The 54938-nt window shown below is 53.2% G+C and carries 64 protein-coding genes, 1 other RNA gene and 1 other annotated feature (1 of these 66 running past the window's edge); of the genes, 44 read left to right on the forward strand and 21 right to left on the reverse strand.

Going from position 1 to position 54938, the window contains the following annotated elements:
• Nucleotides 1–225: 225 nt before the first annotated feature.
• From clpB to rluD, 3 genes are all read right to left on the reverse strand, one after another.
• Nucleotides 226–2799: an ATP-dependent chaperone ClpB gene (gene clpB / locus JKP81_RS22575; RefSeq protein ID WP_200553541.1), complete on the reverse strand. Its 2574-nt coding sequence runs from the start codon at nt 2797–2799 to the stop codon at nt 226–228.
• A 129-nt stretch (nt 2800–2928) separates the two neighbouring features.
• Complete coding sequence (yfiH, locus tag JKP81_RS22580; protein ID WP_200553542.1) at nt 2929–3660, reverse strand: purine nucleoside phosphorylase YfiH; 732 nt, start codon at nt 3658–3660, stop codon at nt 2929–2931.
• Nucleotides 3657–4637, reverse strand: coding sequence for a 23S rRNA pseudouridine(1911/1915/1917) synthase RluD (rluD, locus tag JKP81_RS22585; RefSeq protein ID WP_200553543.1), 981 nt, complete (start codon nt 4635–4637; stop codon nt 3657–3659). Before rluD ends, yfiH begins: the two co-directional genes overlap by 4 nt.
• A gap of 131 nt (nt 4638–4768) precedes the next feature.
• On the opposite strand from rluD, the gene bamD reads away from it, so the two are divergent.
• The 4 genes from bamD to pheA all read left to right on the forward strand — a co-directional run bounded on the left by bamD (nt 4769) and on the right by pheA (nt 7538).
• Nucleotides 4769–5506, forward strand: coding sequence for an outer membrane protein assembly factor BamD (gene bamD / locus JKP81_RS22590; RefSeq protein WP_200553544.1), 738 nt, complete (start codon nt 4769–4771; stop codon nt 5504–5506).
• Nucleotides 5507–5781: 275 nt separating this feature from the next.
• On the forward strand, nt 5782–6120 hold the full coding sequence (gene raiA, locus JKP81_RS22595) for a ribosome-associated translation inhibitor RaiA (RefSeq protein WP_200553545.1): 339 nt from the start codon (nt 5782–5784) through the stop codon (nt 6118–6120).
• Between the two features lie 101 nt (nt 6121–6221).
• Nucleotides 6222–6347: a sequence feature (Phe leader region), on the forward strand.
• Nucleotides 6223–6273 carry a pheA operon leader peptide PheL gene (gene pheL, locus JKP81_RS22600; RefSeq protein ID WP_189660115.1) on the forward strand — a complete coding sequence of 17 codons (51 nt, stop codon included), beginning with the start codon at nt 6223–6225 and terminating at the stop codon, nt 6271–6273. It overlaps the preceding feature by 51 nt.
• Before the next feature lie 30 nt (nt 6348–6377).
• Nucleotides 6378–7538 (forward strand): bifunctional chorismate mutase/prephenate dehydratase, encoded by a 1161-nt coding sequence (gene pheA / locus JKP81_RS22605; protein WP_200553546.1) that lies wholly within the window; start codon nt 6378–6380, stop codon nt 7536–7538.
• On the opposite strand, the gene JKP81_RS22610 is transcribed toward pheA, so the two are convergent.
• The 6 genes from JKP81_RS22610 to JKP81_RS22635 form a co-directional block, all read right to left on the reverse strand.
• Nucleotides 7535–8407 carry an SMP-30/gluconolactonase/LRE family protein gene (locus tag JKP81_RS22610; RefSeq protein ID WP_200553547.1) on the reverse strand — a complete coding sequence of 291 codons (873 nt, stop codon included), beginning with the start codon at nt 8405–8407 and terminating at the stop codon, nt 7535–7537. The genes pheA and JKP81_RS22610 overlap by 4 nt on opposite strands.
• Nucleotides 8408–8475: 68 nt before the next feature.
• Nucleotides 8476–9597, reverse strand: a complete 1122-nt coding sequence (gene tyrA, locus JKP81_RS22615; protein WP_200553548.1) for a bifunctional chorismate mutase/prephenate dehydrogenase — start codon at nt 9595–9597, stop codon at nt 8476–8478.
• A 9-nt stretch (nt 9598–9606) separates the two neighbouring features.
• Nucleotides 9607–10677: a 3-deoxy-7-phosphoheptulonate synthase AroF gene (gene aroF / locus JKP81_RS22620; RefSeq protein ID WP_200553549.1), complete on the reverse strand. Its 1071-nt coding sequence runs from the start codon at nt 10675–10677 to the stop codon at nt 9607–9609.
• Between the two features lie 183 nt (nt 10678–10860).
• On the reverse strand, nt 10861–12222 hold the full coding sequence (locus JKP81_RS22625; protein WP_200553550.1) for a PepSY domain-containing protein: 1362 nt from the start codon (nt 12220–12222) through the stop codon (nt 10861–10863).
• A 62-nt stretch (nt 12223–12284) separates the two neighbouring features.
• Nucleotides 12285–12761: a DUF2946 domain-containing protein gene (locus JKP81_RS22630; protein WP_200553587.1), complete on the reverse strand. Its 477-nt coding sequence runs from the start codon at nt 12759–12761 to the stop codon at nt 12285–12287.
• A gap of 93 nt (nt 12762–12854) precedes the next feature.
• Nucleotides 12855–13706 (reverse strand): phage repressor protein CI, encoded by an 852-nt coding sequence (locus JKP81_RS22635; RefSeq protein ID WP_200553551.1) that lies wholly within the window; start codon nt 13704–13706, stop codon nt 12855–12857.
• A 531-nt stretch (nt 13707–14237) separates the two neighbouring features.
• On the opposite strand from JKP81_RS22635, the gene JKP81_RS22640 reads away from it, so the two are divergent.
• The 27 genes from JKP81_RS22640 (at nt 14238) to JKP81_RS22770 (ending at nt 32292) form a co-directional block, all read left to right on the forward strand.
• Nucleotides 14238–14576 (forward strand): DUF5347 family protein, encoded by a 339-nt coding sequence (locus JKP81_RS22640; RefSeq protein WP_200553552.1) that lies wholly within the window; start codon nt 14238–14240, stop codon nt 14574–14576.
• Nucleotides 14577–14643: 67 nt separating this feature from the next.
• The gene (locus JKP81_RS22645) at nt 14644–14871 is read left to right on the forward strand and encodes a DUF2732 family protein (protein ID WP_200553553.1); all 228 of its coding nucleotides are present in this window, start codon (nt 14644–14646) and stop codon (nt 14869–14871) included.
• Nucleotides 14871–15092 carry a TraR/DksA family transcriptional regulator gene (locus JKP81_RS22650; protein ID WP_017459949.1) on the forward strand — a complete coding sequence of 74 codons (222 nt, stop codon included), beginning with the start codon at nt 14871–14873 and terminating at the stop codon, nt 15090–15092. The genes JKP81_RS22645 and JKP81_RS22650 overlap by 1 nt, the downstream gene beginning before the upstream one ends.
• Nucleotides 15093–17147, forward strand: coding sequence for a replication endonuclease (locus tag JKP81_RS22655; protein ID WP_200553554.1), 2055 nt, complete (start codon nt 15093–15095; stop codon nt 17145–17147).
• Between the two features lie 74 nt (nt 17148–17221).
• Nucleotides 17222–17407: a hypothetical protein gene (locus JKP81_RS22660; protein ID WP_200553555.1), complete on the forward strand. Its 186-nt coding sequence runs from the start codon at nt 17222–17224 to the stop codon at nt 17405–17407.
• Between the two features lie 210 nt (nt 17408–17617).
• Nucleotides 17618–17821: a tail protein X gene (locus JKP81_RS22665; protein ID WP_020454780.1), complete on the forward strand. Its 204-nt coding sequence runs from the start codon at nt 17618–17620 to the stop codon at nt 17819–17821.
• Nucleotides 17812–18042 (forward strand): HP1 family phage holin, encoded by a 231-nt coding sequence (locus JKP81_RS22670; protein ID WP_017459945.1) that lies wholly within the window; start codon nt 17812–17814, stop codon nt 18040–18042. The genes JKP81_RS22665 and JKP81_RS22670 overlap by 10 nt, the downstream gene beginning before the upstream one ends.
• Entirely contained in the window at nt 18017–18526 is a 510-nt protein-coding gene (locus JKP81_RS22675; RefSeq protein ID WP_200553556.1) for a lysozyme, read from the forward strand. Before JKP81_RS22670 ends, JKP81_RS22675 begins: the two co-directional genes overlap by 26 nt.
• Nucleotides 18523–18936, forward strand: coding sequence for an Rz-like lysis system protein LysB (gene lysB / locus JKP81_RS22680; RefSeq protein WP_200553557.1), 414 nt, complete (start codon nt 18523–18525; stop codon nt 18934–18936). Before JKP81_RS22675 ends, lysB begins: the two co-directional genes overlap by 4 nt.
• Nucleotides 18836–19081 (forward strand): Rz1-like lysis system protein LysC, encoded by a 246-nt coding sequence (lysC, locus tag JKP81_RS22685; protein ID WP_200553558.1) that lies wholly within the window; start codon nt 18836–18838, stop codon nt 19079–19081. Before lysB ends, lysC begins: the two co-directional genes overlap by 101 nt.
• Complete coding sequence (locus JKP81_RS22690; RefSeq protein WP_200553559.1) at nt 19044–19511, forward strand: phage tail protein; 468 nt, start codon at nt 19044–19046, stop codon at nt 19509–19511. The genes lysC and JKP81_RS22690 overlap by 38 nt, the downstream gene beginning before the upstream one ends.
• Nucleotides 19512–19588: 77 nt before the next feature.
• Entirely contained in the window at nt 19589–20224 is a 636-nt protein-coding gene (locus tag JKP81_RS22695; RefSeq protein WP_200553560.1) for a phage baseplate assembly protein V, read from the forward strand.
• Nucleotides 20221–20568, forward strand: a complete 348-nt coding sequence (locus JKP81_RS22700; RefSeq protein ID WP_200553561.1) for a GPW/gp25 family protein — start codon at nt 20221–20223, stop codon at nt 20566–20568. The genes JKP81_RS22695 and JKP81_RS22700 overlap by 4 nt, the downstream gene beginning before the upstream one ends.
• Before the next feature lie 4 nt (nt 20569–20572).
• On the forward strand, nt 20573–21481 hold the full coding sequence (locus JKP81_RS22705) for a baseplate assembly protein (protein ID WP_200553562.1): 909 nt from the start codon (nt 20573–20575) through the stop codon (nt 21479–21481).
• On the forward strand, nt 21474–22082 hold the full coding sequence (locus JKP81_RS22710) for a phage tail protein I (RefSeq protein ID WP_200553563.1): 609 nt from the start codon (nt 21474–21476) through the stop codon (nt 22080–22082). Before JKP81_RS22705 ends, JKP81_RS22710 begins: the two co-directional genes overlap by 8 nt.
• A 156-nt stretch (nt 22083–22238) precedes the next feature.
• Nucleotides 22239–23330, forward strand: coding sequence for a phage tail protein (locus tag JKP81_RS22715; RefSeq protein ID WP_200553564.1), 1092 nt, complete (start codon nt 22239–22241; stop codon nt 23328–23330).
• A complete protein-coding gene (locus JKP81_RS22720) occupies nt 23330–23926 on the forward strand; it encodes a tail fiber assembly protein (protein ID WP_200553565.1) in 597 nt (198 codons plus the stop codon). Before JKP81_RS22715 ends, JKP81_RS22720 begins: the two co-directional genes overlap by 1 nt.
• A 130-nt stretch (nt 23927–24056) precedes the next feature.
• Nucleotides 24057–25790: a phage tail protein gene (locus JKP81_RS23810; RefSeq protein WP_370568910.1), complete on the forward strand. Its 1734-nt coding sequence runs from the start codon at nt 24057–24059 to the stop codon at nt 25788–25790.
• 2 nt (nt 25791–25792) lie between these two features.
• On the forward strand, nt 25793–26230 hold the full coding sequence (locus JKP81_RS22730; protein WP_200553566.1) for a tail fiber assembly protein: 438 nt from the start codon (nt 25793–25795) through the stop codon (nt 26228–26230).
• Between the two features lie 138 nt (nt 26231–26368).
• Nucleotides 26369–27556 (forward strand): phage tail sheath protein, encoded by a 1188-nt coding sequence (locus JKP81_RS22735; protein WP_200553567.1) that lies wholly within the window; start codon nt 26369–26371, stop codon nt 27554–27556.
• 12 nt (nt 27557–27568) lie between these two features.
• On the forward strand, nt 27569–28087 hold the full coding sequence (locus tag JKP81_RS22740) for a phage major tail tube protein (RefSeq protein ID WP_020454793.1): 519 nt from the start codon (nt 27569–27571) through the stop codon (nt 28085–28087).
• A gap of 61 nt (nt 28088–28148) precedes the next feature.
• Entirely contained in the window at nt 28149–28430 is a 282-nt protein-coding gene (locus tag JKP81_RS22745) for a phage tail assembly protein (protein ID WP_200553568.1), read from the forward strand.
• A 32-nt stretch (nt 28431–28462) separates the two neighbouring features.
• Nucleotides 28463–28582, forward strand: coding sequence for a GpE family phage tail protein (locus tag JKP81_RS22750; protein ID WP_200553569.1), 120 nt, complete (start codon nt 28463–28465; stop codon nt 28580–28582).
• Nucleotides 28575–30410 carry a phage tail tape measure protein gene (locus JKP81_RS22755; RefSeq protein WP_200553570.1) on the forward strand — a complete coding sequence of 612 codons (1836 nt, stop codon included), beginning with the start codon at nt 28575–28577 and terminating at the stop codon, nt 30408–30410. The genes JKP81_RS22750 and JKP81_RS22755 overlap by 8 nt, the downstream gene beginning before the upstream one ends.
• A 14-nt stretch (nt 30411–30424) precedes the next feature.
• A complete protein-coding gene (locus JKP81_RS22760) occupies nt 30425–30883 on the forward strand; it encodes a phage tail protein (protein WP_200553571.1) in 459 nt (152 codons plus the stop codon).
• Nucleotides 30883–32019, forward strand: a complete 1137-nt coding sequence (locus JKP81_RS22765) for a contractile injection system protein, VgrG/Pvc8 family (RefSeq protein ID WP_200553572.1) — start codon at nt 30883–30885, stop codon at nt 32017–32019. The genes JKP81_RS22760 and JKP81_RS22765 overlap by 1 nt, the downstream gene beginning before the upstream one ends.
• 78 nt (nt 32020–32097) lie before the next feature.
• A complete protein-coding gene (locus JKP81_RS22770; protein ID WP_017459926.1) occupies nt 32098–32292 on the forward strand; it encodes an ogr/Delta-like zinc finger family protein in 195 nt (64 codons plus the stop codon).
• A 431-nt stretch (nt 32293–32723) separates the two neighbouring features.
• Here JKP81_RS22770 and rplS read toward each other — a convergent pair whose 3' ends face one another.
• The 5 genes from rplS to ffh form a co-directional block, all read right to left on the reverse strand.
• A complete protein-coding gene (rplS, locus tag JKP81_RS22775; RefSeq protein WP_004104634.1) occupies nt 32724–33071 on the reverse strand; it encodes a 50S ribosomal protein L19 in 348 nt (115 codons plus the stop codon).
• 44 nt (nt 33072–33115) lie between these two features.
• Nucleotides 33116–33883 carry a tRNA (guanosine(37)-N1)-methyltransferase TrmD gene (trmD, locus tag JKP81_RS22780; RefSeq protein WP_017459925.1) on the reverse strand — a complete coding sequence of 256 codons (768 nt, stop codon included), beginning with the start codon at nt 33881–33883 and terminating at the stop codon, nt 33116–33118.
• A gap of 30 nt (nt 33884–33913) precedes the next feature.
• A complete protein-coding gene (gene rimM, locus JKP81_RS22785) occupies nt 33914–34462 on the reverse strand; it encodes a ribosome maturation factor RimM (RefSeq protein WP_017459924.1) in 549 nt (182 codons plus the stop codon).
• A gap of 18 nt (nt 34463–34480) precedes the next feature.
• Entirely contained in the window at nt 34481–34729 is a 249-nt protein-coding gene (gene rpsP / locus JKP81_RS22790; RefSeq protein WP_007370708.1) for a 30S ribosomal protein S16, read from the reverse strand.
• Between the two features lie 257 nt (nt 34730–34986).
• On the reverse strand, nt 34987–36348 hold the full coding sequence (ffh, locus tag JKP81_RS22795; protein WP_200553573.1) for a signal recognition particle protein: 1362 nt from the start codon (nt 36346–36348) through the stop codon (nt 34987–34989).
• 166 nt (nt 36349–36514) lie between these two features.
• Between ffh and JKP81_RS22800 the strand changes: the two genes are divergently transcribed.
• Nucleotides 36515–37303: an inner membrane protein YpjD gene (locus JKP81_RS22800; RefSeq protein WP_200553574.1), complete on the forward strand. Its 789-nt coding sequence runs from the start codon at nt 36515–36517 to the stop codon at nt 37301–37303.
• Between the two features lie 17 nt (nt 37304–37320).
• Nucleotides 37321–38607, forward strand: coding sequence for an HlyC/CorC family transporter (locus JKP81_RS22805; protein WP_025263874.1), 1287 nt, complete (start codon nt 37321–37323; stop codon nt 38605–38607).
• A 46-nt stretch (nt 38608–38653) separates the two neighbouring features.
• On the opposite strand, the gene grpE is transcribed toward JKP81_RS22805, so the two are convergent.
• Entirely contained in the window at nt 38654–39250 is a 597-nt protein-coding gene (gene grpE / locus JKP81_RS22810; RefSeq protein WP_200553575.1) for a nucleotide exchange factor GrpE, read from the reverse strand.
• A gap of 123 nt (nt 39251–39373) precedes the next feature.
• Between grpE and nadK the strand changes: the two genes are divergently transcribed.
• The 3 genes from nadK to bamE all read left to right on the forward strand — a co-directional run bounded on the left by nadK (nt 39374) and on the right by bamE (nt 42490).
• Complete coding sequence (nadK, locus tag JKP81_RS22815) at nt 39374–40252, forward strand: NAD(+) kinase (protein ID WP_017459917.1); 879 nt, start codon at nt 39374–39376, stop codon at nt 40250–40252.
• An 87-nt stretch (nt 40253–40339) separates the two neighbouring features.
• Nucleotides 40340–42001 (forward strand): DNA repair protein RecN, encoded by a 1662-nt coding sequence (gene recN / locus JKP81_RS22820; RefSeq protein WP_200553576.1) that lies wholly within the window; start codon nt 40340–40342, stop codon nt 41999–42001.
• 147 nt (nt 42002–42148) lie between these two features.
• On the forward strand, nt 42149–42490 hold the full coding sequence (gene bamE / locus JKP81_RS22825) for an outer membrane protein assembly factor BamE (RefSeq protein WP_017459915.1): 342 nt from the start codon (nt 42149–42151) through the stop codon (nt 42488–42490).
• A 134-nt stretch (nt 42491–42624) separates the two neighbouring features.
• On the opposite strand, the gene JKP81_RS22830 is transcribed toward bamE, so the two are convergent.
• Nucleotides 42625–42918 (reverse strand): RnfH family protein, encoded by a 294-nt coding sequence (locus JKP81_RS22830; protein WP_200553577.1) that lies wholly within the window; start codon nt 42916–42918, stop codon nt 42625–42627.
• On the reverse strand, nt 42908–43345 hold the full coding sequence (locus tag JKP81_RS22835) for a type II toxin-antitoxin system RatA family toxin (protein ID WP_025263873.1): 438 nt from the start codon (nt 43343–43345) through the stop codon (nt 42908–42910). Before JKP81_RS22835 ends, JKP81_RS22830 begins: the two co-directional genes overlap by 11 nt.
• Before the next feature lie 158 nt (nt 43346–43503).
• Between JKP81_RS22835 and smpB the strand changes: the two genes are divergently transcribed.
• From smpB to JKP81_RS22850, 3 genes are all read left to right on the forward strand, one after another.
• Nucleotides 43504–43986, forward strand: coding sequence for an SsrA-binding protein SmpB (smpB, locus tag JKP81_RS22840; RefSeq protein WP_017459912.1), 483 nt, complete (start codon nt 43504–43506; stop codon nt 43984–43986).
• Nucleotides 43987–44397: 411 nt separating this feature from the next.
• Nucleotides 44398–44761, forward strand: a transfer-messenger RNA (tmRNA) gene (ssrA, locus tag JKP81_RS22845).
• 183 nt (nt 44762–44944) lie between these two features.
• Entirely contained in the window at nt 44945–46153 is a 1209-nt protein-coding gene (locus JKP81_RS22850; protein WP_200553578.1) for an integrase domain-containing protein, read from the forward strand.
• Here the strand turns inward: JKP81_RS22850 and JKP81_RS22855 are convergent.
• The 4 genes from JKP81_RS22855 to JKP81_RS22870 form a co-directional block, all read right to left on the reverse strand.
• A complete protein-coding gene (locus JKP81_RS22855) occupies nt 46150–48807 on the reverse strand; it encodes a DEAD/DEAH box helicase (RefSeq protein ID WP_017459910.1) in 2658 nt (885 codons plus the stop codon). The two genes, JKP81_RS22850 and JKP81_RS22855, sit on opposite strands and share 4 nt — an antisense overlap.
• 18 nt (nt 48808–48825) lie before the next feature.
• Nucleotides 48826–49773: a DUF1837 domain-containing protein gene (locus JKP81_RS22860; RefSeq protein ID WP_017459909.1), complete on the reverse strand. Its 948-nt coding sequence runs from the start codon at nt 49771–49773 to the stop codon at nt 48826–48828.
• Between the two features lie 372 nt (nt 49774–50145).
• Nucleotides 50146–50349: an ogr/Delta-like zinc finger family protein gene (locus tag JKP81_RS22865; protein WP_200553579.1), complete on the reverse strand. Its 204-nt coding sequence runs from the start codon at nt 50347–50349 to the stop codon at nt 50146–50148.
• A gap of 3 nt (nt 50350–50352) precedes the next feature.
• Nucleotides 50353–51150: a capsid protein gene (locus JKP81_RS22870; protein WP_200553580.1), complete on the reverse strand. Its 798-nt coding sequence runs from the start codon at nt 51148–51150 to the stop codon at nt 50353–50355.
• Between the two features lie 560 nt (nt 51151–51710).
• Here JKP81_RS22870 and JKP81_RS22875 point away from each other — a divergent pair.
• The 5 genes in view from JKP81_RS22875 to JKP81_RS22895 are tightly spaced (at most 9 nt apart) and all read left to right on the forward strand, a layout consistent with a single transcriptional unit that may run on beyond the window.
• On the forward strand, nt 51711–51977 hold the full coding sequence (locus JKP81_RS22875; protein ID WP_017459906.1) for an AlpA family transcriptional regulator: 267 nt from the start codon (nt 51711–51713) through the stop codon (nt 51975–51977).
• Nucleotides 51974–52531 carry a host cell division inhibitor Icd-like protein gene (locus JKP81_RS22880; RefSeq protein ID WP_200553581.1) on the forward strand — a complete coding sequence of 186 codons (558 nt, stop codon included), beginning with the start codon at nt 51974–51976 and terminating at the stop codon, nt 52529–52531. Before JKP81_RS22875 ends, JKP81_RS22880 begins: the two co-directional genes overlap by 4 nt.
• Complete coding sequence (locus JKP81_RS22885) at nt 52528–52755, forward strand: hypothetical protein (protein ID WP_020454813.1); 228 nt, start codon at nt 52528–52530, stop codon at nt 52753–52755. Before JKP81_RS22880 ends, JKP81_RS22885 begins: the two co-directional genes overlap by 4 nt.
• Nucleotides 52752–53072, forward strand: a complete 321-nt coding sequence (locus JKP81_RS22890; protein WP_200553582.1) for a DUF5375 domain-containing protein — start codon at nt 52752–52754, stop codon at nt 53070–53072. Before JKP81_RS22885 ends, JKP81_RS22890 begins: the two co-directional genes overlap by 4 nt.
• Before the next feature lie 9 nt (nt 53073–53081).
• Nucleotides 53082–54938, forward strand: the 5' portion of a protein-coding gene (locus JKP81_RS22895) for a primase-helicase zinc-binding domain-containing protein (RefSeq protein WP_200553583.1). Its footprint extends 477 nt past the window's final position; 1857 of the gene's 2334 nt are visible here — the first part of the coding sequence; its start codon is at nt 53082–53084; its stop codon lies off the right edge, out of view.

Raw genomic sequence — 54938 nt, forward strand, 5'->3', positions numbered from 1 at the left:
TCAACTGTTTATTTTCAGAATTCTTCACCTGACAGGCCGGTGTGTTTGCCGTTGTGCCGTGTCAGTGGAGGCGCATTATAGGGAGTTAATTCCCGCTGACAACCCCTAATTTCAAAAAAGTCATCGTTCGCTCACTTTTCAGTCTAATTAGATTGAGAAGTTTGATTTTTGCCTGGTTTTCAAACAAAAACGAGCCCGAAAGGGCTCGTTTTCTTCTTTTGTGACTTACTGCACTGCCACAATTCGCTCATCTTTCACCACGAGCTGCACCGGTTTGCCCGGAATCAGCTCGCCAGAAAGAATCTGCTGCGCCAGCGGGTTTTCGATCTGCTGTTGAATAGCGCGTTTCAATGGACGCGCACCATACACCGGATCGTACCCGTTTGCGCTGAGCAGTTTCAGCGCATCGTCGGAAATGGTAACCGTATAGCCACGCTCTTCCAGACGTTTATACAGACGCTGCAGTTGGATCTGCGCAATAGAAGCAATGTGTTTTTCACCCAACGGATGGAACACCACCACTTCATCAATACGGTTGATGAATTCCGGACGGAAATTCTGGCTAACCACACCTAACACCAGCTCTTTCATGTGGCCGTAATCCAGATCGCCAAAACGCTCCTGGATCAAATCAGAACCCAGGTTGGAAGTCATAATGACGACCGTATTGCGGAAATCTACCGTTCTGCCTTGTCCGTCGGTCAGACGACCATCGTCCAGCACCTGCAGCAAAATGTTGAACACATCCGGATGCGCTTTCTCTACTTCATCCAGCAGAATAACGGAATAAGGGCGACGGCGAACCGCTTCCGTCAGATAACCGCCCTCTTCATAACCAACGTATCCCGGAGGCGCACCGACCAGACGCGAAACGGAATGTTTCTCCATAAATTCCGACATGTCGATACGCACCATTGCATCGTCGCTATCGAACATAAAGTTCGCAAGAGACTTACACAGCTCGGTTTTACCCACCCCGGTAGGACCGAGGAAGAGGAACGAACCGATCGGGCGATTCGGGTCCGACAACCCAGCACGGCTACGGCGAATAGCGTTAGAAACGGCTTCGACAGCTTCATCCTGGCCGATTACCCGATGATGGAGATCATGCTCCATGCGCAATAATTTTTCGCGCTCGCCTTCCATCATTCTCGCTACCGGGATGCCCGTCCAGCGCGCCAACACCTCTGCAATTTCCGCATCGGTCACACGGTTACGTAGCAGACGCATGGTTTTGCCTTCGGCCTGAGTTGCGGCAGCCAGCTGTTTTTCAAGTTCCGGGATTTTCCCGTACTGAAGTTCCGACATGCGTCCCAAATCACCATTACGGCGCGCTTGCTCCATGGCGATTTTGGCCTGTTCCAGTTCCGACTTAATAGTTTGGGTTCCGGAAAGAGAGGCTTTTTCCGCTTTCCACTCTTCTTCTAATGATGAGTACTGGCGTTCTTTATCTTCCAACTCTTCATTAAGCATTTCGAGCCGCTTGATACTGGCTTCATCGGACTCTTTCATCAGCGCCCGCTGTTCCAGTTTAAGCTGAATAATACGGCGATCGAGCCGGTCGAGTTCTTCCGGTTTCGAGTCAATCTGCATACGAATGCTGGACGCAGCTTCATCAATTAAGTCGATGGCTTTATCCGGCAGCTGGCGATCGGCGATGTAGCGATGCGACAGTGTTGCCGCAGCAACAATTGCCGGGTCGGTAATTTGCACATGGTGATGCAGTTCGTAACGCTCTTTCAGTCCACGCAGAATCGCAATGGTGTCTTCCACTGTCGGCTCGGCCACCAGCACTTTCTGGAAACGACGCTCCAGCGCCGCATCTTTCTCTATATACTGGCGATACTCATCCAGCGTGGTGGCGCCCACACAGTGCAACTCACCGCGCGCTAACGCAGGTTTCAGCATGTTGCCCGCATCCATTGCACCGTCGGCTTTACCGGCACCGACCATTGTATGCAACTCGTCGATAAACAGAATGACGTTGCCTTCCTGTTTAGACAGATCGTTCAGCACACCTTTTAAACGCTCTTCAAACTCACCGCGATATTTTGCGCCGGCAACCAGTGCGCCCATATCCAGCGCCAGCACACGGCGGCCTTTCAGCCCTTCCGGCACTTCGCCGTTGACAATACGCTGCGCCAGCCCTTCGACAATCGCGGTTTTACCGACGCCCGGTTCACCAATCAGCACCGGGTTATTTTTGGTACGCCGTTGCAGTACCTGGATCGTACGACGAATCTCTTCGTCACGACCGATCACCGGATCGAGCTTGCCTTGTTCGGCGCGCTCAGTCAGATCGACGGTAAATTTTTTCAAGGCCTGACGTTGATCTTCGGCCCCCTGGTCGTTCACGTTCTCTCCCCCACGCATTTGTTCAATCGCCTGGGTCACATTGGCGGTTGTCGCACCAGCAGATTTAAGCAAATCCGTCAGCGTACCGCGTGATTCAAGCGCCGCCAGAACGAAAAGTTCCGACGAGATAAAGTTGTCGCCTCGCTTTTGCGCCAGCTTGTCGCAAAGATTCAGTACACGCACCAGGTCCTGAGAAGGCTGTACGTCGCCACCGGTGCCTTCCACCTGCGGCAAGCGACTCAGCGCTTGTTCAATCGTTGTGCGTAACTGACCGGCGTTAACGCCAGCAGAGGTTAATAAAGGATGAATCGAACCGCCTTCCTGATTGAGTAAGGCGCTCATTAAATGAAGAGGTTCGATAAATTGATTGTCGTGCCCGAGTGCGAGCGACTGGGCATCGGCGAGAGCAAGCTGGAATTTATTAGTAAGACGATCCAGACGCATAACTCCTCCCATAACAGGTCAAAATTGCTACTGGAGATTAAATGAGGTCATCCCTCAATTATTCAAGGTGAATGACCTGAATTATGCGAAAGAAAACCTACGCGTCCTGGATCGTCTTGATTCTTTAGGTTATATCAGCCAAATGAAACTTGCCATACGCCCGGTCGTCTTGTCCCGGCGGTATGAGAAAAAATTATCCTTATCGCTGAAGGTACAGCGATCGCCACCGAACACATGCTTGACGCCTACGCTCGCCAGGCGCTGGCGAGCGAGCTGATAGATATCAGCAAAATACTTTTCACGGTGGGGACGAAAAGCGCTGTCGGCCTGTGGATCGTGCGCCAGAAACGCTTCGCGAACTTCTGCACCGACTTCAAACGCTTGCGGCCCAATCGCCGGTCCCAGCCACGCCATGAGGTTTTCCGGTTTATCGGCGAAACAGGCAACCGTCTGTTCCAGCACACCTGCGCATAAACCCCGCCAGCCGGCGTGAGCAGCAGCAACTTCGGTGCCAGACTGGTTACAAAACAAGACCGGTAAACAGTCGGCGGTCATCACCGCACAGACCGTACCGGGCGTGTTGCTGTATGACGCATCCGCCCGTTTCGACGCATAAGGACCACCGCTGAGTGCGAGCACGTCAGTGCCATGAACCTGCTCAAGCCATACCGGCTTCGAAGGCAAACCGCCCGCCGCGAATACGCGCGCGCGATTCTCCTCCACATGCTCAGCATTGTCTCCGCAGTGCGCACCGAGGTTCAGCGAATCGTAGGGCGGTAAGCTAATACCGCCAATGCGCGTCGAGCTACAGGCCGCTACACCGTTTGGTAGCGGCCAGTCCGGGAGGATCAGTTTGGTCATAACCAGGCAACATCGTCCTTATGGGTTTCAAAATCAGCGCGCATCACATCAATCAAATCAACCATATCTTGCGGAATCGGCGCATGCCATTCCATTTCGATACCGCTGATAGGGTGGTAAAGGCGCAGCATGGTGGCGTGCAGAGCCTGACGGTCAAACTTGCGCAGTGCATCAATAAACTCGTCAGATGCGCCTTTCGGCGGACGCGGGCGGCCGCCATAGAGTTGGTCGCCAACCAGCGGATGGGTGATATGCGCCATATGCACGCGAATCTGGTGCGTACGGCCTGTTTCCAGGCGCAAACGCAAGCGCGTATGCACACGGAAATGCTCCATAATGCGGTAGTGAGTCACCGCCGGTTTGCCCATCGGGTGCACCGACATATGCATACGCTTGGTCGGATGGCGGCTGATCGGTTCTTCCACCGTGCCGCCAGAAGTCATATGCCCAATCGCTACCGCTTCGTATTCACGTGTGATTTCACGCAGTTGCAGCGACTCCACCAGCCGCGTCTGAGCGGGTACGGTTTTCGCCACCACCATCAAACCGGTGGTGTCTTTATCCAGGCGGTGAACGATGCCTGCGCGCGGAACATCCACAATGGGTGGATAATAATGCAGCAAAGCGTTAAGAACGGTGCCATCAGGATTACCCGCGCCCGGGTGTACAACCAAATCGCGAGGTTTGTTAATTACGATAATGTCATCGTCTTCATAGACGATGTTAAGTGGAATATCCTGCGGTTCAAAACGCGCTTCTTCTTCGATTTCCGCATTGATAGCAATGAGTTCACCACCCAACACTTTCTCTTTAGGCTTGTCGCTGACAACGCCGTTGACCAGCACACGCTGATCGAGAATCCATTCTTTTATACGCGAACGTGAATAATCCGGGAACAATTCGGCCAAAGCCTGATCTAAGCGTTGACCGAGTTGATTTTCGGATACCGTTGCGGTGAGTTGTACCAGTTGTGCCATATACAGCTTCTTCGTTAACGTTGGGTTTTACGGCTTCGCCGTTTAATATAGTGTGCTATTGTAGCTGGTCTTAGTCGGGAGCAGGAATAAAGAATCTCCCGCATAAACATTCTGAGGAAAGTCTAAACGTCATGACGCGCTTGAAATATCTGGTGGCAGCCGCCACGTTGAGTCTGGCTTTGGCAGGTTGCTCCGGTTCAAAGGAAGAAGTACCTGATAATCCGCCAAACGAAATCTACGCGACAGCTCAGCAAAAGCTGCAAGACGGTAACTGGAAGGCGGCAATAACGCAACTGGAAGCACTGGATAATCGTTATCCGTTTGGTCCTTACTCACAACAAGTGCAGTTGGATCTGATTTACGCGTACTACAAAAATGCCGATCTGCCGCTGGCGCAAGCCGCGATTGACCGTTTTATTCGTCTGAATCCAACCCACCCGAACATTGATTATGTAATGTATATGCGCGGGCTGACCAACATGGCGCTGGATGACAGTGCTCTGCAAGGGTTCTTCGGCGTAGACCGTAGCGATCGCGATCCGGCACATGCCCGCGACGCATTCAAAGACTTCTCCAAACTGATGCGCGGCTACCCGAACAGCCAGTACGTCACCGACGCTACCAAGCGTCTGGTGTTCCTGAAAGATCGTCTGTCGAAATACGAACTGTCGGTCGCGGAATATTACACCGATCGCGGTGCGTGGGTTGCCGTAACCAACCGCGTGGAAGGTATGCTGCGTGACTTCCCGGATACAAAAGCGACCCATGACGCGCTGCCGCTGATGGAAAAAGCCTATCGTGAACTGCAGCTCAACGCGCAGGCAGATAAGGTGGCGAAAATTATTGCGGCGAACAGCAATCGAACCTGATTAACCTGATCACCTTAAATGCAAAACGGCAGCCTCCGGGCTGCCGTTTTTTTATTCATTTTATCTATCACTAAAGCGGTTTAGCCGCAATTCATCCTATCAACTATGACTGCTAATTGTAGCTTCGACAAGGTAAATTTGCCCTCTTCCTGCCCTGCCTCACAAAACCCCTTTATTGACAAAAAGTGACAAAATAATGTGATTTAAATCACACATTTTGACATTATGGACGGTATGCTGAAATTACCAAGACGGAAAGACAAGAGGTAAAATTTATGACAATGAACATTACCAGTAAACAAATGGAAATTACTCCGGCAATCCGCCAGCATGTCACAGACCGTCTCGCCAAACTGGATAAATGGCAAACTCAACTGATTAATCCGCATATCATCCTGTCAAAAGAGCCACAGGGCTTTATCGCCGATGCAACGATCAGCACACCGAACGGACAACTGGTTGCCAGCGCGAAACATGAAGATATGTATACCGCCGTCAACGATTTGATTAACAAGCTGGAACGGCAGCTTAATAAAGTGCAACACAAAGGTGAAGCACGTCGCGCCGCAACATCGGTGAAAGACACAAGCTTCGTTGAGGAAGAAGAAGAGTAGTCTCTACATTGAGCCCATCCCAACGCGCCCACGGGCGCGTTTTTTATTGACAGAGCGAAAACAGTACGGGTACTGTACTTCGGTCGCACAAAGGAAAACTCCATGAAACTTGTTCCGTTCTTCTTCGCATTCTTTTTTACCTTCCCCAATTAGGGAGGCGATTCGTTTTGTGATAAAGAATGCGAAGACGAACAATAAGGCCTCCCACACCGGGAGGCCTTTTTTATTGATAACAATTAAAGACGAAAGGCAACAACATGACGGCTGAAAACCCCTTACTGGATTTACGCGTAAAGATCAGCGCACTGGATGAACAGCTGCTGACGCTGCTGGCCGAACGCCGCCAGCTCTCTGTTGAAGTCGGCAAAGCCAAGCTAGATTCACACCGCCCGGTACGTGATATCGATCGCGAACGTGATTTACTCGAACATCTAATAGAACTCGGCAAAGCGCATCATCTGGATGCCCACTACATCACCCGCCTGTTTCAGTTGATCATCGAAGATTCCGTTCTCACCCAGCAAGCTCTGCTCCAGCAACATCTGAATAAAATCAACCCGCACTCTGCCCGCATCGCTTTCCTTGGTCCCAAAGGATCGTACTCACATCTGGCCGCTCGTCAGTACGCGGCGCGCCATTTTGAACAGTTCATTGAAAGCGGTTGCCTGAAATTTCACGATATTTTCAGCCAGGTAGAAACGGGTCAGGCCGATTACGCGGTGGTGCCGCTGGAGAACACCAGCTCCGGCGCGATTAACGACGTTTACGACCTGCTCCAGCACACCAGTTTGTCTATCGTTGGTGAATTGACGGTGCCAATCGATCACTGCATCCTGGTTTCCGGCTCCACCGATTTAGAACACATCACCACGGTTTATAGCCACCCGCAGCCTTTCCAGCAGTGCAGTCAGTTCATTAACCGCTATCCGCAGTGGAAAATTGAGTATTGCGAAAGTACCTCAGCTGCGATGGAAAAGGTCGAGCAGGCAAACTCGCCGCAGGTTGCCGCGCTGGGTAGCGAAGCCGGTGGCGCGCTGTATGGCTTGCAGGTACTACAACGTAATCTGGCGAATCAGACACAGAACATCACGCGCTTTGTGGTGCTGGCGCGTAAAGCCATTGATGTATCCGATCAGGTGCCGGCAAAAACCACGCTGCTGATGGCAACCGGCCAGCAAGCAGGTTCGCTGGTTGAAGCCCTGTTGGTGCTGCGTAACCACAATTTGATCATGACCAAACTGGAATCGCGGCCGATCCACGGCAACCCGTGGGAAGAGATGTTCTACATTGATGTGCAGGCCAATTTGCAATCCGTGCAGATGCAAAAGGCACTGCGTGAACTCACCGACACCGCACGTTCGCTGAAAGTGCTTGGCTGCTACCCCAGCGAAAATGTAGTGCCGGTCGACCCGGCTTAATCCTCTTTAAACAGCGGTTTCTTCATTCCTGCCACCGCCACGGGCAGGGTGAAGATCGCCCCCGACAGCGGATATTGCGCCACTTCGTCCGCCGTCATATTTTCCCGGGTGGTAGTGATAAACAGCGTTTTCATATCAGGCCCACCAAAACAGACCATCGTCGGACAACGCACCGGCAAGCGATACTCTGCCAGTTGTTCACCCTGCGGCGAAAAACGCGCGATGCGCCAGCCATCAAACATTGCGCTCCAGTAGCAACCTTCAACATCCATCGCCGCCCCGTCCGGAATGCCTTCCCCGGCGTTAAAGCGGCGGAAAACCTCGCGTTTGCCAGGCTCGCCCCGCTCATCAAGCGGCGTGCGGTAAATCACCGCGTTCGGCGTATCCGAAGTGTACATCCACTGTTTATCGTGGCTGAAGGCAAGACCATTGGCGCCGTGAATGTCGCACTGCAACACTTTGGGCGTGAGATCACTATTAATGCGCAACAGCAGCGCGCCGTTATAATCGCCCGGCCCCCAGAAGGTGCCCGCATAAAAACGGCCAAGATGATCGGTGCCGCCATCGTTAAAACGCGCCAGTTGCGGGTTTGAAGGGTTATCACACACTTTTTGCCGCAGCAAACCGCGGGCATCCGTCAGCCAGATGGCATTACGCATCGCCACGATAAAGCCGCCTTTCTCACGCAGCGCAAAGCAGCCCACTTCTTCAGCAAATGAGAGCACCGTATGTTCGCCAGACGATAAGTGATAACGGTGGATCTCGCCTTCAATAATATCCGTCCAGTAGAGCGCCTGCTCCGCGTCGCTCCAGGTGGGGCATTCCGGCAAATGCCCGGTGTAATCAAACAGCGTTTGCAGCTCAGCCATTGCGCATCCCTTAAATGAAAAAAGCCAGTGGGTCACCACTGGCTTTTCAGTATAAACGGCTTTTTTATTTACGGACGGCTGTCGTTGGCCTGACGTAACAACACCCGGCTTTCGCTCTGGAATCGCTGAGCATAATCACCAAACCAGTGCTCAACTTTGCGGAAGCTGTCGATAAACGCCTGTTTATCGCCCTGCTCCAGCAGGCCAATCGCTTCGCCAAAACGCTGGTAGTAACGTTTGATCAGCGCCAGGTTACTGGACGACGACATAATAATGTCGGCGTACAACTGCGGATCCTGCGCAAACAAGCGCCCGACCATCGCCAGTTCCAGGCGATAAATCGGTGATGAAAGCGCCAGCAACTGTTCGAGCTGAACATTCTCTTCCGCCAGATGCAAACCATACGCGAAGGTCGCGAAGTGGCGCAGCGCCTGGATAAAGGCCATGTTCTGATCGTGTTCCACTGCGCTAATGCGGTGCAAACGCGCGCCCCATACCTGAATCTGTTCCAGGAACCACTGGTACGCTTCCGGCTGTCGGCCATCACACCAGACCACCACCTGCTTAGCGAGGCTGCCGCTGTCCGGACCAAACATCGGGTGCAACCCGAGCACCGGTCCTTTGTGCGCCGTTAACATCGCCTGTAACGGGCCGCTTTTTACCGACGCCAGATCGACCAGAATGCAGTCCTCCGGCAAGGTCGGCAGTTTGCCGATCACCTGTTCGGTAACGTGAATAGGCACGCTAACAATCACCATGCCCGCGTCAGCCAGCAGCGTATCGGCCTGCGCCCAATCTTCTTTTTCAAGAATGCGCACCTGGTAGCCAGAAAGCGTGAGCATTTTGGCAAACAGTTGTCCCATCTGCCCGCCGCCGCCAACGATCACCACCGGACGCAGTTCCGGACACAGGGTTTTAAACCCTTTGTCGTTTTCACTGGAGTAGGATTCGCGCATGACGCGGCGCAGCACATCTTCAATCAAATCCGGCGGCACACCCAGTGATTCGGCTTCTTTGCGACGCGATGCCAGCATCGTCGCTTCGCGCTCCGGTACATAAATTGGCAAGCCATATTTACTTTTGACTTCGCCAACTTCCGCCACCAGTTCCAGTCGGCGCGCCAGCAAGTCCAGCAGCGCCTTATCAACCTCATCAATTTGATCGCGCAGCGCGGTCAGTTCAGCAACCATAACACCCTCTTAAGCAACACGCGCCGCCAGGCTGTTACGCAGATCGTTATTGATTTCACGCAGCAGCGCTTCGGTCGCTTCCCAACTGATGCACGCATCGGTCACTGAAACGCCGTACTTCATCTCGCTGCGCGGCTGCTCAGATGATTGATTGCCTTCATGAATATTGCTTTCAATCATCAGACCGGTAATCGAACGGTTGCCATCTTTGATCTGCGCCACCACCGATTCAGCAACGGCAGGCTGGCGACGGTAATCTTTATTGGAATTACCATGGCTGCAATCTACCATCAGCGACGGTTTCAGTCCCGCCTGTTCCATCTCTTTTTCACACTGCGCAACATCCGCCGGGCTGTAATTCGGCGCTTTACCGCCGCGCAGGATCACATGCCCATCCGGGTTGCCCTGGGTTTGCAACAGGCAAACCTGGCCGGCCTGGTTGATACCCACAAAGCGGTGCGGCATGGCAGCGGCGCGCATCGCATTGATCGCGGTCGCCAGGCTGCCGTCGGTACCGTTTTTGAAGCCAACCGGCATTGATAAACCCGAAGCCATTTCGCGGTGCGTTTGTGATTCTGTGGTCCGCGCACCAATCGCAGACCAGCTAAACAGGTCGCCAAGGAACTGCGGGCTATTCGGATCCAGCGCTTCGGTCGCCAGCGGCAGCCCCATGCTGACCAGCTCAACCAGCAGACGACGCGCAATCTTCAGGCCAGCTTCCACATCAAACGAGCCATCCATGTGCGGATCGTTAATCAGCCCCTTCCAGCCAACGGTGGTACGGGGTTTTTCAAAATAGACGCGCATCACCAGATAGAGGCTATCGCTGACCTCTGCGGCAAGGGCTTTAAATCGACGGGCATATTCAATCGCGGCTTCAGGATCGTGAATCGAGCAGGGGCCGCAGACCACCAGCAGACGCGGATCGCGCCCGGCAATGATGTTGGAGATGGTCTGGCGGGACTGGGCGATTTGCGCTTCCTGTTCTGTGGTCAACGGGAAGGCCGCTTTTAACTGATCCGGGGTGATCAGCACCTGTTCATCGGTAATATGTACGTTGTTCAGCGCGTCTTTTTGCATGATCGAAAATCCTGTATGGCTCGTTTGCGATAGTTGTTCCTCGAGTGAGGATGACGTAACGATACCATAGCTGGTAAAGATTTCAATCCACATAACGTAACGATTACTTTACAATAGCAAATTAATTGCCATTTAATCGCCGCTGAGTGTAATTATAATTTTACACTTAGCGGCATTTTACGGCTACATCGTTACGACAGAACGCCTGGCATGTTGTTTCCAGCGCAGAGCATCAACCAGGATAAACAGCAGTAAACTGGCTCCCATTACGGGCAACGCCAGCCCCAGTAAAAGCGCCAGTAACGCGCTAATTATCCGTCCTGACAGCGGTAAACTCAGCCAGCAATGCAGCAGCGTACTTGCCGGATTGGCGTTTGCACTGGCCGGGCGGCGGATCCACCACAGCCGATAGCCAATCACAATCATCACGCACAGCGCGCTGCCAAAGGCAATCAGCAGCAACTGGTTCGCCAGGCCAAACAGAATGCCCATATGGAAATCAACGCCCCAGCGCGTCAGCTTCGCCATCAGCGGAAAGTCCACGAATCTTGTGCGATCCACCACCATCATCGTGCTGCCATCAATCGCCACCGCATCCACATGCGTGGGCCAGCCGCGATCGATTTCCGTCACCGTCCAGGCTTTATCCGCGCTGCGCGGCGGGCGGATCTCCAGCTTGCTGGCGGCGATCCCGGCCTGCCGCGCACTGTGTAACGCGTCGTCGAACTGCCCCCGATCCAGTTGCATATCCGGCATGTTCATACCCTCGTGCATCATATGATGTTCCGCATGTGGATCGTTCATCTCTTGTACGCCATGCAGTTGCGTATTGACCTGCGGCGTCATCCAGCCAAACGCCGCACGCAGGCTGTCAACGTTGCCGCCCGCCCATTGTGACCAGGTCAACCCGGTAGCGGAAAACAGCAGCATCCCGGCCAGCAGGATCCAGCCTAAAGAGACGTGCAGGCGACGGTGATTCTGAACAGTGTTATTGATACGCCGTTTCGGGCGGGTAAAAAACCACAGTGCAATACCGCCAAGCGCGGCAATCCACATCCAGGACGCCGCCAGTTCGCTGTACAGACGACCAACGTCGCCCAGCAGCAGCGAGCGGTGGAAGTAGTCAATCCACTGGCGCAGCGGCAAAATTCCGCTGGTGCCGTAGACCGTCATATCCCCTTTCACTTGCAGCGTCACCGGGTCGATAAATATCGCGCGGTTCTCCGATGCGCCCAGCTGTGGGTCAGCAAACATCACGCGGGTAGTGTCACTCCCGGTAAGGCCAGGGCGCACCGCATGCAGACGCAAATGTCCGCCGGTCACCTGTTGTGCAACGGCAATCTGTTCGGCGAGCGGTTGCCGCGTTCCCCCTTCCACACCGTAAAGCGCATCGTGATAGAGCCAGTTTTCCAGTTGTGGTGTCGCCACGTATAACGTGCCGCTCAGGGCAGCGACAAAAATAAACGGGCCGACAAACAGGCCAATATAAAAATGCAGGCGTCGCAGCACGTTGAGCCACGCCGCACGCGGAGTGCAGGTTGTCATACTTTTCCTCAGAAATAGCAAAAGGTTGCCGTTTCGCACAGGCGAACGGACATTTTTTAGAGTCAGGAAAAGCAGACGCGCGGCGGGGCGCGGGTGTCAGGACAAAGCCAGGGAAAGAAGTGCCAGTGCTGAACCGACAGGCGGGCAGCGGCCAGACGGATGCGCAGCACACGGCCGAGCAGCAGCAAAATAACGAGGAAGATAAGGCCGGGAATATGTGCCAGCAATACGCAGTAGCCACAGGCCTCGGCGTGATCAAGCGGCATATTTTGCGGAGAAGGTTGATGCTGCGACATGGACTGCGTTGTGACATCGTGATGCGCGTGCAGCGGCATGCTCATCTCGGCGGGCTGCGATGTGTCATCGTGATGTGCATGCATCGGCATGCTCATCTCGTGGTGCATGCCGGGCATCACGCTCATCGGGTCTTGCTGCAGCGAAACAGAAATCAGCGGCGCGACGAGGATCAACAAGATCGCAAACAGCGCCAGCCCTGCGGCTGCGCGTTGTGTTGCGTATTGATGAAAAACGTTCCTCACCACTTCCCCTCCCGGTCGAAGCGGCATTGTAAATTAAACATCACCAGAAAGTTAATTTACTTGTCGTTTTTCTGCTGACTCAGCGCCAGCGGCTCAGACATGTTTCTCGAGCGTAAAGACCACCACGCCATACGGCACGATCTCCGCTACCGCACACTCAAAATCCACTGCACCGTTAGTGAGACGCACTTTACCGCCCGGCAGACGCACCACATCAAACACATCCAGCGTATCGTCAATGCTGATAAACCAGCGGCCGTTGCCAATTTTTTGCGCGCGGGTATCCACCAGCCAGCCCGCATTCAGCCCTTCAATAAAATTCAAACCGTCGGTAGACGCTGGCGCGAGACTGCGATCCAGCGACCAGACACCCGCCTCTTTCAGCTCGCCAGACTCATGGCGAAACTTCGGAATGCTCAGCGCCGCATCATTTTGCGCTGCGCCCGCGGCCGCAGCGGGATACATTTCGCCTTTGCCCGTCGCCAGCCAGCCTAAAGCGACGCCGGTATCCAGCGCGCAAGTCACCACCACATCGCCAGGAAAAAACTCGCGTCGCACCCAAGTGCTGATGGTGCCGGAGGAGATATCGAGTAAATCCCCCAGCTCTTTTTGCATTTCGAACCCGTACGCATCAAGGATACGGCGCAGCACCGGACGCCCGCCGGTCGACAAGATTTCGTCGTACAACGCTTTGCCCTTCGGCACCGGTTTATCCGTCAATTTCGAATTTGCAAATTCACCATTCACCAGCCAGTGCAGATCCGCGCCGGTGTCGAGTGCGCATTTGACCACCGCTTTATACGGCACGCTATCGCGCTGGATCCAGCTGCTGATATTGTTCGCCGGCACATCCAGCGCCTCCGCGAGGGCTTTCTGGCTGGAGACGGAATAGGACGCGGCAATGCGCTCAATCACATCCTGAACACTCATCTTGTTTTCACTCATGGATACCAACATCGAAAAAGTGATTTACACAATCGCATTTGCGATTTATATTGCTATGCATCGACCAAAAAGCACAGCTGCGCAGTACATTTTAAACAACAGGAGATAATGCGATATGTCAGATGCAAAATCAACGCCGGCGCATCCGCAATCCGGTACTCAAATGCGATCCCAACGTGACCGTCACAGCCGGGCGAGCACAGAGACGACAGCCCTATTTCCGGCACACTACGCATCAATTCACCTAACGATGCCTGCGCCAATAAACGTGAAAGAATTTACGACAATCCATAGCCAGAGCGAATCTCAGCGGAGTCGACAATACGCAAAGCAGATATCACTGAGTCGACTTAGCCGCACCAAGTCGGACGCCGACGACACCGCAACATGGCGCGACGCGCAGGTGAACGCCAGCGCCTGGCATTTTGCCTTTACGCAACAGGAAAAGTGCCGCCACAGCGTTAAATGCTCGTTCGGCATAGCGTTACGCTGAATTTGCTTTTGCAAGCCAACACTATCGCAGGAGAGCTCATGGCTATCACATCCTCTGTTGTGCATGTTCCGCTTAACACGTCAGAGCGGCTAAGCGGGCTGAACCATATCGCCGAGCTTCGCGGTCGCTTATGGGGCGATAACTGGAGTGACGTAGCGCGCTTTATCGACGATCTGCGTGACCCGCGTGACGAACACGCAGACGAGAACAACCGGGCGCTGGCGGCCATTTTCTTTCTCGCCAGAGTGCCCGCCGCGCGCCAGGCGCTCAACCCGAATGCATTAACGCTTGATGAGAAACGGGCGGTGATCGCCGCCATGAACCATTTCCGCGCGGTAGTCAGCCAGTTTCCGAAACGGCTCACCATGCCGCTGTAAACCCTCAATCCACAACCATGACGTCAACCCGTCGGGCATCCCCTTGCCCAAATTCAGGAGCAACACAATGAGAAAACAACCGCTCAACTCACCGAACCACAGCCCGGAAGCGCTCGCGCTTCAACTGGCACAAGCGCGCAACAATGAACGCCTGCGCTGCGCCGGCGTTATCTCTGCCCGTCTGGACGCACTGGCCGCATTTATCAGCTCACAACGCCTTGAATGGCACGATGCGGCTGAATTGTTGCGCCAGGAAGCCAGCCACATCGACAACCAGGCGCAGGAGCTGCACTAATGGCCGACGAAATGGATCTCGCCCAGCAACGCGAGATGGAAGAGCGCGAGCGGCATATTCAGCATGCACGTAATCGCCTGCTGGCGCCCTCAAGGCTCACCTGTGAAAGCTGCGATGCGCCGATCCCGCAAGCACGGCGCATGGCGCTGCCCGGCGTCACCTGCTGCGTTAGTTGTCAGCAGATCGCCGAACTGAAAGACAAGCACTACAGGAGACGTTAATTGTCCGTCACCTGGGCTTATCCGTGGAATGCGCCGCGTTCAGCTATCTCCAGCTCCTTGCTCACTCACGCTGAGCTGCATCGCCGCAATTGCCATATTGCGGCGGTGTCGCAGGCGCGTCAGGCACTGGCGCTCCAGCCGGAGTGCGTACGCGTTTCGCTCATCCGTACTGCGGATACGATAGAAAAAGAGCACGGGATAGCACGGGCTGAGGCTTTTCTGCTGCATTTTTATCGCCGTACGTTGCCAAGGCTCAACGCGGTGGCGCAGCGCTATCAACTGAGCCATATTCAACCGCGCGTTTCAAAAGCGGTGTTCAATGGTCATTTCGACACCATTATTCAGCAGGGACTGGCGCACCGCTTAGTCTCGCTGTTGAACCGCTACAACCAGCTGCCGGATATGAACAAATCCCCTGTCGACAGGCTGGCGGCGGACATCGCCAACTTTATTCGCGGTGAACTGGCAGAGCACGACGATACCAGCGCAACAGAGCTGAAAACGCTGCATCGCTGGTATTTGCACGCGGGCACTATCGCCTTGCAATTTAACGTTACTCCACCGCACTGGCAGCGGGTGACGCAAAAAGTTGTCAGCGCGGAAGATCTCGCCCCGGCGATCATGCGCCTGTTCAGCGAGCAGTGGTGGCGCGGGCATCTGCGCAAAGCCGCCGCGCAGTGGCGCGAGCATTTGCATATCGCACTCGGTAATGTCAGCAAGAAAAAGCACCCCTACGCCAGCGCACAGTGTGTCACCGCCTGGCGCGAGCAAAAACGGCGCAACCGCGAGTTTCTTAAAAGCATGGAACTGGAAGATGAAGAGGGAAACCGCATCAGTCTTATTGATAAACACGACGGTTCGGTAGCCAACCCGGCGATCCGCCGCTGTGAGCTGATGACGCGCCTTCGCGGTTTCGAAACCATCTGCCAGAACCTTGGCTACACAGGCGCGTTTTACACCGTAACCGCCCCCTCGGCCTGGCACGCGACAACGCGCGCGGGCTACCGCAACCGGAAATGGAACGGCGCCAGCCCGGCACAAACCCAGGCGTATTTCACCGGGCTGTGGGCACGTATCCGCGCGAAGCTACACCGCAACGGCTTGCGCGTTTTCGGTATTCGCGTGGCAGAGCCGCATCACGACGGCACACCGCACTGGCATCTGATGCTGTTTATGCAGCCGCAAGAGGTTGCCCGTGTGGGCGAGATCCTGCGCGATTTCGCCTGCCAGCAAGATAGCCACGAGCTGGCCAGTGCGAAAGCGCAACAGGCACGCTTTCACGCCGAAACCATTGATGCGTTAAAAGGCAGCGCGACAGGTTATCTGGCGAAATATATTGCTAAAAATATCGACGGCTATGCGCTGGATGGCGAAACCGACGTTGAGAGCGGCGCATTGCTGAAAGAGAGCGCCTGCGCGGTCTGTGCATGGGCCGCGCGCTGGCGCATCCGCCAGTTTCAGTTTATTGGCGGCGCGCCGGTCACCGTTTACCGAGAGCTACGCAAACTGGTCGATAACGATGCCGCGCGCGGATTAAGCGTAGAGTTTGCGCAAGTGCATGAAGCCGCCGATAGCGGCGACTGGGCGGGTTACGTCAACGCGCAAGGCGGGCCGTTCGTCAAACGCGATGAAGTGCAGGTGCGCACCCTTTATGAGAAAGACGGCGATATTAATCAGTATGGCGAAGCGACGCTGCGCGTACGCGGCGTGTATGACAGCGTAGTCGGGAGCGGGTCGCCGCTACTGACGCGGCTGAAAAAGTGGAAGATCGTGCCAAAGCGCGCACAGGAAAACGTGCCGGAGACCGCCCTTTCTTGGAGTTCTGTCAATAACTGTACGCCCTTCGAGCCCGGTCAGCGGTTAAACCGCCGCCAGCGTCGACAACTTACCGCCTGGCTGCGCAGCGATATTCTGCAGGCCGGCAAACGTACGCCCAAATGCGCTCTTTGTACTGGCAGAAATAGCAAGGAAATAGCTGGAAACATCGGCTTAGCAGCGCGTCCAGAAAGCCATAATGGTTTTCTTTATCAGCAACATAGTGATGGGAACAAATAATTATCGCTTCCCATTAATAATCGGCCTATGATACTGTATAAACATACAGTACAAGAAATTCATGAGAGGGATTCATGGTCTCTGAGCGACTAAATCAGACTCAGCACAAGTGGGCATGCGTGCAATTCATTGCCGAGGTGTCTCTGCTGGCTAACTGCAAACCGTCCGATCTGAAACTGGCGCTGAGTCTGATTGCGGACCTGGCCAACAGCGAAAACGCCACCGACAAGGATGAAAACATTTTCTACAAGGCCGAATAGCGCCCCGCCACGTCCCTTCCCGGCAGTTAACGCTGCCCTTCCCTCGATGCGCCAGCGGCACTGCTGCCTGGTGCATTCGTGCTGTGCTTTCCTCCCTGTGCGCACCTGTTGTGCCAGCGCTTAACCAGCCCCGAAAGATAGCGTCCATCGCCTGCGGTCAGGAAACTTAACCATGGGGAAAAACCTTCCTGATGGAAAGAGACGCGAACGATGAATGTGAAAACACAACAAGGCGATACCCTCGACCTGCTTTGCCTGCGTTATTACGGACGCACCGCATCCGTGGTCGAAACGGTGCTCGCCGCCAACCCGGGGCTCGCCGATCTGGGCGTTATTTTGCCTTATGGCACCACGGTCAACCTGCCGGAAGTACAGACGCAAACCATTAAAGAGACGGTGAATCTATGGGGCTGACCATCGAAAAAGTCACCTCATCGCTGGCGTACTGGATAAGCGTGGCGCTGACCTTTTTTGGCGCCATGACCCCGCAAGACTTCGCCGCCTATTTTGGCGCGCTGGGTGTTGCTGTCACCGTGGCGGTGAACTGGTACTACCGCCGCAAAAGCTATCTGTTCCTCCAGTCCTGCGCGTCAACCCAGGAGGTGATGAATGGGATTACCCGTAAAACGCTGTAGCGCGGCGGCGGTGCTGGCGCTGGCGGTGCTGCTGCCGGATTTCCGCTTACTGAAAACCTCACCGCAGGGGCTGGCACTGATTGCCGATCTTGAAGGTTGTCGCCTGCGCCCTTACCAGTGTAGCGCCGGGGTCTGGACATCCGGCATCGGTCACACCGCAGGCGTTATACCAACGCGCGATATCAGTGAAAAAGAGGCGGCGAGCAACCTTGTCGCCGACGTATTGCAGGTTGAACGCCGACTGGCGCAGTGTGCACCGGTGGCAATGCCGCCGCAGGTGTATGACGCGGTGGTCAGCTTCGCCTTTAACGTTGGCAGCGGCGCAGCTTGCCGCTCGACGCTGGTTTATTTCCTTAACCAAAAGCAGTGGCGCCAGGCCTGCGATCAGCTGCCGCGCTGGGTGTTTATCGATGGTATACGTAACCAGGGGCTGGAAAACCGCCGCCAGCGCGAACGCGCCTGGTGCCTGCAGGGGGCGCAATGAATGCTCGTCTGATCGCTCTGTTGATCGCCTCGCTCGGCCTGCTGTGGCTGGTGCAGCAAAACCATTCGCTGAGCGCCTCGCTGGCACAATCTCACCAGCTTACGCGTGAGCAAAACAACGCCATCACGCAATTGAAAGCGCAACTGAACGCCACAACAGCGCTGGCGGACAAAAACCAGCAGGCGCAGGTGGCGCTGCGCCTGCAACTGGATGCCGCCAGCACGCAGGCGGTGCGGCGCGAACAATCGATTACGAGGTTACTCAATGAAAATGACGCGTTTCGCCGCTGGTACAGCGCTGAGTTACCTGATGCTGTGCGCCGGGTGCACCAGCGCCCCGCCTGTCCTTCCGCCGGTCACTGTTTACAACAGTTGTCCGCTGGTCAGCCTGTGCCCGATGCCGGGAAGTAACCCGCAAACTAACGGCGATTTAAGCGCCGATATCCGCCGACTGGAGCTTGCGCTGGAACAGTGTGCGCTCCAGGTCGAAACCCTTAAACATTGCCAGGATGAGATCAATGCTAAAACCCAATACGTTGCGCACCGCGCTGACTGACGCTGTTCCGGTGCTGCGCGATAACCCCTCGATGCTGCGCCTGTGGGTGGACAAAGGCAGTAACACCGCCACCCTCGCCAGCTCACTCTCTTTTGAAAAACAGTTCAGCCTCAATGTCACCGTCAGCAGTTTTGCCGGTGATATCGATACGCTGTTCGTACCGGTGATGGCGTGGCTGCGCGCTAACCAGCCCGACATCCTCACTACCGAAGCCGGTCGCAAAGGCAGCTTCAGCTGGTCGCTGGTGGCGAACACCGACAACACCCAGGATTTGACGATGGTGCTGCAACTGACCGAGCGCACCAAAATCACGGAAATCGACGGCGCGCTGCATGCCGAAACGCTACCGGAACCGCTGCCGCCCGCGTTCGTGACCCGCCCGACCGAGCTTTATATCAACGGTGAACTGGTGAGCCGCTGGCCGGCCTGAATCGCCCGGCGTTGTGCCAAAAACCGGACAGCTCTGTCCGTTTTTCAACGCCCGTCACGCATAGGATGATTTCCGTTATGAACAGACAACTCTCGCTTCAGGAACTGTCCCGCTTGCTGCGCAATATGATCCGCACCGGGGTCATCGTCGACATCGATCTGAACAGCGGACGCTGCCGGGTGCAGACCGGCGGCCTCGTAACACAATGGTTGCAGTGGTTAACCCACCGCGCCGGGCATTCACGGAGCTGGTGGGCACCGTCCATCGGCGAACAAGTTTTGCTGCTGGCGGTCGGTGGCGAGCTCGACACCGCGTTCGTGCTGCCGGGGATCTTCTCCGATGACAATCCGGCCCCTTCGGTATCTGCCGACGCCTTGCATGTCGCCTTTCCCGATGGCGCGGTCGTGGAATATGAACCGAAAACCAGCGCGTTAACGGTGAGCGGCATTAAAACCGCCACCATCAGCGCGTCGCAATCCCTAACCGCCACCGTGCCGGACGTGCGGGTGACCGCCACTACCCGCATCACGCTGGACACGCCGGAAGTGGTCTGCACCAACAAGCTCATTACCGGCACGCTGGAGGTACAAAAAGGCGGCACGATGAGCGGCAACATTGAGCACAGCGGCGGATCGCTCACCTCCAACGGCAAAGTGTTGCATACCCATAAACACCCCGGCGACAGCGGCGGCACAACAGGAGCGCCTTTATGACAGTTCGTTACAGCGGGTTAAACCGCACCACCGGCAAGCGTCTCACCGACACCGAACATATTCGCCAGAGCATCAGCGACATTCTACGCACGCCGATGGGCTCCAGAGTGATGCGCCGCGATTACGGCTCGTTGCTGTTTGAGATGATCGATCAGCCGCAAACCCCGGCGCTGACGCTGCAAATCCAGGCCGCCTGTTACATGGCGCTGTTGAAATGGGAACCACGCATTACCGTAAGCGCGGTCACCACCGAGCGCCAGTTCGACGGCAAATTGCTGGTCAACCTGACCGCGCAACTCGCCAGCACTGGCGAGTCCCTTTCGTTAACCCTTCCAGTGAGTTAAAACCATGCCGATTATCGATCTGAGCCAACTGCCGGCGCCGGATGTGGTCGAGGAGCTTGATTATGAGGCTATCCTCAACGACCGCAAAGCGACGCTGATTTCCCTGTTTCCCGCCGATGAACAAGAAGCGCTGGCGCGCACGCTGACACTGGAGTCCGAGCCGCTAACCAAATTTCTGCAAGAGAACGCCTACCGTGAAGTGATGTGGCGCAGCCGCGTTAACGAAGCGGCCCGCGCGGTGATGCTGGCCTACGCCGCCGGGAAGGATCTGGATGTGATGGCCGCCAACAGCAATACCGCGCGGCTGGTGGTTTCGCCCGCCGACGACAGCACCATTCCGCCAACACCGGCGGTGATGGAATCTGATAAAGATCTGCGTCTGCGCGCACAGCAGGCGTTTGAAGGGCTAAGCGTCGCCGGGCCGGAAGGTGCTTACGAATACCATGGCCGTAGCGCCGACGGGCGGGTTGCCGATATTTCGGTCATCAGCCCGAACCCGGCGTACATCACCATTTCCGTACTCTCCCGCGAGGGCGACGGCCGCGCCAGCGATGAGCTGATCGCCATCGTGGATAAAGCCCTGAACGCCGAAGATGTGCGCCCGGTGGGCGACCGCGTGACGGTGCAAAGCGCGGAGATCGTGCCCTACCAGATTAAGGCCACGCTCTACTTCTACCCGGGTCCGGAATCGGAACCGATTCGTCAGGCCGCTGAGCAGCAGTTAAAAGCCTATATCAACGCACAACGACGTTTAGGGCGCGATATCCGGCAGTCGGCGATTTATGCCGCGCTGCACGTAGAAGGCGTACAGCGGGTGGAGCTGAGCGCACCGCAAAGCGATTTGGTGCTGGCGAAAAATCAGGCCTCTTACTGCACCGCCTGGAGCATTAACGCCGGAGGCACCGATGAGTGACGACCGTCTGTTGCCTGTTGGCTCATCCGTTCTTGAGGTGGCAGCGGCAAAAGCGGCGGCAGATATTGAGCGCGTGCCGGTGCCGCTGCGCACGTTGTGGGACCCACAAACGTGCCCGGCAGAGCTGCTGCCTTACCTGGCATGGGCGCTCTCCGTCGACCGCTGGGATTTTAACTGGCCGGAAGCGACCAAACGCAAAGTGATTGCCGCTTCATTCTTCGTTCATCAACACAAAGGCACGCGCAGCGCGCTGCGCCGGGTGGTTGAACCGCTCGGTTTTCTGATTGAGCTGCGCGAATGGTGGGAGGACAACGCCGAACCGGGCACCTTTAAACTGGTAATTGGCGTGCAGGAAAACGGCATTACCGAGGAGATGTACCTTGAGCTGGAGCGGTTGATTAATGATGCCAAACCGGCGAGCCGCCACCTGACCGGGTTAAATATCAGCCTGAGCAGCAGCGGCGAATTTTATGTCGGCGCCGGTTGCTACCTGGGCGAAGAACTGACCGTTTACCCTTACACACCGGAAGAGATCATAGTCGGCGGCGAGTATTACCCGGCTTCAGCGGTTCATCTGATTGATGATGTCATCATCACTTAACCACGTTACATCAGACAAAACGGGCTGCGGCCCGTTTTTTATTACCCACCTCGTTGTGCCAGCGGGCAACCAACCCCGCCTGATAGCGTTCGCCTGTCGCTGAACGGAAAATGTCTTCTGTACTGATTTATCACCCAACAACCTGAGAGTTAACGCATGACTGCAAAATTCTTTGCCATTCTGACCAATCAGGGGGCCGCGAAGCTGGCGAACGCCGCGTCGCTTGGCACAAAGCTTAACCTTACGCAGATGGCGCTCGGCGACGCCAACGGCGTACTGCCTACGCCCGATGCGGCGCAAAGCCAGCTGATTAACCAGAAGCGTATTGCTCCGCTAAACCGCCTCTCTGTTGATCCGAATAACACCAATCAGATCATTGCCGAACAGGTGATCCCGGAAAACGAAGGCGGCTTCTGGATCCGCGAAATTGGTCTTTACGACGATGACGGCGTGCTGATCGCCATCGCCAACTGCCCGGAAACCTATAAACCGCTGTTACAGGAAGGCAGCGGACGCACACAGACGATTCGCATGGCGCTGATTGTGTCATCGACCGCCGCCGTGACGCTGAAAATTGACCCATCGGTGGTGCTGGCCACGCGTAAATACGTTGATGATAAAGTTATCGAAGTGAAGGCCTATTCGGCCGATCTGCTGAAACAGCATGTCGCCGCTGCTAACCCACATACACAATATGCACCGCTTGCCAGCCCGGTATTTAGCGGTGTGCCTGCTGCTCCGGATACGCACATCGGCAACTATGGCCAGCAAATCGCCAACACAAAGTTTGTTCACGATGTGCTGATTGATGACAACTACATCCTGCCCGTAGGGGGTGTTGTTGCCTGGCCGCAGGCGACTCCGCCATTAGGGTGGTTTAAATGTAATGGCGCCACGTTTGATAAAGCCAAATATCCCAAACTGGCGCTGGCGTTCCCATCCGGTGTTCTTCCCGATCTGCGCGGTGAGTTTATTCGTGGCTGGGATGACGAGCGCGGGCTGGATGCCGGACGAGTGCTGCTTTCGGCGCAGTCCGATGAATTGAGAGCGCATAACCACCGGTTTATTAACGAATATGCTACGCCGACCGTAAGAATTATTGCTTACACAGATGAAAACAGTGAAAACGCAGATACTACCGTCAGTATTGGCAAGCGGGCATGGACCTATATCTGGATGGAAAATACCGGTGGCGCGGAAACCCGTCCACATAACATCGCATTTAACTACATCGTGAGGGCTGCATAATGACGCAAGCGACACTGAATCAGAACCTGATGGCCACCGTTGCCGGGGAGCAAACCGTCTATAACTTCGCAGCCGATACGCGCGAATATCGTTCGACCTCGGTGGAATATCTGGCAATCGGCGTTGGCATTCCCGCAAACGCTGCCATTGATGCGCCGCTCGAGGTGAAAAGTGGTTTTGCTGTTTGCCGTAAGGCAGATTCGAGTGGCTGGGAATACGTTGCCGATCACCGCGGCGAAACGGTTTATGACATCGCCAGCGGCAAGCAGACGGAACTGGATAAACTGGGTGATTACCCGGCAGATGTTACGCCGCTTGCGCCAGCGACCGCTTACGATCAATGGGACGGCAGCAAATGGGTAACCGATAGCGCCGCACAGCAGTCAGCGCTTGTCACCGGGGCGGAACAGAAAAAAACGCAGCTACTGAGTGAGGCTAAAAACACCATCAGCCTGTGGCAGACAGAGTTGCAGCTCGGCATTATCAGCGATGACGACAAAGCCCGGCTGATTGCCTGGTTGCAATACATCAAGCTGCTCCAGGCGGTGGATACCGCAACGGCACCGGATATCAACTGGCCGCAACAGCCGCAATAACACCAGACGGGCCCCGGCCCGTTTTTTCATTTGCAGTTGTCCTGCCTGCAAACCAACCCCAACCGATAGCCCTGCCCAAAGCGCTCACCGGAAAATAGAGCCCATGTTTCCGACAACTGAGAGTGAACGCATGACCGCGAAATATTACGCCATTCTGACCAATCAAGGGGCGGCGAAGCTGGCAGCAGCCGCCGCGCTTGGCACGCAAATCCATATCACACAAATGGCCGTCGGCGACGGTAATGGCAGCCTGCCAACGCCCGACGCCACACAAACCCAGCTGCTCAACCAGAAGCGCATCGGTGCGGTGAACACGCTCACTGTCGATGCGGTCAACGCAAACCAGGTCATTGCCGAACAGGTGATCCCGGAAAATGAAGGGGGCTACTGGATCCGCGAAATGGGGCTTTTTGATGACGATGGCGTGTTGATTGCCATCGCCAACTGCCCGGAAACGTACAAGCCGTTGTTACTGGAAGGCAGCGGCCGCACGCAGACGATTCGTATGGCACTGATTGTTTCGTCAACAGCGGCGGTAACGCTGAAAATCGACCCTTCGGTGGTGCTGGCGACGCGTAAATATGTCGACGATAAAGTTATCGAGGTAAAAGCCTATTCCGATGAGCTGATGAAACAGCATGTCGCCGCCAGTAACCCGCATACACAATATGCCCCCATTGCCAGCCCAACATTTACAGGAACACCGAAAGCGCCGACAGCGGCTGCAGGGGATAACACCACCCAGCTCGCCACAACGGCATTTGTCCAATCCGAATTGAGCGGGAAACAACCTCTTGATGCGACGTTAACCTCTATTGCAAGGCTCGCAACGGGTGCCAATAAACTCCCCTATTTTTCTGAAGTTGATACTGCTGCGCAAACGGATCTCACCGCCGTCGGGCGGGATATTCTGGCAAAAGATGCAATTGCGGATGTTCGAACATACCTTGGGCTGGGTAAGCTCGCGGTAAAAGATGCAGTAACGTCCCAGGAGATCTTTAACGATCAAGCTGTGGAGATTGGCAATGCGGCAGACCTCAATAGTTACACAACACCTGGCCTCTACTTTCAACCATTGAATTCTCAGGCACTTTCAGGCGCAAACTACCCTGAGCAGGTTGCTGGTTCGCTAGAAGTCTATAAACACGCTGGTATTACACAGATTTATCGGATTTATGCCGATTCCCGTTGTTACGTACGAACCAAATATGAAGGGGTGTGGTCAGCATGGGCAAGAAACTATGACTCGTTAAATAAACCTACTGCTGCTGATATTGGCGCATTGCCGACCCAAGGTGGCGTTGTGGCTGGTCGTGTCGTCGTCCAGTCAGATGAGTTCGGGTTGACACTGACACCATCAACCACTGGTGCCGGGTACTATCTTTTTGGCAGGAAAAACGATGGGACAAACCACTGGTATTTTGGGCAAGGTGCTGCAAATTCAGATGTAACATCCTGGGGAAATTATTTAACCAATTCAAGTATCAATCTCGTCGCTGGTGGCGCTACCGTCTCCGGAACCATAGTGCCAACAAGCTATTCAAATTTTGACGCCCGTTACCAGTCCGCAGGAAGCAGCGGTAAACCAGCAACTTCAGGCATTAGCGGTAGTGTGCTGTGGTGGAGAGATGCGGATACTGGCGTCATTTTCATGATGGGTACGACAGCCAGTGTTCCCAATAGCGGTCGGGTGACATTTCCGTTTGCTTTTCCAGCAGCGTGTTTTTCGGTAGTAGCAAACCGCAACAATAGCTCAGGTGAAGCAGCTGCAATGCAGCCATACAGTATTGATACAACAGGTTGGAACCTGCGTATTGCGGGCGGCGGTACAGAGACAGTGACATGGTTTGCGGCGGGGAAATAAAAATGGCGATATTTTATAGCAATACAACGAAAGGGTTTTATCTGGACGAAATGCGCGATAGCTATGACGCAGTTAAAACATGGCCGGACGATGCAAAAGAAATCAGCGATGCACTTTATAAATCGCTTATGGACGGGCAAGCAAGCGGAAAAGTTATTGCATCGGACGACGACGGAGCTCCTGTGTTAATAACCACGAAGATCGACTGGAACGCACGCGCTGAATCTCAGCGACAAAAGCTGCTGACTGAAGCAAGCAACGTTACCGTTGACTGGCGCACTGAACTGCAACTTGATGTTATCTCCGCTGATGATAAAGCCAGCCTGATTAAGTGGATGGCCTATATTCAGAAACTCAAGTCGATAGATTTAACAAATGTAGCTGGAAGCACTAATGATTCAACCGCACCATATATCTCCTGGCCGGAAAAACCGCAATAACAAATAGCATCCAACGGGCTCAGGCCCGTTTTTTTTTGTCTACCGTGTTGTTTCATCCCCACGCCAACCCCGACAAATAGCGCGTTAGCGCTGCGTTCTGGAAAATAGCTCTCACCCCAACACCACGGAGTTAAACGGATGAGTGACTACCATCATGGCGTTCAGGTCGTTGAAATTAACGACGGCACACGCGTCATTTCCACTGTCTCAACCGCCATCGTCGGCATGGTTTGTACGGCCAGCGACGCCGATGCGGCAACCTTTCCACTGAATGAACCGGTGCTTATCACCAACGTGCAAAGCGCCATCGCCAAAGCGGGCACCAAAGGTACGCTGGCATCGTCTTTACAGGCGATTGCCGATCAGGCGAAACCGGTGATCGTTGTAGTACGTGTCGCGGAAGGCAGCGGTGACGATGCCCAGGCGCAGACGATTTCCAACATCATCGGCACTACCGATGCAAACGGGAAATACACCGGCCTGAAAGCGCTGCTGACCGCCGAAGCGGTGACCGGCGTGAAACCACGTATTCTTGGCGTGCCGGGTTACGACACTCAGGAAGTCGCAACCGCGCTGGCACCGATTTGCCAGAAGCTGCGTGCTTTCGGTTACGTCAGCGCGTGGGGCTGCAAAACCATTTCGGAAGCCATTAAGTACCGCGAGAACTTCAGCCAGCGCGAGCTGATGGTGATTTGGCCGGACTTCCTCGCCTGGGATACCGTCGCCAACGCCAGCGCCAGCGCCACGGCGTACGCCACGGCGCGCGCACTCGGCCTGCGCGCTTATATCGACCAGTCTGTTGGCTGGCACAAAACCCTGTCTAACGTTGGCGTTAATGGTGTAACCGGCATCAGCACTCCGGTGTTCTGGGATTTGCAGGAATCCGGCACCGATGCGGATCTGCTCAACCAGGCCGGCGTCACCACGCTGATTCGTAAAGATGGCTTCCGTTTCTGGGGCAACCGCACCTGCTCGGATGATCCGTTGTTCCTGTTTGAAAACTACACCCGTACTGCGCAGGTTATCGCCGACACCATGGCCGACGCGCATATGTGGGCGGTGGACAAACCGATTACCGCGACGCTTATCCGCGACATCATCGATGGCATTAACGCGAAATTCCGCGAACTGAAAAGCAACGGTTACATCGTCGATGCGGCCTGCTGGTTCGATGAATCCGCGAACGACGCCGAAACCCTGAAAGCCGGGAAACTGTATATCGATTACGACTATACGCCGGTCCCGCCACTGGAAAACCTGACCTTACGCCAGCGCATCACCGATAAGTACCTGGCGAACCTGGTCTCCTCGGTTAACAGCAATTAAGGAGCCTGATAAATGGCAATGCCGCGAAAACTGAAATACATGAACGTGTTCCTCAATGGCTACAGCTACCAGGGTGTCGCCAAATCCATCACGCTGCCAAAGCTGACCCGCAAGCTGGAAAACTACCGCGGTGCAGGCATGAATGGCGTCGCGCCGATTGATATGGGTCTCGATGAAGAGGCAATGTCAATGGAGTGGTCGCTGGGCGGCTTCCCGGATGAAGCTATCTGGGAACTGTATGGCGCCACCAGCGCCGACGCGGTGCCGATCCGCTTCGCCGGTTCTTACCAGCGTGATGACACTGGCGAAACGGTGGCGGTCGAAGTGGTAATGCGTGGTCGCCAGAAAGAGATCGACACTGGCGAAAACAAACCGGGTGAAGATACGGAATCCAAAATCTCCGTGGTTTGCACCTACTTCAAACTGACCATCGATGGCAAGGAGCTGGTGGAGATCGATACCGTCAACATGGTTGAAAAAGTAAACGGCGTCGATCGTCTCGAACAGCACCGCCGCAATATCGGCCTGTAATGCCCCACCCGGTCAGCCTGGCTGGCCGGGTTTTCCCCCCCGCAAAAGCAATGAGGATCGTATGAGCCACGAAACTGATAACGTCATTACCCTGCAAACCCCGATTAAACGCGGCGAGCAGTTGATCAACTCCCTTACGCTGATGAAACCGAATGCCGGTACGCTGCGCGGCCTGAGCCTGGCGGCGGTGGCAAACGCCGAAGTGGACGCGCTGATTAAAGTGCTGCCGCGTATCACCTCCCCTTCACTTACCGAGCAGGAAGTGGGTGCGCTGGATCTGGCCGATATGGTTGCGCTGGCGGGCAAGGTGGTCAGTTTTTTGTCACCAGCTTCGGGACAGTAAATTTTCCGGCCAGGCTGTCGGTTGACGATCTGATGGCGGATATCGCGGTGATCTTCCACTGGCCGCCGTCAGAACTCTATCTCCTGAGTCTGAGCGAACTCATCACCTGGCGCGAAAAAGCGCTGCAGCGAAGCGGAAACACATATGAGTAACAGCGAAAATATCGAGGCCCTGCTCGCTGCTGTTGATCAGGCGAAGCGGCCCTTTCAAACCCTGCAGACGGCGAATGTGTCGCTGGCTGATGGCATCAAAGAGACGGAAAAAAACCTGCGTGGCCTGTATAGCCAGGCTGCGCAGATTGACGGATTTACCCGCACACAAAGCGCGCTTAACGGCGTTAGCCAGCAGCTAAAGGTCGCCAAAGCGAGCACGCAGGCGCTGGCCTTCGAACTGAAAAAAATCGATAAACCCAGTGAAGCGCAGATAACCGCGCTGGATAAGGCGCGCGCCAACGTGAGCGTGCTCAAACAGCAGCACGACAGTTTACGCCAGTCGGTAAAAAACCAGCGGCAAACATTGCAACAAGCGGGGATCAGTACCCGTGCGCCTGCAACTGCGAAACAACGTCTGCAGCAGAACATCAGCAACGCTACCGAACAGCTGTCGAGCCAACAGCAAGCACTAAAGCAGGAGAACCGCCAGCAGCGGCTGGTGAAAATCAAAGAGAGCCAGCAATCGATTCTGGGCGTGGCGGGGAAAGTATCCGCCGTCGGCAAGACCGGGATGTCGATAGCGACCACCGGATTTAATCTTGGCAAAAAATTGCTGCAACCGGGATATGACGCGTCGCTGCAAACGCCTTCTACCGTGCCGCCCGCAATGCCGGGCAGTGCTGTTGCAACGCTGCAAACTCACACCGCAGCGCCGGGACCCGCGACCGCAAGCCAGCAGCAGAGCGCGGGAAGCCTCGCACCGACTGTCGCCGCCCGAAACATTAGCGCCGGCGATCCTGCTCCGGCGGCTGCGCTGCAGAATAATGTCGGCAACCTTGGCACGGATTTAGCGGCGCTACAGGCGGCCTATCAATCCCTGAGCGTGGATATTTTCGCTACGCAGGAGTCGTCGCTGCGCATGCTGGTGCAGACCGCGACCGGTTATCTCGGGCAGCTCCAGCAATGGATGCAAAACAATCAAGGGCTGGTGCAGAGCTTTGGCCTGATTGCGACGGTGATCGTCGGCGTCGCCGGGGCAATCGGCACTGTCGCAAGCGTGATTGCGCCGGTCTTTACAGGGATCAGCACGCTTATCACCATTGCCACGACTTTTGGCAACGTGTTTACCACCGTTTGTGGCGGGATCATGGCGGTTATCGGCGGACTCACCTGGCCAATTGTTGCCGTGGTAGCCGCCATCGCCGCTGGTGCCGCGCTGATTTATAAATACTGGGAGCCCATTAGCGCCTTTTTTAGCGGCGTGATTGAGGGGATCGTCGCGGCATTTGCCCCGATTGGCGAAATGTTTGCGCCATTACAGCCGGTTTTCGAGGCCATTGGCAGTGCGCTGCAAAAGGTGAAAGACACTTTCATCGCGCTGCTGACGCCAATCAAGGCCAGCGAGGAGACGCTCACACAATTCGGCAACCTCGGGCAGAGTGTCGGTAAAATGCTTGTTAATGCATTCACCTGGCCACTGAACCTCTTCCGTTCACTGAGCGAGAGCGCGACGGGGTTGCTGGAGACGCTGGGCATTATCGATAAAAAACCCGCACTGGCGCTTAAACCACCGCTTGAGCAACCTGCTGGCACCGGCGGGGTATCCAGCTATATCCAGCCCACCAGTTCACAGCCGGGGTACAACGCTTACCAGGTGGCGCGCCCGTCAACAGGCGGCTCTTACCTCGACCAAAGCCGCACGGAATATAACGTCACGCTGCAGGGTGATGTCACACCGGGCAGCAACAACGAACGTTATTTGCAGGATCTGTTCCGCCAGGATGCCGACAACCGGCGCAACAACGCCTTATCCCAATTCAACCCGTAAGGAGAGTTCGCATTATGATGCTGGCATTGGGGCTTTTTGTTTTTATGCGGCAGACGCTGCCGTTTCAGAATATGAACCGGACCTCAGCGTTTAACTGGAAGAACAATGCGCGTGTAGGCAAGCGCGCGGCGTTTCAGTACATCGGTCCAGGGGAGGACACCATCGATATCACGGGTGCACTCTACCCGGAACTCACTGGCGGCGTGCTGTCACTTGCAGCGGTACGTCTGATGGCCGATCAAGGGCGTTCATGGCCGCTTATTGACGGAACCGGAATGATTTACGGCATGTATGTAATAAGCAGCGTCACCGAAAACGGTTCTGAGTATTACAGCGACGGTTCACCGCGCAAAATCACCTTCACCCTCAAACTAACGCGCGTTGATGAATCGCTGGAGGCTCTGGCAGGCGATCTTCGTGCTCAGGGGGAACAACTGTTCAGGGATGCGACGAAGATGCAGGGGAACCTGTGATGATTGACATACTCACCCAGGATTTGGGGCGAACGAGTGTCCCCCTGTTTACGCTGAAGCTAAAGCAGAAACAGTCTGATCCGCAGCAAGCGCAAAAACAGCAAGTAAAAGACATTACCTACGATATTGCGCCTCGCCTGATAGCGTTGACCGTCACCGATAATCGCGGGTTTGAAGCCGATACACTAACGCTAACGCTGGATGATGCCGACGGAAAAATCCAGATGCCGCAGCGCGGTAATGAGGTAAGTGTCGCCATTGGTCGACCAGGAGAACTGCTCACCAATATGGGCACGTTTACCATCGATCAGGTGACGCACCGAGGTACGCCGGATCAGGTGGTTGTTACCGGCCGCAGCGTCGATTTTCGCGGTAATATGAACAGCCCAAAAGAGTGGTCATGGCATGACACAACGCTTGGCGAAGTTGTCAAAGATATCGCCTGGCGTAATTCACTGAGCGCCAGTGTCGCGCCAGCGCTGGCAAATATAAAAATCGCCCATATCGACCAGTCTAATGAGTCCGATATTGGCTTTCTTACCCGGCTGGCAACTCGCAACGGTGCCGAAATTGCCGTGAAATCAGGTACGCTGATTTTCCTTGTTCCAGGCATGTGCGTTCGGGGCGGCAAGGTTGTTCCTTCCGTCACGATCACCCGCAGCGATGGCGATTCACACGAATTCACCCTTGCTGATCGCGCAGCTTACAGCGGTGTGGTTGCCCACTGGCAAGATACCAGAACGCCAAATGCGCAGACGAAGCAGATAAAACTGACGCGCAAAGCCGCCACAACCAGCAATGCAAAGCAGGAAGCCACGGATTACACCGCTGGCTCAAAAGATAATATCTATACCCTACCGACGACGTACGCTTCTAAAGATGAAGCCATGCGGGCTGCAGAGGCACAGTGGCAAGACATCCAGCGCAACGCGGCGAAATTTACACTCACTCTTGCTCAGGGGCGCACCGATATCTCCGCAGAAAGCCCTGTGTATGTTTCCGGTTTTAAAGATGCGATCAACAACACGCCATGGGTAATCAAAAAAGTGACACATGGCATTGATAGCAATGGTTTTATTAGCAAACTGGAGCTGGAGGTTCGGGTTGACGGCGTCGAATATGAAGTACAGGAATAGCGTCAAATGCATTCTTTAACTTGCATTTGCAAGTTAAAAGGGTAATATAACTGGCATATACACGAGGGAGAAACCACCATGATGCATTGCCCGGTATGCCAACAAGCGGCGCACGCGCGCTCCAGCCGCTACCTCAGTTCTGAAACCAAAGAGCGCTACCATCAGTGCCAGAATATTCACTGTGGTTGTACGTTCGTCACCCATGAGTCGCTGGCGCGTTATATTGTCCGCCCGCCAGCACTGCAAGTGAGCGCGTCGCATGCCGGGAAGTAATCCGGCGAAGATACTCAAAAGCCTGCGCCAGCAGGTTTTTTATTTCTGTATCGATAGCGGGCAATGAAAAAATTACGTGGGCAATGTCGGGTAACAGAGCATAACAACCGCTGATACAGAAAGCGCCCGGACGTCGGCCTGAATTAAAACCAGGTGTCTGCCAGTTCGGCGAGGCGTAAATTCAAAGATAACGATGCGAAACCAGAATGTGTTGTCATGCGTATCTACAGGACGCAGTTTTAAATTCACAATCAAAAGCTTAATAAAGATCGCTGCCTGTTGTGAACGATTTAAATCTCAAAGCAATACGGCAAAACCTGATGCTTATCACCGCCGCAAAAGGTGGTTTTCAAACAGGCATAAAAAAAGGGGTTGGCATTACGCCAACCCCTTGTTTCATAACACGCTTTGGATGTAGCGTGTGCGCTATCTTAGTTAAGACGCTCTTTGATACGAGCAGACTTACCAGTACGCTCACGCAGGTAGTACAGTTTAGCTTTACGAACGGCACCACGACGTTTGACAGAGATGCTGTCAACTACCGGAGAGTGAGTCTGGAAGACACGCTCAACGCCTTCGCCGTTGGAAATTTTACGAACAGTGAATGCAGAGTGCAGACCGCGGTTACGAATAGCGATAACCACGCCCTCGAATGCCTGCAGACGTTTTTTGGAACCTTCAACAACCCATACTTTCACTTCCACGGTATCACCCGGACGGAAGGAAGGTACGTCCTGCTTCATCTGCTCTTGTTCAAGTTGCTTAATAATGTTGCTCATAATTTAATCTCTTATCCTGGGTAAACTGATATTCGGGCGGTTTCTTAAACCAACCCATCATGTTTCTGTTGCTGTTGCGCGTGTTCACGCTGGAACTCCGCCAGCAACCTTGCTTGCTCTTCAGTCAGAGCCAGGTTTTCCAGAAGTTCAGGTCTTCTAAGCCAGGTGCGGCCCAGCGACTGCTTCAAACGCCAGCGACGTATCTCGGCATGGTTCCCCGACAGTAACACCGCCGGTACTTCCATCCCTTCCAACACTTCAGGTCGGGTATAGTGTGGGCAGTCCAGCAACCCATCAGCAAAAGAATCTTCCGTTGCCGAAGCTTCATGGCCCAGTACCCCCGGAATAAACCGGGAAACCGAGTCAATCAGCGTCATCGCTGGTAACTCACCACCGCTGAGAACGTAATCGCCGATAGACCATTCTTCGTCAATCTCGGTTTGGATTACGCGCTCATCTATCCCTTCGTAGCGACCGCACACCAGAATCAGTTTCTGATTCGTTGCCAGTTCGCTGACGCCCGCTTGATCAAGCTTGCGCCCCTGAGGCGACAGATAAATCACTTTGGCGCCTTCGCCCGCCGCGGCTTTTGCTGCATGAATGGCGTCCCGTAACGGGTTCACCATCATTAACATCCCCGGTCCGCCGCCGTAAGGACGATCGTCCACGGTACGGTGCCGGTCGTGAGCGAAATCACGCGGACTCCAGCTCTGGATGCTCAGCAGGCCATTTTTTACTGCCCGGCCAGTTACCCCGTAGTCGGTAATCGCGCGGAACATTTCAGGAAACAGGCTAATTATGCCAATCCACATAGCGCCGTCTTTTACCGTATATCCGGAGGTTCAAAAACCAGGATCCCAATCTACTTCAATGGTTTGAGTAGTGAGATCGACTTTCTTGATAACCTGCCCATCGAGGAACGGAACCAACCGCTCCTTGATACCAAATGCATCTTTCAGGTTTGCCTTGATGACGAGAACGTCATTCGACCCGGTTTCCATCATATCGACGACTTTACCGAGGCTGTAACCTTCAGTAGTCACTACCTGGCAGCCCATCAGGTCTTTCCAGTAGTAGTCACCCTCTTCCAGTTCCGGCAACTGCGCGGAATCAACGACAATTTCACAATTGGTCAGAAGATTCGCGGCATCTCTGTCATCAACACCTTTCAGTTTGATGACGATATCCTGATTGTGGTAGCGCCAGCTTTCCAGCTCAATGCTCTGCCACTGACCCGCCTTCTGGATAAACCAGGGCTGATAGTCAAAAATGCTTTCGGCGTCTTCGGTGGAGGAAAACACTCTGAGCCAACCACGAATTCCGTAAGAAGACCCCAGCTTGCCGACGATAATTGGCTCAACAGGGACCGGTGCGGCTTGTTGCTTGCTCATCATGACCACCGTGACAGATTAAGCTGCTTTCTGTGCTTCTTTGATCAGCGCGGAAACGCGATCAGAAACGGTAGCGCCCTGGCCAACCCAGTGCTGAATACGATCCAGATCCAGGCGGGTGCCTTCTTCTTTCTCGGAAGCGATCGGGTTGAAGAAACCAACGCGCTCAATGAAGCGACCGTTGCGTGCATTGCGGCTGTCAGTAACAACAACCTGGTAGAACGGACGCTTTTTAGCGCCGTGACGAGCTAAACGAATAGTTACCATAACATCCTCTTGTGTGAATAAAACACCAGGCCCCATCGAGGAACGGAGCCCGGTGTCATATTAAAAGCCCGAAAATTTTACTGATTTTGGGGGAAATTGCAATCAGGATAAAGTAAACAAGGGATATAAGGCGTATATCGGTGCAGCCAGTTTAGTTCCGGCGTGCGCACAGAAAGCGGAGCGTACACGGAGTACGTGAGCATTTCGAGCACACCCCAGGGCTAAAATGGCAAACAAGATAGCCTTATGCCCTTGTTTTAGCGACCCGGGAAGCCTGGAGGCATCATCCCTTTCATGCCCCGCATCATCTTCGCCATCCCGCCCTTCTTCATTTTCTTCATCATGCGCTGCATGTCGTCGAATTGTTTGAGCAGACGGTTCACATCCTGCACCTGCATACCGCAGCCGGCGGCGATACGGCGTTTACGCGAACCTTTAATGATGTCCGGATTGGCGCGCTCTTTCAGCGTCATGGAATTAATGATCGCTTCCATACGCACCAGCACTTTGTCGTCCATTTGCGCTTTAACGTTGTCCGGGATTTGCCCCATGCCCGGCAGCTTGCCCATCAGGCTCGCCATGCCGCCCATGTTTTTCATCTGGCGCAATTGCTCAAGGAAGTCGGTCAGATCGAAGCCGTCGCCCTTCTTCAGCTTATTCGCGAGCTTTTCAGCCTGCGCCCGGTCAACTTTGCTTTCGATATCTTCGATAAGCGACAACACATCGCCCATGCCGAGAATGCGCGAGGCGATACGATCCGGGTGGAACGGCTCCAGCGCTTCGGTTTTCTCGCCGACACCGAGGAATTTAATCGGCTTGCCGGTGATATGGCGAATGGAGAGCGCCGCGCCACCGCGCGCATCGCCGTCCACTTTGGTCAGCACCACGCCGGTCAGCGGCAGCGCTTCATTAAACGCTTTAGCGGTATTCGCGGCGTCCTGACCGGTCATGGCGTCAACGACAAACAGCGTTTCCACCGGCTTAATCGCCGCGTGAACCTGTTTGATCTCATCCATCATTGCTTCGTCGACATGCAGACGACCGGCGGTATCCACCAGCAGCACATCGTAGAATTTCAGCTTCGCTTCTTTCAGCGCGGCGTTAACAATGTCGACCGGCTTTTGCGCGACGTCAGAAGGAAAGAAATCGACTTCAACCTGCTGCGCCAGCGTCTCCAGCTGTTTGATCGCCGCCGGGCGGTAAACGTCGGCAGAAACGACCATCACTTTTTTCTTGTGCTTTTCGCGCAGGAACTTACCGAGCTTACCGACGCTGGTGGTTTTACCCGCACCTTGCAGACCCGCCATCAGCACTACCGCCGGCGGCTGTGCGGCGAGGTTCAGGCTCTGGTTCTCTTCGCCCATCGCCGCAACCAGTTCGTTGCGCACGATTTTGACGAACTCCTGGCCTGGCGTCAGGCTCTTGTTCACTTCATGACCAACCGCCTTCTCTTTTACGCGGTTGATAAAATCACGCACCACCGGCAGCGCAACGTCCGCTTCCAGCAGCGCCATACGCACTTCGCGCAGGGTATCTTTGATGTTGTCTTCAGTGAGACGTCCACGGCCACTGATATTGCGCAGGGTGCGCGACAAACGATCGGTTAAATTATCAAACATTGTCTCTCGCCTGAGGTGATACGATGGCCGCCAGCGCGACGCATAACAGAAATTTCCCGGAGTATAACATGAAGACATTGCTCCTGTATGTGATGCAACTGTTGGAGCCAACGTCGCGTAACGTTATACTGCTTTCCTTTCTTCTTCAGTCAACTGCCGACATCCTATGCCCGTTTTTGCCCTGATCGCTCTTGTCGCCTACTCAATCAGCATTGCGCTGATCGTTCCCAGCCTGCTGCAAAAAAACAGCGGCTGGCGCAGAATGGCCATCCTTTCGGCGGTAATCGCACTTATTTGCCACGGTTTCGGCTTAAAAGAACGCCTGTTCCCGGGTGATGGCGGGCAAAATCTGAGCCTGCTGAATGTCGGTTCGCTGGTCAGCCTGATGATCTGTACGGTAATGACCATTGTGGCGTCGAAAAACCGCGGCTGGCTGCTGCTGCCAATTGTCTATACCTTCGCGTTAATCAACCTCGCTTTCGCCGTTTTTGTGCCCAATGAGTACATCACGCATCTGGAAGCCACGCCCGGCATGATGGTGCATATTGGCCTGTCGCTCTTTGCCTACGCCACACTCATTATTGCGGCCATGTACGCGCTGCAACTGGCCTGGATTGACTATCAACTGAAGAATAAACGGCTGGCGTTCAGCAACGAAATGCCGCCGCTGATGGTGATTGAGCGCAAAATGTTCCACATCACCCAGGTTGGCGTTGTGCTGCTGACGTTGACGCTATGCACCGGCCTGTTCTTTATGCAGAACCTGTTCAGCATGGAAAATATCGACAAAGCGGTGCTCTCAATCATCGCCTGGTTTGTCTACATTGTTCTGCTGTGGGGCCATTACCACGAGGGCTGGCGCGGCCGCAGGGTCGTCTGGTTCAACGTTGCAGGTGCGGGAATTTTAACGCTGGCATATTTTGGCAGCCGCATTCTGCAGCAGTTCGCGAGCTAAACACAAAGGAGTTCCCCCTGGAACACATCTCCACCACGACGCTGATTATTACGCTAATCATCATGGTCGTGGTTTCGGCCTATTTTTCCGGTTCCGAAACCGGAATGATGACGCTCAACCGCTACCGCTTGCGCCACTTAGCCAAGCAGGGTAACCGCGCGGCAAAACGCGTAGAAAAGCTGCTGCGTAAACCCGATCGCCTGATAAGCCTGGTGCTGATTGGTAACAACCTTGTCAATATTCTGGCGTCGGCAATTGGCACCATTGTTGGCATGCGCCTGTATGGCAATGCTGGCGTCGCTATCGCCACCGGCGTGCTGACCTTTGTGGTGCTGGTGTTCGCCGAAGTCCTGCCAAAAACCATCGCAGCGCTCTACCCGGAAAAAGTGGCCTTCCCCAGTAGTTTCCTGCTGGCGCCGCTGCAAGTCATCATGATGCCGCTGGTGTGGTTGCTCAACGGCGTGACGCGCGTGCTGATGCGTATGGTGGGTATTAAAGCGGATGTGGTGGTCAGCGGCGCGCTCAGCAAAGATGAGCTGCGCACCATTGTGAACGAATCACGCTCGCAAATTTCCCGCCGCAACCAGGACATGTTGCTGTCGATTCTGGATCTGGAAAAAGTCAGCGTTAACGACATCATGGTGCCGCGCAACGAAATTGTCGGCATTGATATCAACGACGACTGGAAAGCCATTGTTCGCCAGCTCACGCACTCGCCGCATGGCCGCATTGTGCTCTACCGTGATTCGCTGGACGACGCCATCAGCATGCTGCGCGTGCGCGAAGCCTACCGGTTGATGACGGAAAAAAACGAGTTCACCAAAGAGGTGATGCTGCGCGCCGCCGATGAAATCTACTATGTCCCGGAAGGCACGCCGCTGAGCGTGCAACTGGTGAAATTCCAGCGCAATAAAAAGAAAGTCGGCCTGGTGGTCGATGAGTATGGCGATATTCAGGGGCTGGTGACGGTCGAAGATATTCTGGAAGAGATTGTCGGTGACTTTACCACCTCCATGTCGCCTGCACTGGCGGATGAAGCCACGCCGCAAAATGACGGCTCGGTGATCATCGATGGTAGCGCCAACGTGCGCGAACTGAATAAAGCCTTTAACTGGCGCTTACCGGAAGATGAAGCCCGCACCATTAACGGTATGCTGCTGGAAGCGCTGGAAGAGATCCCGGCGGTGGGTACACGTGTTCGTATCGAGCAGTACGACATCGATATTCTTGACGTGCAGGACAATATGATTAAGCAGGTTCAGGTGATCCCGGTGAAAGCGCTGCGGGAAAGCGTCGCCGAATAAGCGAAAAAAAGCCCTCTCCGGGCGGAGAGGGCTTTATCTGAAAGGGTTACGCCTTCGCTTTAGCAACGGTCACCATCGCAGCGCGAATGGTGCGACCATTTAAGGTGTAACCTTTTTGCATCACGCCCAGCACTTTACCGGCGGCAATCTCTTCAGATTCCACCATGGCAATCGCCTGATGCACATTTGGATCCAGCGGAACGTCGGTTTCAGCAATTACTTCTACGCCGAATTTCTTCACCACATCCAGCATGTTTTTCAGCGTCAGTTCAATGCCTTCAACCATCGCTGCCATCTCGGCGTTGTCTTTGTCCGCCACTTCCAGTGCACGATCCAGGCTATCGATAACCGGCAGCAGTTCATTGATGAACTTTTCCAGCGCGAATTTATGCGCTTTCTCGATATCCTGTTCGGTACGGCGACGCAGGTTTTCCATTTCCGCTTTAACGCGTAAAACAGTTTCGCGCTCGCGGTTTTCCGCTTCAGCTAACTGCGCTTCAAGGTTCGCAATTTTCTCATCGCGCGGATCCACCTGCCCAGCAGAATCGTCAGACTCAACAACTGCCTCAACTTCGTCGTGCTGTTCCATGATAATTTCTTCCGGGGCTTGCCCGTCAGGCGTTTTCTGTTCTTTACTACTCATGAATTTCTCCGCGTTTTTTTGCATTCATCTCGCTAACCTGCATTATTATGGGGATCCGTTTCCGGGATTCAAGGGAACGTGACAGATTGTCATCATTTCATTCGCCACAAGGACCTCCAGAAAATGACCCATCATTTCAAGTGTATTGGTATTGTCGGGCATCCACGGCACCCTACCGCACTGACCACACATGAAATGTTATATCGCTGGTTAAGCGCCAAAGGTTATGACGTCATTGTCGAACAACAGATTGCCCAGGAATTGCAGCTCAATCATGTGAAAACCGGTACGCTGGCAGAAATCGGTCAACAAGCCGATCTCGCGGTGGTTGTCGGCGGCGACGGCAATATGCTGGGCGCGGCGCGCACGCTGGCGCGCTATGATATCAAGGTTATTGGGATTAACCGCGGCAACCTCGGCTTCCTCACCGATCTCGATCCCGACAACGCGCAGCAACAGCTGGCCGACGTGCTGGAAGGTCATTATATCGCTGAAAAACGTTTTTTGCTGGAAGTGCAGGTCTGCCAGCAAGAGTGCCAGAAGCGCATCAGTACCGCGATCAACGAAGTGGTGCTGCACCCGGGCAAAGTTGCCCATATGATAGAATTTGAAGTCTATATCGACGAAGTTTTTGCCTTTTCCCAGCGTTCCGACGGGCTGATTATCTCGACACCAACCGGTTCCACCGCCTATTCGCTCTCCGCCGGCGGGCCAATTCTGACGCCATCGCTGGATGCTATCACGCTGGTACCGATGTTCCCGCACACCTTGTCTGCGCGCCCGCTGGTGATAAACAGCAGCAGCACCATTCGCCTGCGTTTTTCCCACCGCCGCAGCGATCTGGAAGTGAGTTGCGATAGCCAAATCGCGTTGCCGATTCAGGAAGGCGAAGATGTGTTAATCCGCCGCTGCGACTATCACCTCAACCTTATTCACCCTAAAGATTACAGCTATTTCAATACGTTAAGCTCTAAACTTGGCTGGTCAAAAAAATTGTTCTGAAAATCATCGCACAACGCTTTACTGTATATAAAACCAGTTTATACTGTACGAAAACACAGTTATGGTTTTTCATACAGGAAAGCAACCATGTTGGCACAACTGACCATCAGTAATTTTGCTATCGTTCGTGAGCTCGAGATTGATTTTCACAGCGGGATGACAGCTATTACCGGCGAAACCGGGGCGGGTAAATCGATTGCCATTGATGCGCTCGGGCTATGCCTGGGCGGCCGTGCGGAAGCCGACATGGTACGCGCTGGCGCGCCTCGCGCCGACCTGTGCGCCCGCTTCGCACTAAAAGATACTCCAGCCGCCCAACGCTGGCTCGAAGAGAACCAGCTCGAAGATGGGCGTGAGTGTTTACTTCGCCGAGTGATCAGCAGCGACGGGCGCTCCCGTGGTTTTATCAACGGCACGGCGGTACCTCTTTCTCAGCTACGTGAACTGGGCCAGTTGCTCATTCAGATCCACGGTCAGCACGCGCATCAGCTCCTCATTAAGCCCGAGCAGCAAAAAAACCTGCTCGACGGCTACGCCGGTGAGTATGCGCTCACTCAGCAAATGACCGAACACTACCGAGCCTGGCATCAAAGCTGCCGCGAGCTGGCTCAACATCAACAGCAAAGCCAGGAGCGCGCCGCCCGCGCAGAGCTTTTGCACTATCAATTGAAAGAGTTGAACGAATTTAACCCGCAGCCAGGTGAGTTCGAGCAGATTGATGAAGAGTACAAACGCCTCGCCAACAGCGGGCAGTTACTTTCTACCAGCCAGCATGCGCTGAACGTGCTGGCAGACGGGGAAGAGGCCAATCTGCAAAGTCAGCTCTATACCGCGCGTCAGCTGCTTGGCGAACTGGCAGGTATGGACGCTCGTCTCTCTGGCGTGCTGGATATGCTTGAAGAGGCTGCCATTCAGATTAGTGAAGCCAGCGATGAGCTTCGCCATTACTGCGACCGCTTAGATCTCGATCCGAACCGCCTGTACGAGCTGGAACAGCGTATCTCACGGCAGATTTCGCTGGCGCGCAAACATCACATCAGCCCGGAAGAGTTGCCTCAATTCCACCAGTCGCTGCTTGATGAGCAGCAACTGCTCGACGAGCAGGCTGATTCCCAGGAAACCCTGGCGCTGGCTGTCACGCAGCACCACCAGCTCGCGCTGGCGACCGCCCAGCAGTTGCATGACCAGCGCGTGAAATATGCGCAGGAACTTGGCGAATTAATTACCGAAAGCATGCATGCGCTCTCCATGCCGCATGGTGTGTTTACCATTGATGTGTCGTTTGATGCCCACTCGCTGACAGCTGAAGGTGCCGATCGCATTGAATTTCGTGTGACCACCAACCCCGGTCAGCCGTTGCAATCAATCGCCAAAGTCGCCTCCGGTGGTGAACTGTCGCGTATTGCGCTGGCTATCCAGGTGATCACCGCGCGGAAGATGGAAACTCCGGCGCTGATTTTCGATGAAGTCGACGTTGGCATCAGCGGCCCGACGGCCGTTGTTGTAGGCAAGCTGCTGCGCCAGTTGGGCGAATCCACGCAGGTAATGTGCGTAACACACCTGCCGCAGGTTGCCGGTTGTGGCCACCACCACTTCTTTGTCAGCAAAGAAACGGATGGCGCAATGACCGAAACGCATATGCAGCCGCTGGATAAACGCGCCCGTTTGCAGGAGCTGGCGCGCCTGCTTGGCGGTAGTGAAGTGACCCGCAACGCGCTGGCGAACGCCAAAGAGCTGCTGGCAGCGTAAACTTTTTTGTAATATGACGGTCTGAGTTCTCGACAAAATCGACAACAGACCCGCCGGCAAAGGTTTTAAACTGGCGAAAGGTCTATTATCATCGGCATATTACATATGAGCCACGTATTGTTCGGGCCGAAAAGGAATCAAATCACTATGCGCTGTAAAATGCTGACTGCTGCCGCAGCGGTTCTTCTGATGTTGACCGCAGGTTGCTCTACCGTAGAACGCGTGGTTTACCGTCCTGATATCAATCAGGGGAACTACCTGACGCCAAATGATGTTTCTAAAATCCGCGTAGGTATGACGCAACAGCAGGTTGCTTATGCACTGGGTACGCCGATGATGACCGACCCATTTGGCAGTAACACCTGGTTCTACGTGTTCCGCCAGCAGCCGGGCCATGAAGATGTTTCGCAGCAAACCCTGACGCTGACTTTCAGCAGCAACGGCGTATTGACCAATATGGATAACAAACCTGCGCTGACCAAAGGCTAAGGTTTCAGAAATGCAAAAAGGTGCTCAATGAGCACCTTTTTTGTTTGAGTTGGTTTGAGCCATTTATGTCGGCTCTTTTCCCGTCGTGTTCGGGCTCTTACCACCGGAGCAGGAAAAAACCCTCTGCTATCAGCTTAGGCTTTCTTAGCTGACTTCTCAGCGCGCTGGCGGCGCAACTCTTTCGGATCGGCAATCAATGGGCGGTAAATCTCTACGCGATCACCGTCGTGCACAGGATCGTGCAATTTCACCGGGCGGCTGTAAATACCGACCTTATTCACCTTCAGATCAATATCATCACGTAGCTCGAGCAAACCGGAAGCAAGTATCGCCTGCTCAACGGTTGCGCCCACTTCGAGCGTCACCCGCTGAAGATATTGTTTCTCCGGTAGTGCGTAAGCCACTTCAACCGCAATATTACCCGGCACGGTAAACCTCTTTCGCCCGGTGCGTAAACGCCTGCACCATGTTTGCCGCCAGCTCTTTAAAGATGCGGCCAAACGCCAGCTCAATCAGCTTATTGGTAAATTCAAAATCAAGCTGGAACTCAATCCGGCAAGCCTCGGCGCTTAGCGGGGTAAATTTCCACCCACCAATCAGCGACTTGAAAGGACCATCGACCAGATGCATCAAAATGCTTTGATTAGTGTCCAGCGTATTGCGCGTGGTAAACGTTTTGCTGATCCCGGCTTTGGAAACATCCACCGCCGCAGTCATTTGCGTCGGCCCGGATTCCAGCACCCGGCTGCCAGTACAGCCAGGTAAAAACTGCGGGTAAGATTTTACATCATTCACTAACTTGTACATTTGTTCCGCGCTGTAAGGCACCAGCGCAGTACGGCTAATCTGAGGCATATCGTTTTCCGCGTTCACACAATCGTCAAATAATACCATTTCCCCAGGTTGAAAGGAAAACGCAATGCCCTAACTCATGCTAAGATAACCGGCTAAACCTCACAGGACGCAATGAGGTCAGTTTCAGATATCAGATTACCGGATGGCTTCACGACACTATGACGAAGAAAAAAGCATACAAACCAGGTTCAGCCACCATTGCGCTGAATAAGCGCGCCCGCCATGAATACTTTATCGAAGAGGAATTTGAGGCCGGGCTGGCACTGCAAGGCTGGGAAGTAAAATCCTTACGCGCCGGTAAAGCAAACATTGGCGACAGCTACGTTATTCTGAAAGACGGCGAAGCCTTTCTGTTTGGCGCAAACTTTACGCCGCTGACTGTAGCCTCCAGTCACTACGTTTGCGATCCGACTCGCACACGCAAACTGCTGCTTAACCAGCGCGAACTCGATTCACTCTACGGCCGTATTAACCGCGAAGGTTATACCGTGGTGGCACTGTCGCTGTACTGGAAAAACGCCTGGTGCAAAGTGAAAATTGGCGTTGCGAAAGGTAAGAAACAGCATGACAAGCGCACAGATCTGAAAGAACGCGAATGGCAGTTGGATAAAGCACGCATTATGAAAAACGCCGGGCGTTAGTCACGCCCGCTTCGCCCTCTCAATCCGGGAGAGGGCCCCGAACGCCTCTCAACACCTCATTCAATGGCTTTATAGATAATCCAGCACCGATTTTGATCTCCATATTAGCAATCACCCCCGCAGACCACGAAAGATTTTCCAGTGCGGTTGACCAGCTAATTGCTCCTTGTGTGCGCGTAAATCACCACCATAAAGCGAGCAATCACAGACGATCGGGGGTCAATTCTATACGCACTAGTAAGTTAGCCGTCTGGTGTGAACGCTTTGTTTGCATAAAGCAATAACAAATACGGCATGGATCATATTGAATAGCTGCGGACAAACACTAATCACATTTCCCTCCTCAAAAGTCATTGTGATATGGACTGGAATGGCACGTCATAAATCTGTTATACTCATCGTCACACTTTTGGGGCTGATTCTGGATTCGACGGGATTCGCGAAACCCAAGGTGCATGCCGAGGGGCGGTTGGCCTCGTAAAAAGCCGCAAAAAAATAGTCGCAAACGACGAAAACTACGCTTTAGCAGCTTAATAACCTGCTTAGAGCCCTCTCTCCCTAGCCTCCGCTCTTAGGACGGGGATCAAGAGAGGTCAAACCCAAAAGAGATCGCGTGGAGGCCCTGCCTGGGGTTGAAGCGTTAAAACTAATCAGGCTAGTTTGTTAGTGGCGTGTCCGTCCGCAGCCGGCAAGCGAAATTAAAGACTGGACTAAGCATGTAGTACCGAGGATGTAGGAATTTCGGACGCGGGTTCAACTCCCGCCAGCTCCACCACTTCATGATCCGGATACGTCCGGTGAAATCCTGAAAGCCCGCATGGCACAAGCCCTGCGGGCTTTTTTGTGTCTGTAATCGTCCGAGGTCATCCGGCTAAATCCAGAGAAAATTGGTACACGTTTAGGTACACGGTATACTGTGGTCCATTAAACGTGTACCAATTATGGAAGGGATCCAGACATGGCGCGCATCACACGCCCCCTCACTAACAACGAAATCCTCAAAGCTAAGCCCCGCGAAAAAGACTTCACGCTTCATGATGGTGATGGCCTATTCCTACTCGTCAAAACCTCTGGGAAAAAACTGTGGCGCTTCCGTTATCAACGACCTGGAAGCAGCAGCCGAACTAATCTAAGTCTCGGTTCATACCCTGCCCTTACGCTTGCAGCAGCTCGTCAAATACGCGACAAGCATTTAACTACACTCGCGCAAGGGATAGATCCTCAACAGCAACAGGAGCAAGCTTCAGAACAACGCCAGATTGAGTTGGACAGCATTTTCTCAACCGTGGCCGCTAACTGGTTCCAGATTAAAAGCAAGAGCGTCACAGAAGACTATGCGAAAGACATTTGGCGCTCTTTGGACAAAGACGTTTTCCCTGCTATCGGGGCTATACCTGTTCAGGAAATTAAAGCCAGAACAATTGTTGAAGCCCTGGAGCCAATCAAAGCACGTGGCGCGCTAGAGACGGTGCGCCGCTTGGTACAGCGCGTTAATGAGATAATGATTTATGCAGTTAATACCGGCCTGATCGATGCTAATCCGGCATCAGGTGTTGGTATGGCCTTTGAAAAACCGAAAAAGCAGAACATGCCAACATTGCGACCGGAAGAATTGCCGAAGCTCATGCGGTCTTTGGTTATGTCGAATCTATCTGTTCCGACTCGTTGCCTGATTGAATGGCAGCTCCTGACACTTGTTCGTCCATCAGAGGCTTCGGGCGCTAGATGGGCAGAGATCGATCTCGTTGCAAAACTCTGGACAATTCCAGCAGAGCGGATGAAGGCTAAGCGCGAGCACATTGTTCCTTTATCGCCTCAGGCATTAGAGATTCTAGAGGTGATGAAACCTATCAGCGCACATCGCGAGCATGTTTTCCCTAGCAGGAATGACCCAAAGCAACCAATGAATAGCCAAACTGCTAATGCTGCTCTAAAGAGAATTGGTTATGGTGGAAGACTTGTTGCACATGGCTTGCGTTCTATAGCCAGCACATGCATGAACGAAGCTGAGTTTAATTCAGATGTAATTGAAGCTGCTTTAGCGCATATTGATAAGAATGAGATACGTAGAGCTTATAATCGCTCCACTTATCTCCCACAAAGGCAAGAATTACTTGCCTGGTGGGGAAATCATATCGAAAAAGTCATCAAAAAAAGAGATAGCTAATTATTTTTTGTTCTTGAAGAACCAAAACCTGCCCTTTGCAAGTACTTCCGGTGTAATGGTGAAAGTTTTTCTAAATTGTACTGTGATAAAAACTGCTCTGTTGTTTGGCCATCTCTTATTCTTTCGTTTCTCAATAATTCAATTGCAGTGCTTCTATTTATTCCATAAGCCATCACTTCCAGAACTTGGGGATCATAGCTCCCCATTTCTAACATTGATGAAAGATTTAGAAAAAAAGCTTTTTCAGTACGTTCATTCTCGGACATAAAAGAACTTATAACATCCGACCATAGTGAAAGATACTTAACTAAAATAAATGTAAGATTAGTATTAATGTGTGTAGTTACAAAATTAGTAATACCATCAATTTTTTTATAGTCAACAGTTATATTCCTACTATTTAATTTAATCTTAACCATATTATCAATAAAATATCTATAATTCCTTCCCTGCATCCATTTGTGAGAGTCATTAATTAATTTGAAAATTGAAACATAATGCTTTGTCTTCCTGGTTATGCCATCTTCTTTAAAGTTGATTTCCGTTTCAATATTAAAAATATCATTCATGCGCACAATTATGCTTTTATATTGGTTATAGTAATTCATATCTTTGAAGTCTACATTAAAATCCGACGAACCAGATTTGGTTCCCGGATACCTGTCCATAAGCCAGTTATTAACACCTTCAGTCTCAACCAAAAAATATAGTTGATCAATCAATAAAGGATCAATAAATGGATTTTTATAAAGAATATCTTTTGGGATCTTTAAATCATCCTCTAAAGCCTCAAGCCTGTTAGTCATTACTCTAATTTGGTTCGTTGTCAGATTTGAGTTTTCTATTATTTTTTCATAATGCAATCTATCAACTAAAAATTGGCTTCTCAAATATGACGCTAAATTGATAGCCTTATAATCACCTTGATTATCTATTATATCATTACTATATATATCAATATAACTAACAACAGATTCGCCATGCTCATTCAGTTTTTTTAGAACTGCAGATTGTATTTCTTTTATTTCATTTGAATCAATTTTTCCCTCAGCCCATTCTTCATCAACTAGTTGTATGCAAAAAATCTCCCCATATAACGATGTATTAATCCTACCGGCTCGACCAATTAAATTTAGGAAATCAAAGTGAGATAACTCATAATCTCCAATTTTAGGTGAGATTACGATCATTCTATCTGCAGGAAGGTTAACCCCTTGTAATAAGGTAGAAGTACATACTAAGTTTTTTATTACCCCATCCGAAAAAAGATCCTCTACTTCAAGCCTGGCCACATCTAATAAACCACCATGATGAAAAGCAACACCTTTTTTTAAACTTCTTACAAGGGAATAGAGAGGATGAATTTCCCTCTCTAAAAAGGAACATAAATCCTCTATTCTTTCGTCATATATAAAATCAGACTCATTATCCTCAAGTTCTTCATCATCTGTTTTTGATATAGCTAATGCCCATCCTTCTGCCAAATTCTTTTTAGGAGCATATATTATATTTTGCTCTTTAGAGTCCAAAATTGAAGTTATATATCTTAGAGCTGTCCCTTTTGAAGAGGCGAGCTTGCTATATAAAGCCTTACCAATGTTGTATTCACCTAATACTGTTTCTCCAACAGGACTAATTAGTTTATAACTAACGCTTTTCTTTTGTTTATGAACTGTTAGAATTACTTTTAACTGTAAAACAGGTGTTGCTGAAGTTTTTTGTTCGACCAAATTAATATCAACAACTTTACCAAGTGATTCATGTAAATTATTTATATATGGCCCAGCCATGATAAATTGCGTTGACCTCCACAGACTAGTCATTCTATAAATAATATTCTCAAAAACATTACCTCTACTGTTGTCCTCAATGTTTTGTATTTCATCAAAGAAAACTATCTCAGGCTCCTTGTTATTTTTTTCATCCAATAACCTCATGCATCTTTCAGGCGTTAATACATATACAACCTTTAGTTTATCTTCTTCCAAGGGCTTGTAAGTTGTCATCACAATAGCAATATCTTTTAATTCTCGTGACATCTCGTTGCCAACTTGATTTATGAGTGCCTTGGAGGGAACAACATAAACAAAATAGCCATGATTACTTTTTAGTACATGCTCATAAATATATTTTTTGATTACAAATGACTTACCTGCAGAAGTGGGTGCAGATACGGCAACGTTTTCACCATTCTCTAGTTTATCCCATAAATCCCTTTGAAAATGCGTAAAATAAATTGGATTTTCACCTGGAATTTTCTTTTCAAGTAAATATTTTTGATTTACCAGTTCAAAATCTAGTGAGACGCTAAAATGCTTTAAAAAATTTTCTTCATCAAAGAGACCTGCCAGATGCTTCGCTGAAACTATATTACCTGCTCTAGATTGCAAGACATAACAGGCTTTTATATATAATTCATTGTTCATATCATACAAATAAAGTAGAGTACCAAAAGCACTTGCTATATTCTTATCATTTTCATTGCCTGACGAACCTAATGAAGCAAGCCAAGTAGCCCTCCTAATTGCTTCATCAGAAAGATCTATTTTTTGTCCTTCTCCTCGGTTCCTCAAGAAGAGATGTTCAATTAAGGAATTAAAAACCGTTGTAAAGTCTTTATGATTAATCGCTGTGGTCGCAGTGCTCTCACTCATATCCGCTCCTAAAAGATTTTAATTTTCTTTATAGTCTATTCCATGGATAGCCCTATACAACGATTTTTTAAACTCCCCCACATCTGTCATTGGTATTAAAAAGAAGTCCAAGAAACATGGTTTCACGTTTGGATATTTCGCTAATCTCTCATCAATCGCAGCTTTGATTGCCTTTTTTTTTGTGGTAAGCCATACATTAAAAAGATTTTCCGCTTCGGACTTATTAACTGCCTTCTCTTCAATTTTCTTTATTTCATTATCTTCAAAAACAAGTAAGACCGGATGAGTTTTAACACACTCAGAATAAATTTCATCTCCGGGAGTAAAAGCTCTATATATTAATTCCATAGTCTCAAAGTCAAAATTATTTGAAACATTAGTTCTAGCCATGAAAAGTTCATGCCCTAGAGCACCATTGGTATAGCTTCTAGTGAATCGATCAAGCGAATCGAATGCGCTGTCCAATGCGCCGCTAAAACTCTTATAAATCTTTGACTCACCAATTAATATTGATAAATTATTTCTATATACGCCAAAAAAAACACCATCACCACCTTTAACTTGATCATTTAAGTTACTTAAGCTAGTGATTTTATGTGAAACCATTGGTGTATTTAGTATAGCTTCTGACAGGATATAGAGAAGCAATTCACCGTATTTGCCATCCTTAACTGGGTTTGTGTCGCCGAAGAACTGAGCAGCCTTCCTAAAGGGAGTGACCCCCTCGGCCTTCATTTTACTTAAAGCCTCTTTATCAAATACGTAATGTTCAATTGCATCGGCCATCGAGTCAACTAAAGGCTGATGCTCTTGAATAACACCGCTGAAAGGGATGGTAAAGATCCTAGATACAATCTTGGCGTCAGTATCTGAGGGGTGATTTACCAATCTTGATTCAATCCAAGTATGTTTATTAACGATTAACTCTTTCCAGTCAATCAATTTGAGCTTTTCTACACTATCCATAGGTGAGCCATTCAATACTATTTCAGATTGGTCTTATTTTGAATCAAAATGACACAAGTCCATAGATGATCATTTAACCAGCCTTAATCAATGTTTAATTAAGTATCACTACATGGCGCGCAGTGCTTTCCCCGCCTCGCCTGCCCGCTTTGCAGGGCGGTTTAAATGCAGATACATGGCCGGGCTCAGGCCGTGCCAGGACTGGCGCTGACGGGGTTCCGGCTGGCAGAGAAATAAATGCAGTTAAATGCACCTGATGCATGCAGGGTATTTTTCGGAAGAATATCGGGATTTTTTTGCGTTTTTTCGGGGTACGGAGGGCGCAGCCGGTAACGCGTACCGGCGCACATAAATCAGGAGATTTTCGGGAAATTATTGTGGCTGAATATCTGCCCGTAAAACCGGGGTTTCCGGCATTGCCGGTTTGCGTATCACGCCGTCGAGCGTCTCGGTGGTGCGGAACGTGGCCGAGCATTCAATACTGGTGCACTGGTGATAACGCTGTTTGAGGTTTTCCGTCAGATAGCGGCTTGTTCGAGCGTGCGCGGGCTGTCTGCAGAACGGACAGTGAAACATGCCTCAGCCCTCCGCCTGCTTTCTCATTTCAGCCAGTCGAGTGGCGAGCAGTGTTCGCTTCACCGGGCTTTTATACAGCGCCATATCCACACCGGTCAGCGGCGGGCGGTACAGGCCAAGCAGTGAAAGTACCGGCTCCCTGTCCATATCGAAGGTGTAAAACCCGGCCTGAACGGAAACATGGCCGCCGAGCTCCTGAATCAGGGTATTGAGCGGGCGTTCCGCCTGCTGCATTTCCAGCGCGCGCAGACGCAGCGCGAATGCCCTGACCAGCGCCGGGCTGACGGTCTTCATGGCGTCCGCCCATTCGCTCTGAGCGTACAGGCCAAACGCTGTCCGGTGTTCTTCCACGTACTTTTCACCCGAGGCGCAGGCGGCCAGCATTGCGAGGGATTTATCGGTTTCCAGCTCCGCAATCAGGGCGGTGAACTCCTCCGCCAGCTCGCGACCGGCAATGCGTCTGCCGTGCTCGGCTTTCAGCTCCGGGGTCATTTCACCGCGCAGGGTACGGAAACGCTCGCGCCAGCTCTGTTCCGCTTCGGCACTTTCTGTCAGGGCGTTCTCACGCTCCTTTTCGCTGCGGGTGATGGCCGCGCCGATATCGTTCAGCTTCATCATATTGCCGGTGTGGGCGGCTTTTGCCTGAGTGAACGTCTCTACGGCACGATTTACAGCGGCGGCATTCTCTTCGCTGGCCTTTTTATTCATGGCATTGAGGGCGCTGTCGATAGCGGTGCGGGTTTTCGCGTCCTGGGTGCTGCCGAGGGTTTTCATGACGGCGGTAATCAGTTCAGTTTTCATGTCGGGGCTCGCTGTGTTATCAACCTGAGCGCATTCTGCAGCGCCCTGCACAACGATACGACTGATTGCAGTTGTGGCCGGGATGGCACAGAAACCCGCTGAAAAAAATGGCTCGCCAGAAAGAGGTCTCCGGAAACCCCTCTTTCTGTTTGTTTTTCTGTAATTAACTCTTCACTCTGTTCACTGAGAAATAAAAGAATAGATAATACAGTAAGTTAAATGGTGAACAGTTGAGAAATTAAGTGTTCACCGACTGTTCACTACTGTTCACCGCACTTCTATGTCACACATTTGCCGCTGTTATTTTTTTACTTTTTTCTTCCTGTTAATAACAGGGAATCAATAGGCAGAATAATATTTACCAGTATCATTTTTAACCTCCTGCCCACTATTCATCTATATTGCCCTATATTCATCATGTGCTCATTTTTTGAGCGACGCTGTGTTCATGTTTGGCTGGTTTTCCCCTGTTGCATTCTCCGTTTTTATTCACAAAATAGAGCGCTACCTGACGCCGGAAAGACACGACCGGCACTGTATGGACATTATGAGGTAGCCCGATGCACACCGCTTTTTCTTCCCCGTCTTCTGCCCCTGCCGCGCCGTTAATGCCGGTTTCCGACGTTATTCAGGAGCGCTTTTTACGTCTGCCGGAAGTGATGCATTTATGCGGTCTGTCCCGCTCTACCATTTACGACCTCATCAGCCGGGAGGCTTTCCCGAAACAAATCTCTCTCGGTGGAAAAAACGTGGCGTGGGCGCACAGTGAAATTACTGCCTGGATGAGTGACCGCATCGCGGCACGTAACCGGGGCTGTGATGCATGATGTTGTCCGGTCAGCAAAACGCCCCTTTTTCTGGCTTGCTTCCTGTCGGCGTTTCCAGGTATAGTTTTCCCGCTGCCGCAAAATCGGCAGCCGGAATTGGCGTTCCGAATGACTTCAAGGCGACACAACACGCGCCAGGCGTGTTTTTTTATGTCGTGGCTCAGACATACCCATTTTCCGGGCTGTGGTGTCCAATTTTGCACCATGGTTTCGTTCAGATAATGGCAGTCCGGGCGGGGCAGCCTTCGGGCTGGCCGGTACCCTTGAAGGCCGGTTACGCCAACCCCGTTCGGGCTGCCACCAGTGAAATTGGCGTTTCCGGTGGTAGTTTTTCACACTACTTCAAGGAGGCTGCCATCATGGCTACGATCCTCACCCTGTCTCACCCGCAATTTATCTTTATTTTCGCTGCCGTTCGTCGTTCCGGGCGTAAACCGCGTGTCTGTATGCTGCGCATTATTGCCGCCGATGAACGCACCGCCCGTCGCTCCCTCGTTCGCGAGTATGTCCTCTCGTTTGCCGGTCGCCTGCCGGTTGCGGAGGTGCGCGCATGAGCCACTCCATCCTCACCCTTGATGATCTCCGGTATCTTGAGCACCTGCGCAATATCGGCCATCTGGTAAGCGAGCTGGCTGCTGAACAGGACAATGTGACCCTCCGCCGCGATCCGGCTGAGCGTCTGCAACTCATTTCCCTGATTTACCTGATGACGGATCAGCTCGATGCGGTGATCGAACGCTGCAACCGTCGCTGGCTCGACGGGGAGGAGAAGGTATGAAACAGCCGTTACCGCCCGTCCTGCGCGCCGCGCTTTACCGCCGCGCCGTGGCCTGTGCCTGGCTGACCCTGTGTCAGCGCCAGCACCGTTACCCGCATCTCACCCTCGATGCGCTGGAATCCGCCATCGCCGCCGAGCTGGAAGGGTTTTATCTGCGCCAGCACGGCGAGGATAAAGGCCGTCAGATTGCCTGTGCGCTGCTGGAAGATTTAATGAATGCCGCACCGCTCAAAACCGCTCCGTCGCTCTCCTTTCTCGGCCTTACCGTGATGGAAGAGTTATGCGCCCGCCATATCACCGCGCCGGTCGTGCACTGAGGAAAAATAATGAAAATGAACGTAACGGAAACCGTGAAACAGGCATGCGGCCACTGGCCGCGCATTCTCCCGGCGCTGGGCGTAAAAGTGATGAAGAACCGGCATCAGCCCTGTCCGGTGTGCGGCGGCGCTGACCGCTTCCGCTTTGACGATAAAGAGGGGCGCGGGACGTGGTTCTGCAACCAGTGCGGCGCGGGCGACGGGCTGAGCCTGGTTGAAAAGGCGCTGGGCGTGACGGTCAACGAAGCCGCCGACCGGGTGAATGCCGTGACCAGCAGCCTGCCGCCGGTTGCCCCGGAGGTAATTGCTGCTGATACAACGGAAACCGAAGCCAGCCGCAGGGAGGCCGCCGCGCTGGCGGCAAGTCTGCTGGCGAAAAGCCGCTCAGCCACCGGTAACGCCTATCTGACCCGCAAGGGCTTTCCCGCTCTGGAATGCCTGACGCTGACAACCACGCACAAAACCGGCGGCGTGACCTACCGCGCCGGGGATGTGGTTGTCCCGCTGTATGACGATACCGGCGCGCTGGTTAACCTCCAGCTCATTAACGCTGACGGCGACAAGCGCACCCTGAAAGGCGGCCAGGTGAAAGGGGCATGCCACACCATCGAAGGACAGAAACAGGCAGGGAAACGTCTGTGGATAGCGGAAGGGTACGCCACGGCGCTGACCGTGCATCACCTGACAGGCGAAAGCGTGATGGTGGCGCTGTCGTCCGTCAACCTCCTTTCTCTGGCGAGCCTTGCCCGCAACCTGCATCCGGGCTGTCAGATTGTCCTCGCTGCCGACCGTGACCTGAATGGCGATGGCCAGACAAAAGCCGCTGCGGCCGCAGAGGCCTGTGCCGGTATGGTTGCCCTGCCGCCGGTGTTCGGTGACTGGAATGATGCGTTTACCCTGAATGGTGAGGACGCCACGCGCCGGGCGCTTTACGATGCCATTAAGCCGCCGGTCGCGAGCCCGTTTGACACCATGAGCGAGGCGGAATTTACCGCCATGAGTACCAGTGAAAAGGCGATGCGGGTGCATGAGCACTACGGTGAGGCGCTGGCCGTGGATGCGAACGGCCAGCTTCTTTCCCGCTATGAAGCCGGAGCCTGGAAAGTGATTTCCCCGGCTGACTTCTCCCGCGATGTGGCAGCACTCTTTCAGCGCCTGCGCGCGCCGTTCTCATCAGGGAAAATTGCGTCAGTGGTGGAAACGCTGAAACTGATTGTCCCGCAACAGGGCGCGCCGGCACGGCGGCTGATTGGTTTCCGTAACGGGGTGCTGGACACGAAAACTGGCACATTCAGCCCGCACCACAAATCCCACTGGCTGCGTACCCTGTGCGAAGTGGATTTCACCCCGCCGGTGGCGGGCGAAACACTGGAAACCCATGCCCCGCATTTCTGGCGCTGGCTCGACCGCGCTGCCGGTGGCCACGCCGACAAACGCGACGTGATACTCGCCGCGCTGTTTATGGTGCTGGCGAACCGCTATGACTGGCAGCTCTTTCTCGAAGTGACGGGGCCAGGCGGAAGCGGGAAAAGCATTCTGGCCGAAATTGCGACTATGCTCGCAGGCGAGGACAACGCCACCTCCGCGACCATCGAGACGCTGGAATCACCCCGCGAGCGTGCTGCGCTGATTGGTTTCTCGCTGATTCGTCTGCCTGACCAGGAGAAATGGAGCGGGGACGGTGCCGGGCTCAAGGCCATCACCGGCGGCGATGCCGTGTCGGTTGACCCGAAATACCGCGATGCCTATTCAACCCATATCCCGGCGGTAATTCTGGCCGTGAACAATAACCCGATGCGCTTCACTGACCGTAGCGGCGGCGTCTCCCGTCGCCGGGTTATCCTGCATTTCCCGGAACAGATTGCC

The sequence above is a fragment of the Kosakonia sp. LAM2021 genome, from assembly GCF_016620385.1.
Taxonomy (GTDB): Bacteria; Pseudomonadota; Gammaproteobacteria; order Enterobacterales; family Enterobacteriaceae; genus Kosakonia; species Kosakonia sacchari.

What these genes read in the sequence shown, in the direction of transcription:
- clpB (WP_200553541.1), bottom strand. Translation starts at nt 2,799, where the DNA reads ATGCGTCTGGATCGTCTTACTAATAAATTCCAGCTTGCTCTCGCCGAT.
- yfiH (WP_200553542.1), bottom strand. Translation starts at nt 3,660, where the DNA reads ATGACCAAACTGATCCTCCCGGACTGGCCGCTACCAAACGGTGTAGCG.
- rluD (WP_200553543.1), bottom strand. Translation starts at nt 4,637, where the DNA reads ATGGCACAACTGGTACAACTCACCGCAACGGTATCCGAAAATCAACTC.
- bamD (WP_200553544.1), top strand. Translation starts at nt 4,769, where the DNA reads ATGACGCGCTTGAAATATCTGGTGGCAGCCGCCACGTTGAGTCTGGCT.
- raiA (WP_200553545.1), top strand. Translation starts at nt 5,782, where the DNA reads ATGACAATGAACATTACCAGTAAACAAATGGAAATTACTCCGGCAATC.
- pheA (WP_200553546.1), top strand. Translation starts at nt 6,378, where the DNA reads ATGACGGCTGAAAACCCCTTACTGGATTTACGCGTAAAGATCAGCGCA.
- JKP81_RS22610 (WP_200553547.1), bottom strand. Translation starts at nt 8,407, where the DNA reads ATGGCTGAGCTGCAAACGCTGTTTGATTACACCGGGCATTTGCCGGAA.
- tyrA (WP_200553548.1), bottom strand. Translation starts at nt 9,597, where the DNA reads ATGGTTGCTGAACTGACCGCGCTGCGCGATCAAATTGATGAGGTTGAT.
- aroF (WP_200553549.1), bottom strand. Translation starts at nt 10,677, where the DNA reads ATGCAAAAAGACGCGCTGAACAACGTACATATTACCGATGAACAGGTG.
- JKP81_RS22625 (WP_200553550.1), bottom strand. Translation starts at nt 12,222, where the DNA reads ATGACAACCTGCACTCCGCGTGCGGCGTGGCTCAACGTGCTGCGACGC.
- JKP81_RS22635 (WP_200553551.1), bottom strand. Translation starts at nt 13,706, where the DNA reads ATGAGTGAAAACAAGATGAGTGTTCAGGATGTGATTGAGCGCATTGCC.
- JKP81_RS22640 (WP_200553552.1), top strand. Translation starts at nt 14,238, where the DNA reads ATGGCTATCACATCCTCTGTTGTGCATGTTCCGCTTAACACGTCAGAG.
- JKP81_RS22645 (WP_200553553.1), top strand. Translation starts at nt 14,644, where the DNA reads ATGAGAAAACAACCGCTCAACTCACCGAACCACAGCCCGGAAGCGCTC.
- JKP81_RS22650 (WP_017459949.1), top strand. Translation starts at nt 14,871, where the DNA reads ATGGCCGACGAAATGGATCTCGCCCAGCAACGCGAGATGGAAGAGCGC.
- JKP81_RS22660 (WP_200553555.1), top strand. Translation starts at nt 17,222, where the DNA reads ATGGTCTCTGAGCGACTAAATCAGACTCAGCACAAGTGGGCATGCGTG.
- JKP81_RS22665 (WP_020454780.1), top strand. Translation starts at nt 17,618, where the DNA reads ATGAATGTGAAAACACAACAAGGCGATACCCTCGACCTGCTTTGCCTG.
- JKP81_RS22670 (WP_017459945.1), top strand. Translation starts at nt 17,812, where the DNA reads ATGGGGCTGACCATCGAAAAAGTCACCTCATCGCTGGCGTACTGGATA.
- JKP81_RS22675 (WP_200553556.1), top strand. Translation starts at nt 18,017, where the DNA reads ATGGGATTACCCGTAAAACGCTGTAGCGCGGCGGCGGTGCTGGCGCTG.
- lysB (WP_200553557.1), top strand. Translation starts at nt 18,523, where the DNA reads ATGAATGCTCGTCTGATCGCTCTGTTGATCGCCTCGCTCGGCCTGCTG.
- lysC (WP_200553558.1), top strand. Translation starts at nt 18,836, where the DNA reads ATGCTGTGCGCCGGGTGCACCAGCGCCCCGCCTGTCCTTCCGCCGGTC.
- JKP81_RS22690 (WP_200553559.1), top strand. Translation starts at nt 19,044, where the DNA reads ATGCTAAAACCCAATACGTTGCGCACCGCGCTGACTGACGCTGTTCCG.
- JKP81_RS22695 (WP_200553560.1), top strand. Translation starts at nt 19,589, where the DNA reads ATGAACAGACAACTCTCGCTTCAGGAACTGTCCCGCTTGCTGCGCAAT.
- JKP81_RS22700 (WP_200553561.1), top strand. Translation starts at nt 20,221, where the DNA reads ATGACAGTTCGTTACAGCGGGTTAAACCGCACCACCGGCAAGCGTCTC.
- JKP81_RS22705 (WP_200553562.1), top strand. Translation starts at nt 20,573, where the DNA reads ATGCCGATTATCGATCTGAGCCAACTGCCGGCGCCGGATGTGGTCGAG.
- JKP81_RS22710 (WP_200553563.1), top strand. Translation starts at nt 21,474, where the DNA reads ATGAGTGACGACCGTCTGTTGCCTGTTGGCTCATCCGTTCTTGAGGTG.
- JKP81_RS22715 (WP_200553564.1), top strand. Translation starts at nt 22,239, where the DNA reads ATGACTGCAAAATTCTTTGCCATTCTGACCAATCAGGGGGCCGCGAAG.
- JKP81_RS22720 (WP_200553565.1), top strand. Translation starts at nt 23,330, where the DNA reads ATGACGCAAGCGACACTGAATCAGAACCTGATGGCCACCGTTGCCGGG.
- JKP81_RS23810 (WP_370568910.1), top strand. Translation starts at nt 24,057, where the DNA reads ATGACCGCGAAATATTACGCCATTCTGACCAATCAAGGGGCGGCGAAG.
- JKP81_RS22730 (WP_200553566.1), top strand. Translation starts at nt 25,793, where the DNA reads ATGGCGATATTTTATAGCAATACAACGAAAGGGTTTTATCTGGACGAA.
- JKP81_RS22735 (WP_200553567.1), top strand. Translation starts at nt 26,369, where the DNA reads ATGAGTGACTACCATCATGGCGTTCAGGTCGTTGAAATTAACGACGGC.
- JKP81_RS22740 (WP_020454793.1), top strand. Translation starts at nt 27,569, where the DNA reads ATGGCAATGCCGCGAAAACTGAAATACATGAACGTGTTCCTCAATGGC.
- JKP81_RS22745 (WP_200553568.1), top strand. Translation starts at nt 28,149, where the DNA reads ATGAGCCACGAAACTGATAACGTCATTACCCTGCAAACCCCGATTAAA.
- JKP81_RS22750 (WP_200553569.1), top strand. Translation starts at nt 28,463, where the DNA reads ATGGCGGATATCGCGGTGATCTTCCACTGGCCGCCGTCAGAACTCTAT.
- JKP81_RS22755 (WP_200553570.1), top strand. Translation starts at nt 28,575, where the DNA reads ATGAGTAACAGCGAAAATATCGAGGCCCTGCTCGCTGCTGTTGATCAG.
- JKP81_RS22760 (WP_200553571.1), top strand. Translation starts at nt 30,425, where the DNA reads ATGATGCTGGCATTGGGGCTTTTTGTTTTTATGCGGCAGACGCTGCCG.
- JKP81_RS22765 (WP_200553572.1), top strand. Translation starts at nt 30,883, where the DNA reads ATGATTGACATACTCACCCAGGATTTGGGGCGAACGAGTGTCCCCCTG.
- JKP81_RS22770 (WP_017459926.1), top strand. Translation starts at nt 32,098, where the DNA reads ATGATGCATTGCCCGGTATGCCAACAAGCGGCGCACGCGCGCTCCAGC.
- rplS (WP_004104634.1), bottom strand. Translation starts at nt 33,071, where the DNA reads ATGAGCAACATTATTAAGCAACTTGAACAAGAGCAGATGAAGCAGGAC.
- trmD (WP_017459925.1), bottom strand. Translation starts at nt 33,883, where the DNA reads ATGTGGATTGGCATAATTAGCCTGTTTCCTGAAATGTTCCGCGCGATT.
- rimM (WP_017459924.1), bottom strand. Translation starts at nt 34,462, where the DNA reads ATGAGCAAGCAACAAGCCGCACCGGTCCCTGTTGAGCCAATTATCGTC.
- rpsP (WP_007370708.1), bottom strand. Translation starts at nt 34,729, where the DNA reads ATGGTAACTATTCGTTTAGCTCGTCACGGCGCTAAAAAGCGTCCGTTC.
- ffh (WP_200553573.1), bottom strand. Translation starts at nt 36,348, where the DNA reads ATGTTTGATAATTTAACCGATCGTTTGTCGCGCACCCTGCGCAATATC.
- JKP81_RS22800 (WP_200553574.1), top strand. Translation starts at nt 36,515, where the DNA reads ATGCCCGTTTTTGCCCTGATCGCTCTTGTCGCCTACTCAATCAGCATT.
- grpE (WP_200553575.1), bottom strand. Translation starts at nt 39,250, where the DNA reads ATGAGTAGTAAAGAACAGAAAACGCCTGACGGGCAAGCCCCGGAAGAA.
- nadK (WP_017459917.1), top strand. Translation starts at nt 39,374, where the DNA reads ATGACCCATCATTTCAAGTGTATTGGTATTGTCGGGCATCCACGGCAC.
- recN (WP_200553576.1), top strand. Translation starts at nt 40,340, where the DNA reads ATGTTGGCACAACTGACCATCAGTAATTTTGCTATCGTTCGTGAGCTC.
- bamE (WP_017459915.1), top strand. Translation starts at nt 42,149, where the DNA reads ATGCGCTGTAAAATGCTGACTGCTGCCGCAGCGGTTCTTCTGATGTTG.
- JKP81_RS22835 (WP_025263873.1), bottom strand. Translation starts at nt 43,345, where the DNA reads ATGCCTCAGATTAGCCGTACTGCGCTGGTGCCTTACAGCGCGGAACAA.
- smpB (WP_017459912.1), top strand. Translation starts at nt 43,504, where the DNA reads ATGACGAAGAAAAAAGCATACAAACCAGGTTCAGCCACCATTGCGCTG.
- JKP81_RS22850 (WP_200553578.1), top strand. Translation starts at nt 44,945, where the DNA reads ATGGCGCGCATCACACGCCCCCTCACTAACAACGAAATCCTCAAAGCT.
- JKP81_RS22855 (WP_017459910.1), bottom strand. Translation starts at nt 48,807, where the DNA reads ATGAGTGAGAGCACTGCGACCACAGCGATTAATCATAAAGACTTTACA.
- JKP81_RS22860 (WP_017459909.1), bottom strand. Translation starts at nt 49,773, where the DNA reads ATGGATAGTGTAGAAAAGCTCAAATTGATTGACTGGAAAGAGTTAATC.
- JKP81_RS22865 (WP_200553579.1), bottom strand. Translation starts at nt 50,349, where the DNA reads ATGTTTCACTGTCCGTTCTGCAGACAGCCCGCGCACGCTCGAACAAGC.
- JKP81_RS22870 (WP_200553580.1), bottom strand. Translation starts at nt 51,150, where the DNA reads ATGAAAACTGAACTGATTACCGCCGTCATGAAAACCCTCGGCAGCACC.
- JKP81_RS22875 (WP_017459906.1), top strand. Translation starts at nt 51,711, where the DNA reads ATGCACACCGCTTTTTCTTCCCCGTCTTCTGCCCCTGCCGCGCCGTTA.
- JKP81_RS22880 (WP_200553581.1), top strand. Translation starts at nt 51,974, where the DNA reads ATGATGTTGTCCGGTCAGCAAAACGCCCCTTTTTCTGGCTTGCTTCCT.
- JKP81_RS22885 (WP_020454813.1), top strand. Translation starts at nt 52,528, where the DNA reads ATGAGCCACTCCATCCTCACCCTTGATGATCTCCGGTATCTTGAGCAC.
- JKP81_RS22890 (WP_200553582.1), top strand. Translation starts at nt 52,752, where the DNA reads ATGAAACAGCCGTTACCGCCCGTCCTGCGCGCCGCGCTTTACCGCCGC.